This window comes from Aquitalea sp. FG25, from assembly GCF_057809375.1.
The window spans coordinates 1-57,297 of the sequence record NZ_JBMDJV010000021.1 but is presented as its reverse complement, the minus strand read 5'-3'; the positions used below and the strand labels follow the sequence as shown (position 1 = coordinate 57,297).

Here is a 57,297-nt window from a genome sequence, read left to right as displayed (position 1 = left end):
ATTAGCCAGCAGCAAGCCCAGCACGACTTGCTGGCGGAAAAACAGCCATCCGGCCAATTCGTCACCCCCGCCCAGTTGGGTGCGCTGGCGGTGTTTTTGTGCAGCCCGGCTGCAGATGAGGTACGCGGTGCCGCCTGGGCCATGGATGGCGGCTGGACCGCTCAATAAGCGACGCAAGCAAGGACAATGCAATGAACAAGCTTTACCCGGACGCCGCCAGCGCACTGGCTGACATCGTAGCCGACGGCCAGACCATTGCCGTGGGCGGTTTCGGCCTGTGCGGCATTCCCGAAGCGCTGATTGCCGCACTGCGCGACAGCGGCGTGACGCAATTGACCGCCATTTCCAATAATGCCGGCGTGGATGGCTTTGGCCTGGGCCAACTGCTGCAAACCCGACAGATCCGCAAAATGGTGTCGTCCTATGTGGGCGAAAACAAGGAATTCGAACGCCAGTATCTCAGTGGTGAACTGGAGCTGGAATTCACCCCGCAAGGCACGCTGGCGGAAAAGCTGCGTGCCGCCGGCAGCGGCATTCCCGCCTTCTTCACCCGTACCGGCTACGGCACGCTGGTGGCAGAAGGCAAGGAAGTGCGCGAGTTTAACGGCCACCCGCATATTCTGGAGCAGGCCTTGTTTGCCGATATTGCCCTGGTCAAAGCCTGGAAGGCTGACCGTGCTGGCAATCTGGTGTATCGCCGCACCGCACGCAATTTCAACCCCAATGTGGCCATGGCCGGGCGCATCACCGTAGCCGAAGTGGAAGAGATCGTGGAAAACGGCATGTTGGACCCGGATGCCATCCATACCCCCGGCATTTTTGTGCAACGACTGGTAGTCAATCCCCATCCCGAAAAACGCATCGAACAACGCACCGTGCGTGCGGCAGAACCAACGGAGGTGTAAGCATGGCGTGGACGCGTGAACAGATGGCCGCCCGTGCGGCACAAGAATTGCAAGACGGCTTTTATGTGAATCTGGGCATCGGCCTGCCCACGCTGGTGGCCAACCATGTGCCAGCCGGCATGGAGGTGTGGCTGCAATCGGAAAACGGCCTGCTGGGCATTGGCCCGTTTCCGATTGACGATGCAGTGGATGCCGACCTGATCAACGCCGGCAAGCAAACCATCACCACCCTGCCCGGTTCGGCCATTTTCAGTTCAGCCGATTCTTTTGGCATGATTCGTGGCGGCAAGATCAACCTTGCCATCCTGGGTGCCATGCAAGTGAGCCAGCATGGCGACCTGGCCAACTGGATGATTCCCGGCAAGATGGTGAAGGGCATGGGCGGGGCGATGGACCTGGTGGCCGGTGTCGGCAAGGTGGTGGTGCTGATGGAGCACACCGCCAAAAAGAAAGACGGCAGCGAGGAAGCCAAGCTGCTGGAGCGCTGCACCCTGCCCTTGACCGGCGTGGGCGTGGTCAGTCTGATCATCACCGACCTGGGCGTCATTCGGGTGGAGGCCGACGGCCTGCATCTGCAAGAGCTGGCACCGGGCGTAAGCGTGGAGGACATCTGTGCCCGTACCGCAGCACCGCTGCACTCGGGCTTGCGACACCGGGCCAGCGAAGCGGCTATCGCCAGCTAACCCCGCACCGTCCCATGAAAAAAGCACGCGCTGCCCGGCAGACGCGTGCTTTTTTTCCTGCTGCCAATGACTACAGCAAGGACTTGGCCAGCAAAGCCGTCAGCAGAATGGCAATCAGCGTCAGCAGAAAGTTCTGCCGCTTCTGTTCACGCATCAAATGCATATACCCCTCCACCAGCAGGTCGCTCTTGGCGGCCGACAGCGCTTCGTTCAGCTTGCGCGGCAAGGTGGGCAAGGTGGTGGCCCATTGCGGCGCCTCTTGCTTGAGGGTGCGCAACATGCCGCGCCAGCCCATCTGCTCGTTCATCCACTTGGTAAGGAAGGGCTTGGCGGTATCCCACAAGTCCAGATTCGGATCCAGCTGGCGGCCCAAACCCTCGATATTGAGCAGGGTTTTCTGCAACAGCACCAGCTGTGGCTGGATTTCCACATTGAAGCGACGGCTGGTTTCAAACAGGCGCAGCAGCACCAGGCCAAAGGAAATCTCCGACAGCGGCTTTTCAAAAATCGGTTCGCATACCGTGCGTACCGCCGCTTCCAGTTCCTCGGCGCGGGTATTTTTGGGCACCCAGCCGGATTCAATATGCGCAGTGGCCACGCGGTGGTAATCGCGATTGAAGAAGGCGAGGAAGTTGACCGCCAGATAATGCTTGTCCTCGTCGGTGAGGCTGCCGACGATGCCGAAGTCCAGCGCGATATAACGGCCATCTTCGGCCACAAAGATATTGCCCGGATGCATGTCTGCATGGAAAAAGCCGTGGCGGAATACCTGGGTGAAGAAGATTTCCACCCCAAAGCGCGACAGCTTGCTCAAATCCACACCCTGTTCGCGCAGGCGCTCGATCTGCCCCACCGGCGTGCCGTGCATCCACTCCAGCGTCAGCACCTGACGGTTGCTGTAGTCGTAAAATACTTCCGGCACGATCAGCATGTCCGAGCCGATGAAATTGCGGCGCAGCTGCGAGGCATTGGCGGCCTCGTGCATCATGTCCAGCTCGTCATGCAGGTATTTGTCGAACTCGGCCACCACCTCGCGCGGCTTCAAGCGCTTGCCGTCGATGAAGAAACGCTCTACCCAGCGGGCCAGCGTGGACATCAAGGCCAGATCCTGCTCGATCACCGGCTGAATGCCGGGGCGCAATACCTTCACCGCCACTTCACGGCCACGGCTGCCATCCGGCTGTTTCAGCCAGGCCTTGTGCACCTGCGCCACCGAGGCGCTGGCCACCGGCGTGATATCAAAATCCACATACAGGTTTTCTACCGGCTGGCCAAAGCTCTGCTCGATCACCTGTCGCGCCAGTGCACCATCAAACGGTGGCACCCGGTCTTGCAGCAGCGCCATTTCATCGGCGTAATCCGGTGGCAGCAAATCGCGCCGGGTGGACAGCACCTGGCCGAATTTGACGAAAATCGGCCCCAGGCTTTCCAGCGCCAGCCGCACTCGCGTTGGCAGCGGGGCACTGACATCGCGCCGTACCGGACACAGTTTCAGCAGGCTATGCACAAAGCCCAGCCGCGAATGACCTTCGAAAAAGTCGTCCAGACCATAACGGTACAGGGTGGAAACAATCTTGAAAAAACGCGAAATCCGCATAATGACGGGCTTGACCCTTATTCCTTTGGTTCCGACAACGCGGCTTCCAGCCGCTGCAATCGTTTTTCGCTGCGTGCCACATCATCACGCAAGCTATCTACCGCGCCAACATAGCGGCCAACAGCTTGCCGACTGGCCAACAACGGTGCCTCTTCCCGCAAGTGCTCTATCCAGTTTTCCAGCAGACGCCAGGCAATTTCACCCTTAAAGCCCAAGGAGGCACGGGCCACACCTTGCAGACGATTGGCCGCCACATCTCCCATCACGCGCGACAGGTCTTCGCCCGCATCCCAGCGCAGACGCGCCAGCAAGCGGCCCACCGCACTCCCCAGTTCGGCATCGCCCTCCAGCACCACATCGCGCAAGGCCGGGTCACGTCCGCTGACAGCGGCCAGTGCCGCCGCATGGCTCAGGCGGATGGTGGCCTCTGGCTCACCAGCACAGGCAGCCAGCCAGCCCTGGTCATTAATGACCCCGCGCACGGTCAGCGGTGGCAAGACAATGCCAATGCGCCGGCCAGCATGTACGGCCAGTTCGGCCCGCACTGCCGGCTGCTGGTTGAGCAGATGATTGAATACCGCAATCTGGATGCGCATCGTGTGTTCTCCGGAGGGATACCGGCTCAGTGTTTCAGCCGGGCAAACAAGAGATTGATACCCAGCAGGATGAATAGGCCGCCGCACAGCTGATCCAGCCGCTGCGCCACCCCCTTGTGACGCAGCCAGTCACCCAGCCGCGCCGACAACAAGGCCAGCGCCGCACACCAGGCCAGACCGGTGGCGACAAAAGTCAGCCCCAAAATCACAAAGGACAGTGCCGTGGCACCCGGCTTGACGAACTGCGGCAGGAAGGCAAGGAAAAACAGCGCCACCTTGGGGTTGAACAGATTGGTGAAAAAAGCCTCACGCAGGATTTTCCCCGGACGTGCCACTTCCAGCCGGGCGGCATCACCAGCCACGCTGCTGCCGGGTTTGCGTAGCATCTTCACCCCCAGGTACAGCAAATAGCCCGCGCCCAGCAGCTTTACTGCCAGAAAGGCCATGGCCGAGGTGGCCAGCAGCGCCGACAGGCCAAAAGCCGCCAGCAGGGTATGGCCCAGGCTGCCCAGGCCAATGCCCAGCGCCGACAACAGCCCTACCTTGCTGCCCTGTGCCGTGCTGCGGCCCAGAATGTAAAAGGTATCCGGGCCGGGCGTCAGGTTAAGCAACAAGCCTGCCGCCATGAAGGCCCACAGATTGGTGATGCCGTCCATTTAGTTTTCCTTAGAGCCAGTTCAGAGTCTCGCGAGCTAGAGCGAGACAAGGCGAAAACGGCTGAGGAAGCGGAGTTTACATAGAGTAAATGAGCATTCCGAAGTCGTTTTTAACGCGGTATCGCCCCAGATTTAACTAACACAGCAGGCTATGGACAGGCTCTTAGAGTTTGTAGCCCTTGTGCAGCGCTACCACGCCGCCGGTCATATTGTGGTAGTCCACCTTGCCGAAACCGGCTTCCAGCATCATGGCCTTCAGGGTTTCCTGATCCGGATGCATGCGGATGGATTCGGCCAGGTACTGGTAGCTGTCGGCATCGCCAGCCACCATTTTGCCCATCACCGGCAGCGCCTTGAAGGAATAGAAGTCATAGAAGGGCGACAGCGGTTTCCACACTTTGGAAAACTCCAGCACCATCAGCTTGCCGCCCGGCTTGAGCACGCGGCACATTTCCTTCAGTGCGGCGTCTTTGTGGGTCATGTTGCGCAGGCCAAAGGCCACCGACACGGCGTCGAAATAATTGTCCGGAAACGGCAGTTTTTCGGCATCGGCCAGCGAAACCGGCAGGATCAGGCCTTCGTCCAGCAGGCGGTCGCGGCCCACGGTCAGCATGGAGCTGTTGATGTCGGTCAGCCACACTTCGCCCTTCTTGCCCACGCGCTTGCTCCAGCCGCGTGCCAGGTCGCCAGTGCCACCGGCGATGTCCAGCACCTTGTCGCCGGGCTTGACGCCGGAGGTGGTGAGGGTGAAATGCTTCCACACGCGATGCAGGCCACCGGACATCAGGTCGTTCATCACGTCGTACTTCTTGGCGACAGAGTGGAAAACCTCAGCTACCTTGCCGGCCTTTTCACTCTCGGCCACCGTTTTGAAGCCAAAATGCGTATCTTGATCCATATTCACTCCCTGCTCGCGCCTGCGGCGGCGAGGCGATTCAAATAATCCTGCCAGTACGCGGTCTGCTGCATACCCAGCTCGTAAAGGTAAGACCAGCTATAAAGGCCACTATCATGGCCGTCATCAAAGGTGATTTTCAGGGCGTAATGGCCTACCGGCTCCAGCGCGGTAATCGCCACCTGCCGCTTGCCCACCTGCAATACCTCCTGCCCGGCACCATGGCCACGCACTTCGGCAGAGGGCGAATACACGCGCAAATATTCGGCCGGCAGCTGAAAACGGGCACCGTCTTCATAGCTGATCTCCAGCGTGCGGGACACTGCATGCAAGGTAATTTCCTGCACCTGCGGGCTATCGGGAGTCATTCCTGCCATGTCTGCCTCTTCAAATGAGAAAGGGCATCAGCCCTGTTCGTCCTTGCGCTCCAGCAGCATGGCATCGCCATAGCTGAAGAAACGGTATTCATGTTGCACCGCATGCGCATAAGCGGCGCGCATTTCCGTATAGCCGGCAAAGGCCGACACCAGCATCAGCAGTGTCGATTTAGGCAGGTGGAAATTGGTCAGCAGGCGGTCCACCACGCGGAAGCGATAACCCGGCGTGATAAAGATGTCGGTTTCACCCCGCCCAGCCACCAGCTCACCGCTACGGGCGGCGGATTCCAGCGCGCGCATGCTGGTGGTGCCAACGGCCAGCACCTTGCTGCCACGGGCATGGGCGGCCTGGATCAGATCATAAGTACGTTGCGGCACATCGTAGATTTCGCTGTGCATCTTGTGATCGGCAATATTATCCACCCGCACCGGCTGGAAAGTGCCCGCGCCCACATGCAGGGTGACATAGGCCAGTTCCACGCCTTTGGACTGCAGGATATCCAGCATGTCTTCGGTAAAGTGCAGACCGGCAGTCGGTGCCGCTACCGCGCCTTTTTCGCGCGCATACACGGTTTGGTAGCGCTCGTCGTCTTCACCCTCTGCCGTTCTCTCTATATAGGGAGGCAGCGGCAGCTTGCCGGAGGCCTCCAGAATGTCGAACAGATTGTCCTCGGCCAGAAAGCGCAGCTTGAACAGCTCGCCCTCACGCCCCAGCATTTCGGCTTCCCAGCGCTCGGCAAAAATCAGCCGGGTACCGGGCTTGGGCGACTTGGAGGAACGGACATGGGCCAGCGCGGTGTGTTCGTCCAGCACGCGTTCGATCAAGGCTTCAATCTTGCCGCCGCTGGCCTTTTCACCAAACAGTCTGGCCTTGATCACGCGGGTATCGTTGAACACCATCACGTCGCCGGGGGCCAGCAGGCTGGCAATATCGGCAAACTGGCCATCCGTGAGGCTGGTGCCGGCAACGTGCAGCAAACGGCTGGCACCACGCACGGCGGGCGGGTGCTGGGCAATCAGGTGATCGGGCAGGTGGTAATCAAAATCAGACAGCAGCATGGTGTGAAGCTCGAATCAAAACCGGCAAATTATACCTGCGACCGCAGGCACCGGCACGGACTTGTTCGGAATTGCGCAGAATTTGAGCTTGATCAAGGGCCAGTAGCAAGAAACTGTAAAAAATTTGCCACCGTTTAAAATGCGGTTCACTGTAGTGCATTCGCTCGAAATGGCGGGCTTTCCAGGTAAATAAACTGGCCTGAACAAAAATCAAACAACCGTTTGAAATACTGGAAAAGCTAGACATCGTGTCGCCATTTGCGGCAAACTCGCGCCCATGTTGAACTCAGGAGCAAAGCTTTGACCGGAAAAATCCTTGTGCTGCACGGCCCCAATCTCAATCTGCTTGGAACACGGGAACCACAGCATTATGGCCGGGATACGCTAGCCTCCATCAACCAGCGCCTGACCGAGCAGGCCAATGCCGCCGGTTTCGAGCTAGAGGCGTTGCAAAGCAACGCCGAACACCTCTTGATTGAGCGCGTTCATGCCTGCATGACAGACGGAACGTCGTTCATCATCATCAATCCAGCGGCCTTTACCCACACCAGCGTTGCCCTGCGCGATGCCATTTCGGGGGTGAAGGTGCCATTCATAGAAGTTCACCTGTCCAACGTCCACGCCCGCGAACCCTTCCGCCAGCATTCGTATTTTTCGGATCTGGCAGTCGGCGTGATTTGCGGCCTGGGTGCCCAGGGCTATGAACTGGCACTTGCGCACGCCATCCGGCGTCTGTCCGCGCAAGCCTGAGCATAATAAAGTACATCCCATCCGAAGGATTACCATGGATCTGCGTAAACTGAAGAAACTGATCGATCTCGTCGAAGAATCCGGCATTGCCGAACTCGAAGTGACCGAAGGGGAAGAAAAAGTCCGCATCACCCGCGTATCGGCCAACGCCCAGATTGCCTACGCCCAACCGATGATGCAGATGCCGATGCAACCGCAAATGGCCGCACCGGCAGCCGCTGCCCCGGTCGCCGCAGAAGCCCCGGCCGCCGCCAACAACGCCAATGCACTGAAGTCGCCGATGGTTGGCACTTTCTACCGCTCCGCCAGCCCGGGTTCCAAGCCCTTCGTGGAAGTAGGCCAGAGCGTGAATGCCGGTGATACCCTGTGCATCATCGAAGCCATGAAGCTGATGAACGAGATTGAAGCCGACCGTTCCGGCGTGGTGAAGGCCGTACTGGCCGAAGACGGCCAGCCGGTTGAATACGGCGAGCCGCTGTTCATCATCGAGTAATTCTCTCTGCCTCGCTAATAGACGCCAGAGATGACAGGGGCACGACAATGCGTCGCTGCCCCTGTCGTTTGACGCGCCACCCAACGGACGTCCCTACCATGTTTGAAAAAATCCTGATTGCAAACCGCGGCGAAATCGCCCTGCGCATCCAGCGTGCCTGCCGCGAAATGGGCATCAAGACCGTGGTCGTGCATTCCGAAGCCGACCGTGAAGCCAAATACGTCAAGCTGGCCGACGAATCGGTCTGCATTGGCCCTGCTCCGTCGGTCAAGAGCTACCTGAACGTACCGGCGCTGATTGCCGCTGCCGAAGTGACCGATGCTCAGGCCATCCACCCGGGTTACGGTTTTCTGTCGGAAAATGCTGACTTCGCCGAGCGCGTGGAACAGTCCGGCTTTGTCTTCATTGGCCCGCGCCCGGACACCATCCGCCTGATGGGCGACAAGGTATCCGCCAAGGACGCCATGATTGCTGCCGGTGTACCCTGCGTACCCGGTTCCGCCGGTGCGCTGCCGGATGATCCGGCCGAAATCGTCAAGATTGCCAAGAAGATTGGCTTCCCGGTCATCATCAAGGCTGCTGGCGGTGGCGGTGGTCGCGGCATGCGCGTGGTACATACCGAAGGCGCACTGATCAATTCGGTACAGATGACCCGTACCGAAGCTGGTGCAGCATTTGGCAACCCGACTGTCTACATGGAGAAATACCTGCAGCAGCCGCGCCATATCGAAATCCAGATCCTGGCCGACGAATACGGCAATGCCATCTATCTGGGCGAGCGTGATTGCTCCATGCAGCGTCGTCACCAGAAAATCATTGAAGAAGCACCGGCACCGGGCATTACCGACGAGCAGCGTCAGCGCATTGGCACTGCCTGCGCCGAAGCGTGCAGCCGCATTGGCTACCGTGGGGCCGGTACTTTTGAATTCCTGTTCGAAAACGGCGAGTTCTACTTCATCGAAATGAACACCCGTGTACAAGTTGAACACCCGGTGACGGAAATGATCACCGGCGTGGACATCGTGCAGGAACAAATCCGCATTGCTGCCGGCGAAAAGCTGCGCTACAAGCAAAGCGACATCGTGCTGCGTGGCCATGCCATGGAATGCCGTATCAATGCCGAAGATCCTTTCACCTTCGTTCCCTCCCCGGGCAAGATTGAAAGCTATCACCCGGCAGGCGGTCCTGGCATCCGTATCGATTCGCACATCTATCAGGGCTATACCGTGCCGTCGCATTACGATTCCATGGTAGGCAAGCTGATTTCCTACGGTGACACCCGCGATCAGGCCATGGCCCGCATGCGCGTGGCCCTGTCGGAAATCTCCATTTCGGGCATCAAGACCAATATCCCGCTGCATCAGGAATTGTTCATGGATGCCGCCTTCCAGCGTGGCAGCACCAGCATTCACTACCTGGAAGAACGCCTGTCGCAGATGAAAAAGGGAGACGCATAATGGCCTGGCTGCAAGCCACCATCGATACCGATTCGGCGGTGGCCGAACGCCTGGCCGATGCCCTGATGGACGCCGGTGCGCTGTCTACCGCCATTGAAGATGCGCTGGCCGGCACCGAGCTGGAACAGCCCATCTTTGGCGAGCCCGGCATGCCGGTGGACCAATTGTGGAACCATAGCCGCATCATCACCCTGTTTGCCGAAGATGCCGACGTGGCCCTGCTGATTGCCGCTGCCTGCAATGCCTGCAAGCTGGGCATGCCGGCCTACAAGACCGAGCGCGTAGAAGAGCAGGACTGGGTGCGACTTACCCAATCCCAGTTCGACCCTATCCGCATCTCGGACCGGCTGTGGATCACCCCGACCTGGCACGATGCTCCGGCCCCCGATGCGGTCAACCTGCAACTTGATCCGGGCCTGGCATTCGGCACCGGCAGCCATCCCACCACGCGGCTGTGCCTGCAGTGGCTGGATGCGCATATTGCCGGCGGCGAAAGCGTGCTCGACTACGGCTGCGGCTCCGGCATTCTGGCCATTGCCGCGCTCAAGCTGGGTGCAGGCAGTGCCGTGGGGGTGGATATTGATGCACAGGCCGTGCGCTCCAGCCGCGACAATGCCGACCAGAACAACGTGACCGCCACTTTCTGCCTGCCGGACGCCAATCCGGCTGCCCAGTACGACGTGGTATTGGCCAACATCCTGGCCAACCCCTTGCGCATGCTGGGCCAGCTGCTGGCCAGCCATGTCAAAACCGGTGGTAAGATCGTGCTATCCGGCATTCTTGCCGAACAAGCCGACGAACTGTCTGCGATCTACGCGCAGTGGTTTACCATGGACACTCCGGTGTTTGATGAAGGCTGGACCCGACTGACAGGAACCCGACGCCCAAGCGTATGAGCTATACGACACAGTGCCCCAGTTGCCAGACCCGTTTCAAGGTTAACGACAAGCAGCTATCTGCCGCCAACGGACTTGTCCGCTGCGGGCGCTGTTCGCATGTTTTCAACGCCACCGAGCATTTTGTCAGCCCGGAAGCCATTACGCCGCCGCCAATCCCGGCTCCGGCTCCGGCTGCTATTGCGCAGCCCGCACCCCCTCCGGCCCCGGCCAGTCCGCCACCGGCCGCCGACCCGATGGACGATTTCGAGCTGGAACTGCCGGATTTCGATCCCCACATAGCAGCCAGCGAGAGCCCCGCCGACAGTTTCAGCCTGGATATCGCGACACCCGATATCACACCAGAAACCACTGCGACAGATACCAGCAGCGAAGCGGAAGAATTCCAGCGCGCACTGGCTGAAGCATTGAAAACGCGTAACAGCACGCCACCGGCAACCGCTGCCTATGGCAATGCACTGGATGAAAACGAAGAAGCCCCGGATCTGCCCGATGTCTTCGGCAAACCGCGCCGCACCGCTGAAACTGCTGATCGTGACGAAGTCACCCCAGCCCCAGCCGCGCCGGAAGCCATCTTTACCCGGCCGCAACCACCAGCGGAGCAGATTGCGCCTGAGTTTTCTGTAGACACTGCCGATCAGGAAGCCAAGCCACGCAAACCCTTGCTGACCGTGATCATGGCCTTGCTGGCCATCATCGCCGGCATAGTGCTGGCTGGTCAGCTCGTCTATTTGAACCGCACACGCATTGCAGCTGAAGTACCGGAATCCCGTCCGGCACTGGAAGCTTTCTGCGGTATTGTCGGTTGCAAGGTTCCCTGGCCCAGCGATATCAGCCAGGTTCGCACCGAATGGTCCGAGCTGGCCTTCGTCCCCGAACATGCCAATCTGATCCAGCTATCCGCCACCCTGAAGAACCATGCCGCTTTCGCGCAGAGCTACCCGATGCTGGAAGTCTCGCTGAAGGATGCCGATGACCAGGTGCTGATCCGCAAGGTGTTTTCACCCAAGGAATACCTGAAGGCCGATGACCTCAAATTGCAGCGTTTCAATGCCAACAGCGAGGTGAAGATCACCATGCGGCTGGACATCGGCAAAGTGCGCGCCATGGGCTACAGCCTGTACTGGTTCTATCCCTAACCAACCCGGCGTGAAAAAAGCGGCCTTAGCCGCTTTTTTTGCGCCCTTGATCAAGAAATCCCGGATTCTGCCTTGTATTTACCCACATGCTGTCCACCATGAAAGGATAAGGAGGCAGCATGAACGATTTCACATTGCTCTATGGTGATGACACCATCCCGGTTGCAGGCACATTCCCTCAGACCGGACAACACCTGCCCAGCTTCATGCTGGTGGACGATCACAAACGCGACGTGGCACTGGAGGCTTTTGGTGGTAATCCGAAAGTCATCATTACCTTGCTATCGGTTGACGAGAACGAGCACGGCGGCATGGCACTGCTACAGGACACCCGGCGTTTTCTGGAGGCCTGGCCGGAACTGTCGGTGATTGTCATCAGCGTGGACTCCCCATCCTCCCTGCTGCGCTGCCGACACGAACACGGTCTGCCCGGGGTAACCTTGCTCTCCACGTTGCGTGGCCGGGATTTCCACAAACAGTATGGCGTTCTGGCCATGGGCTATCCGCTAAGCGGCTATACCGTACCGTCCATCCTGATTGCCGATGGCGATAACCTCATTCATTATGCTGAACGCCTGCACAACAGCAGCGGGCGCTTCAACCAGCACGCGATTAGCGCATTGCTGGCTGCGGAAAGTGCGCCGGATACCACGCCAGCCACGCCGGATGATTGACGCGATTGCCTAGCAGTTGAGATTTACATCATACCGGGGCTGCAATGACCAATTGCAGCCCCGGAAGTTTCCTTAAATTAAACACTATAAGTAAACAAATGATTAAATAAAGTGATATTTATTGAAAAATAAATGGTCAATATACTGAACCCAAGCTGTAGAACACAGCAGTCCCCACACTCAGTAAGGAATACAGTATGAAAACCCTGACCATTGCCCTGATTAGCCTGATCACCAGCACCGCAGCATTTGCCCATGATGTAGACAACAACCCGCCGGCAGCTGCCACAGTCAACGCCTGGCAGGCCGAGCAACAAGCCATCAAGAATGACTTTGCCAAGCTGCCGGCTGCCGAACAGCAGCGCATCCAGAAAATCAATGCCTACTGGGATGCACAGAGCCTGCGTGAAAACCAGCGCACGCACTGATCCTGTACGGGACAGACCGCTAGCAACAACTGGCGGCATGAAAAAAGCCTCCAAGTGGAGGCTTTTTTCCGTGATGGCGGCACCGCATCATTCAAGCACGCCACCACCTTCGGATTTGGGTGCTCGACTGAGCAGGCCCTCCACCACGCGGTGGGGTTCATTTCCTTGGTACAGCAGCCCGCATACCGCAGCGGTAATGGGCATTTCCACCTCCAGCCGCTCCGCCATGGTTAATACCTCGCGGGCAGTGCTTACCCCCTCGGCAACATGGCCCAGCTCAGCCAGGATGACATCCAGTGTTTTGCCTTCGGCCAGCTTCAGGCCCACCTGACGGTTACGCGACAGGGCGCCGGTGCAGGTCAGGATCAGGTCTCCCATACCGGCCAGGCCCATCATGGTGTGCTGGCTGGCACCCAGCGCGCTGGCCAGGCGGGTGATTTCCGCCAGACCACGGGTAATCAACGCAGCCCGGGCATTCATACCAAAGCCCAGGCCATCGGCCACGCCGGTGGCAATGGCCATGACATTCTTGACGGCGCCACCGACTTCCACGCCCACCAGGTCATCATTGGCATACAGGCGCAGCAAGGGGCTGTGCAGTTCGCGCGCGATACGGCGGGCAAACTCGCCATCATCGGCCGCAATGGTAACGGCAGCGGGCAGGCCTTCAGCCACCTCGCGGGCAAAACTTGGGCCGGAAAGCACGCCGCAGGGATGGTCGACCGGCAGTTCCTCGGCCACCACCTGGTGTGGCAGCAGGCTGGAACCGGCTTCAAAGCCCTTGCAGGCCCACAGGATGGGCGGCAACTCCGAAGACAGCGCCGTCAGCGCCCGCAGTGTAGGGCGCAGGCCTGCGATGGGCGTGACGATAAGAATCAGTTCAGCACCCTGAATGGCACGTGGCAATTCTGCTGTCAGGGTGATGGAATCGGGAAAGGGGCAATCCGGCAAATAGCGACGGTTTACCCGTTCGGCAGCCAGCTCGGCCATCTGTGCGGCATCCCTGCCCCACAAGCTGACAGCATGATGGCGGGCAAAGGCCAACGCCAGCGCACTACCCCAGGCACCGCTCCCCAGTATGGCCAGTTTCATGGTTTACAAACCCCACAGGTCGCTGATGCGGGCATAGCCAGCACTGCCGTCGCGATGTTTGATCCGCACCCAGCCGTCTTTTGGCGCTTCCAGCCATTGCAGCACGCCGTCGCGAGCCACCGAGAATAGCGGCTTGCCATCAGCGGACGGGCTGTCGCGCACCACGGCTTGATCGGCAGTTACCAGCAGCCAGCGCTGGCCGGAAAGTGCCGCCAGCGGAATCCAGGCGATAGCGCCGGTGGCGTCGCGCACACGCGACCACTCCTTCTGGCTGGACAGCACTTCAACCGGGTAATAACGGCTGACGACGAACAGCTTTTTGGCACTCAGCGCGGGCGCCTCGTACAGCGCCACGCCGGTTTCCTTGACCGAACGGAACTCCAGTGCCTGTGCCGGCAGGGACATCAACCCGGCCAGTATGGCGGTGACAGTGACGAGGCGGCGCAGCATCAGGCGTTGCCGGCTTCGGCTTGCTGGGCACGCTGCTGCATGTACAGCGCCTCAAAGTTGATCGGCGACAGCAGTACCGGCGGGAAGCCAGCGCGGTTCACCAGATTGGAAACGGTTTCGCGGGCATACGGGAACAGAATGTTCGGGCAGGCAACGCCCAGAATGGGTTCGATATCGTCAGTCGGTACGTTTTCGATGCGGAAGATGCCGGCTTCGGTTACTTCGCACAGGAACATGGTTTTTTCCGGCAGCTTGGCGGTAACGGTTACGGTGAGGGCAACTTCGAAGAAACCGTCGTCAATCTGCTTGCCTTCGCTGGCCAGCTGCATGTCGATTTCCGGCTGGGCGGCTTCCAGATAAACCTGGGGAGCATTCGGCACTTCCAGGGACAGATCTTTTACATAGATTTTTTCGATGGAAAATACCGGTTGCAGCTCTTGTTGTTCGCTCATGTCTTGTCTCGCACTTGGCCGTCAGACAACGGCCGGTTGGTCAGGAAATCAAGCACGCATCATCGCATGAAAGCACGGCGTGCTGCCAGTGGGGGGCAAGCGGATTAACCGCCTTGCCGGACGGGGCTTGATGCCGGTCAATCGGCCAGCAGCACTTCCAGCTTGCCGGCTTGGTTTAGCGCCACCAGATCGTCGCAACCACCCACATGGGTGTCGCCGATATAAATTTGCGGCACGGTGCGGCGGCCGGTGCTGCTCATCATCCGGTCGCGGGCTTCCGGGTCCAGATCGATGCGGACTTCCTCGATATCGCTCACGCCCTTGCTGGCCAGCAATTGCTTGGCGCGGATGCAGTAAGGGCAGACTGCCGTGGTGTACATGGTGACGTGTTTCATGAAAAGCCTGTTGATGCGTGGTGGGTTCAGGGTTGCATTATAGCGTCTGGCACTGGTAGCGCGCTGACCTCTGGCGCACTGCGGTCAAAGCGGTGGATGAGATCGGCAACAATGCCGTCCAGCGCCGGCCCCATCGCGAGTGCGCGCGGGCTGTTGACGATGGCCACAATGGCCAGGCGACGGCCATCGGCAGCCTGCCAGTAGCCTGCCAGTGCCTTCACATCCTTCAGCGTGCCGGTTTTCATGCGCAAACGCGGGCCGGTACTGGCAAAGCGGCGCTTGAGCGTGCCGTCTTCGCTGGCCAGTGGCAGGGTGGCCAGCAACTCGTTGCCATAGGGACCACGGGCGGCGTTAAGCAATACCTGTCCGAGCAAGCGGGCAGATACCCGTTCGCGCCGGGACAGTCCGCAGCCGTTTTCCAGCACCAGCGCTTCGTCGGAGATATGCTGCTCGGCCAGCAGGCGGCGCACTGCATGCTGCGCATCAGCCGGGGTATCGCCACTGCTGCCATCTTCCCGCCCCAGGGTCAGGTATACCGTGCGGGCCATGGTGTTGTTGCTGTACTTGTTGATGTCATTGAGCGCCACGGTCAGCGGTTCTGACTGGTATTGCGCCAGCGTACGCGCACCGGCGGGTGCGCTGCCAAGCGCCATGCCCTGCGGGCCGCTGCCACCCAGCTCAGCCCACAGCGCAGCGAAGCTTTGCGCGGCAAAATCGTTCTGCTCCAGCACGTTTACATAAGCCTGGCTGCCATCACAGGCGGCGGGCAACTTGCCACTGACTTCAACCTGGCTGCCCTGCTGGCCGATGCGTACCCACTGGCGTACATCCGGGCAGGCTGCCGTCGCGCTGCCGCCATTCTCCAGCCGGGCTTGCAGATGAACCCCAGCCAGGGGGGGATCCAGCACCACGCGCGGCCCGTTGTCATCATTGAAAAAGCGTAGCCAGGCCACTTTCAGGCCGGTAAGGTGGGTATCAGGCTCCACGGTAAAAGATTTGCCTTCATCGCCGCCAAAATGATCCGCCGTGCCGATGCTGCTGAAACCGCTCTTGTCCAGCAGCAGGCGGCCGGTAATCTGCCGTATGCCGCGCAGACGCAAGTCATGCAGCAGGGTTTGCAGATTGGCCATGCCAAAACGCGGGTCTCCAGCCCCTACCCATACCAGATCGCCCTTGAGGACGCCGTTTTCCACCGGGGCAGCCGATACCAGCCGGGTCGTCCAGCGATAGCCCGGTTTGAGCCGATTAAGTGCAGTCCAGCTGGTGATCAGTTTCATGGTGGAAGCGGGGTTGACTGCAGCATCCGCGCGCAGGCTGGCCAGCTCGCTGCCGCCCTCCACCGCTGCGGCCCAGATGGCCACTTCGTCCGGCCGCAAGCCATGCAGATCCAGCGCCAGAACAGGAAGGGAAACCACACTCAGACAACAGGCAATCCATGCAGCAACAGACTTCATTACATCTCCTGGGGGTCAACATCCAGCGACCAGCGTAATCCACGCCCATGCTGGCGGGCTTCCGCATCCAGCAAGGGGGGTAATTGATCAAGAAAGCGGTGCAGCACCTGACGGTTTGGCGATTCCAACACCAGCTGTGCGCGTTCACGGTTGGCCAGTCGCACCATCAGGGCCGGGGCTGGTCCTGAAATCAACACACCAGCGGCCAGTTGCTGTACCTGGCTGCGCACCTGCGTGAGAAAGGCAGTGGCCTGCGCCAGTTCGCTGGCATCGGCCCGCAGCAGGGCCTGATGAACCGACGGGGGGAAGGCCGCCATACGGCGCTCCTGCAGCAAACTGGCAGCAAAGCCGTCAAAATTATGCGCCACCAGTGCCTGATACAGCGGATGATCCGCCCATTGCGTCTGCACCAGCACCTCACCCGGTGCATCGGCCCGGCCTGCACGTCCGGCTACCTGGTTGAGCTGGGCGAACAAGCGCTCGGAAGCGCGAAAATCGGCGGAATACAAACCGCCATCGGAATTCAGCACCGTCACCAGCGACAGGGTGCCAAAGTCGTGGCCCTTGGCCAGCATCTGGGTGCCGACCAGCATGTCGACCTCTCCGGCATGCACCTTGCGATAGATTTCATCCCATGCTTGCTTGCGCTGGGTGGTATCGCGGTCGATACGCAGGATGCGCGCACTGGGAAACAGCCGGCCCAGTGCCGATTCCAACCGCTGCGTGCCCTCGCCCAGCGGCTTGATGTCCGGTGCGCCGCAATCGGGGCAGGCATGCGGCACGGGTTGTTCCCAACCGCAATGGTGGCAGCGCAGTTTGCGCTCCAGCAGGTGCAACACCAGCCGGGTGGAGCAGCGCGGACAGCCGCTGGTCCAGCCACAATCGGTACAGGCCAGCACCGGGGCGAAACCACGACGATTGATGAACACCAGGCTCATCTCCCGGCGTTCCAGTCGAGCCGACAGGGCCTTGATCACCGGCTCGGACAAGCCTTCGGTCAGTTTGGCGCGACGGGTATCAACCAGCCGCACCGTGGGCAGGCGTGCCGCGCCATGCGCACGCTGGCTTAGCTTGAGCTGGCGATAGCGTCCGGCTTCCACATTGGCCACGGTTTCCAGACTGGGCGTGGCACTGCCCAGGATGATGGGAATCCCTGCCTGCCGTGCACGCCAGATGGCCAGATCACGGGCGTGGTAGCGCAAGCCATCCTGCTGCTTGAACGAGCCGTCATGCTCCTCGTCCACCACAATCAACCCCAGCCGTGGCATGGGCGTAAACACCGATAACCGGGTACCGATGACAATATCCGCCCGGCCCTGCCAGGCATCCAGCCAGTTGCGCAGGCGCTCGCCATCGGCTAGCTGGCTGTGCTGCACGGCAATCCGGGTAGCGGGAAAGCGCTGGATAAAGCGTTCCACCAACTGCGGGGTAAGGTTGATTTCCGGCACCAGCACCAGCACCTGCTGGCGGGCAGCCAGACTTTGCGCAATACGCTGCAGATAGACTTCGGTTTTGCCGCTGCCGGTAATGCCATGCAAAAGCCAGCTCTGGAAACAAGATGGCTGGACAGTAAGTGCAGTCAGTGCAGCCTGTTGTTCCTCATTCAGTGCGGGTGCCGCACCAAGCTGCAAGGGCTGGATTTCCGGGCTCACCCGTCGGATACGCTCTTCCGCCAGCCAGTCGGCCAGAATCTTGCCCGCCTGCGGTGTGACTTGCCGCGCCTGCGCCTGTGTCAGCGGCCCATCGCCCAATGCCTGCCACAAGGCCAGCCGGGCGCGCTGCCGGGCAGGCGGCGGCTCGGCCTCACCAAACGCGGTCAGGGCAAAGGGGCGTTCATCGACAGCCACGATATCGCGTGCGTCCCGCAAGCCGGTAGGCAGTGCGGTAAACAGGGTTTGTCCCAGCGGAAAGTGATAGTAGGCCGCAGCAAATTCCACCATGGCCAGAAAATCTGCCGGCAAGGGCGGCAGACTATCAAAAACCTGTGCCACTTGTTTGAGCTGTGCGTCCGACAAACCCTCTGGGGGTATGCCAGTGACAACCACGCCACACAGCTGCCGATTGCCAAAGGGAACCGCCACCCGTGAACCGGGTATGACATCAAAATGAGACAGGTAGGTAAATGCGCCAAACAGGGGCAGATCGACCACCACCTGAACTCTCTGAGAACCCACGGTAAATATTCCCTTTACACCAAACCCAATTCTGACAAGGCTTTGCGCCACCTATGCACAGAAGCTGTGGATATCTTTGTGCACAACTTGCCATCCCGGCATGGAAAGGCCATTAAATCAGCATTTCCATTAGATTGCACAAAAATTAATCAGAATTATTTTTCCTTTAATTTCAACAAGTTACCATCAATGCACTAATTTTGCCCACTGGGCTTGACAAGCAGAAGATGAGGAGGTTCCCAGTGTGAATAACTCTGAGAACACCAGTCACTACTGCTGTCAACACCCACTTTGACAGTAGGGTGCATTTCTTTGGCCACTCCTGCAGAAGCACGCCCATGGCAGCACAATACCCCACCCCATCGTTCAGGGAATTCTGGGAAAAATCAGACTGCAACGGTAAATAAATTTGAAATAAGACAGGAAAGCGCTGTTTTAATGTTGCAAATGACAAACAGACCGGGCGATGTCCACCCGGTCTGCCTGATTGACTTACTGATGATACTGACGGGACAGACGGTGTACAGCTTCAACCAGTGCGGCGGCGTGGGCCGGATCGGCATGCTGGGAAATACCATGGCCCAGATTGAAGACATGCCCGGATCCCTTGCCATAGGCAGCCAGGATGCGACCGGCCTCGGCTTCGATGGCGGCCGGGGAGCCAAACAATGCGTTCGGGTCGAAATTGCCTTGCAGGGCCACTTGCTCACCCACACGGGCACGGGCCAGGCCAATATCTGTGGTCCAGTCCAGCCCCACACAATCAGCCCCGATGGCAGCGATGTCTTCCAGCCACTGCCCACCATTCTTGGTGAACACGATGACTGGCACGCGGCGGCCGTCGGCTTCGCGCTTGAGGCCAGCCACGATACGCTGCATATAGGCCAGTGAGAATTCCTGGTAGGCCGCATGGCTGAGCGCACCGCCCCAGGTATCGAAGATCTGCACCGCTTGGGCACCGGCATCGATCTGCGCATTCAGGTAGTCGGTTACGGTCTGGGCATTGACCGCCAGAATGTGGTGCAGCAATTCAGGGCGGCTGTACAGCATGGCCTTGACGTGGCGGAAGTCATCCGAGCCGCCACCTTCGATCATGTAGCAGGCCAGGGTGAACGGGCTGCCGGAAAAGCCGATCAACGGTACGCGGCCATCCAGCGCCTTGCGGATGCTGGATACGGCATCGAATACGTATTGCAGTTTGTCCAGCGCCGGTACGCTGAGGGCGCGGATGGCAGCTTCATCACGTAGCGGACGTTCAAACTTGGGGCCTTCCCCCTCGGCAAAGTACAGGCCCAGGCCCATGGCGTCCGGCACGGTGAGGATGTCGGAAAACAGGATGGCGGCATCCAGCGGAAAACGCTCCAGCGGCTGCAGGGTGACTTCAGTGGCAAAGTCAGGGCTGGTGCACAGGCCCATGAAGCTGCCGGCACGCGCACGGGTGGCACGGTATTCCGGCAGATAGCGACCGGCCTGGCGCATCATCCAGATGGGGGTGTATTCAACCGGCTCCTTCAGGAGCGCACGCAGGAAGGTGTCATTCTTGAGCTGGGTCATGTCGGTATCGGCTTGCTAGCCTGGGATAATGAAAGTCAGCCGGCATTATACCCATCCCTGCCTTGCGCAGGGGTATTACCGGCAGACTGGTTGCCGGCAACGCTCGCCATTGTCCGGCACACAGCTGCCGGACAAAACCACCATCCCAGGATAAGCCTGCTGCCGCAAAATGCTGTGGCAGTGTCTGCCAGCCCAGCTGGGGCCAGCGCTGGTGCACGCCACGCAGATGGCTGTTGAGCAGGCACAGGCCAAGCCAGCGCGGCACCGCCAGATTGGCCGCCTGTTGCGCACAACCCAGCGGCTGTCCGGCAAAGCAGACATGGTCGGTCAGTGAAATCAGCATGGCGCGCAGCCACAAGGCCAGCCACAACATCCAGTGGTGCTGGCCGTACACCAGCAAGGACAAACCGGGCAGCAGACAGGCCAGCAGGGCATCCATCCGCGCCAATTGCAATTGACCGCTGGCCTGCATGCGGCGACACAAACGTGGCCACAACGGAACCCGCCGTGCCAGCCAGTGCCAACGGGCGGCAGACGGGTAACACAGCAATAGCAGGCTACCCGCCCAGGCCAGCAGATATGCCCCGCCACACAGGCGCAGGCACAGCAGCAACTGTCGGCGGCGCACAGGCTCCACGCCTGGCTCATACACCTCCACCCGGCACTGCGCAGTACGGCTGTAACGGTGATGCAGCTGATGCGCCTGGCGCCAGACATCAAAGGGCAAGCCCAGGCTGATAGCCAGCAGACGACCAGCCAGGCGGTTATAGCGCCGTGTGGGCAGCAAGCGGCCATGGGCCGCTTCGTGCAATAGCTGCCAACGCAGCGGAATGAGCAACAGCGCGGCCAGCAGCAACAGGCCATAAGCCGGGTGCAGCCAGGCCATGGCCAGCGGCACTGCCACCAGCTCCACCAGCCACAGCCGCATGGCCAGCAGCAACAGCAACAGATTCATGCGCAAGGGAATACGGGGAATGGGCATCAGCGCTCCGGCAACCGGGTTCGCACCCAGTCTGCGGCTTTTGCATGAAACGCAGATGACGTCGCCAGTCAACCCCGCCCCATCAAAGCCAGCCGCTCAGCCCCAATAATGCGCCACCGCCCAGCAGCCACAGCGGATTCAGCCGCGTACGCCATGCCAGCAGGGTGGATGCCGCACACAGCAACCAGCCACTTACATGCTGATTAGCCGCCTCGCTCATCAGCAGGGCGCTGCCGGCTACCAGACCGATGGTCAGCGGTGCCAGCCCGCGCTCGATGGCCCGCCGCCAGGGTGAAGCGTGAAAGCGCTGCCACAGCCGCGCCACGTAATAACACAGCAGGGAAGATGGCCCGCACATGCCCACGGTAGCCACCAGCGCCCCGGCCAGCCCGGCCACCTTCCAGCCGATCAGGCTAACCACCAGCACATTAGGCCCCGGAGCGGCCTGGGCAATGGCAAATAGTGCGGCAAACTCCTGCCCTGTCATCCAGTGGTGGCTTTCCACCACGTAATAATGCATTTCCGGAATCAGGGTGATCGCGCCCCCCACTGCCATCAGGGAGAACAGGGAAAAACTGGCTAGCAAGGACAGCAGGATCAGCATGACCTTGCTCCTTGTTGCTGGCGACGGTACGCCAGCCAGATGGAGATGGGCCCCAGCACCAACAGCACCGGCAATAATGGCCAGCGCAGCACGCCGACGGCAATGAAGGTAAGCAGGGCCGTCAGCAGGGCCTGCGCGTGATGCTCGATTTTCTCTCCCATCCGCAACACCATGGCCAGCAACAGGCCAGCCGCCGTGGAAGCCAGACCATGCAGCGTGCCCTGCACATCCGGCAGGCTCTGGTAATGGTCGTACAGCACCGCCATGCTCAGTACAATGACCAGCGGTGCCAGCATCAGGCCGGCCACCGCCAGCCAGGCACCGGCCACGCCATGAAAACGTGAGCCGATCGCGATGGACATATTCACGATATTGGGGCCGGGCAATATCTGCCCCAGGCCCAGCAGCTCGGTAAATTCTTCTTCGCTCAGCCAGCGGCGCTGCTGAACCAGCATGCGATGCGCCAGCGGCAGCACGCCACCAAAACCGCTGAGTCCTATGCTGAAAAAGCCCAGGAACAACTGACGGCGACTTGGAATGATCAGGGATGAAGTCATGCTGCAAGCCTAGCCCGCTCAGGCCGAATCAACAAACGAGTTTTTATGGCTTTCTATGTGAGCTTAACTCACCAATATGAATCGTCGACTCCCCCCGCTCAATGCACTGAAAGCCTTTGAATCCGCTGCCCGCCACGGTAGTTTCAGCGCTGCTGCCGAAGCCCTGTATGTGACGCACGGTGCCATCAGCCGCCAAATCCAGCAATTGGAAGACTGGTTGGGTGTGGCATTGTTTGAACGCCATGGCCGCCGGGTACGCCTGTCTGTAGCCGGACAATCCTATCTCCCGGCCATACAGGCTGCGCTGGATGGTATTGCCGGTGCTACGGAAAAGCTGATTGCACGCAAGCAGGGGCGACGGCTCAACATCAATGTCACCCCCACCCTGGCCATGCACTGGCTGCTGCCCAGGCTCACCCGTTTTCAGCTGCGCTATCCGGGGGTGGAACTGCGACTGGCGACATCAGATGCCAGCATCAACAACCAGAATGCTGACTTCGATATCGCCATCCGGCGTGGTAAGGACCACTGGCATGGCTTTGTCTCCCATGCCTTTCTCACCGAGCGGGAAATTCCAGTGTGCAGCCCGGCCCTGCTGCTGCGGCAGCCCATCCGGCAAGCATCCGACCTGACCGCCCACACCCTTCTGCATGCAGAAACCCGGCCAGTGGCCTGGTCGCGCTGGCTGGCAGCCGCCGGTGTACCCGGCCTGCAATCGGCGGCAGACCAGCATTTTGATCATTACTATCTGGCACTGCAGGCGGCAGTCGACGGGCTGGGCATCACGCTGGGGGCGCTGCCGGTGATAGAAAGCGAGCTGGCCAGCGGCAAGCTGGTAGCCCCGCTGGATGGTCCGCAAATTTCAGTACGCGGCTACTCTTGGGCCGTGCCGCAGTCACTGGTGGGTGATGAACTGGTGACGGCCTTCTGCCAGTGGCTGGAGGAGGAAGGCGCGCAGCACTAGACCGGCAGCAGGCCCGAAGGGAATGGCTGCCAGATGACACTCAGGGTTGATACCACAGCGCAGCATCCTGCAACGGTGTGGCCGCTGGCAGCAACGGGTTGTCCAAGCGGATTTCACGCCGCTTTGCCAGCGCCAGCTGGATAAGCATTTGGCCGTTATAACGCTGGAACAACTGGTTGAAGCGGCCATCATGCAATGCCAGGCGCAGGCCTTTTTCCAGTGCTTGCGCCAACTGGGGCCGTTGCGGACTGACAAAGAAATACATGGCGGTCGGGTAGTGCAATACCAGATGGCTATCAATCACCAGCCCCTTGGCCTGGGCCTGGCGGGCTTCGATCTGCACTTCAATCACACTGCGCGGAAAATAGTCAAAGCGATTGCGCTGCAGCATGGGAAACAGATTGCCATAATCCTGACTGGTCAATACCTTCAGGCCGGCATGACGCAAGATGGCGGTATCCGGCCAATCGGCCACTTGTCCTGCCAGCAGGCCGGCAAGCTGGCGGACATTGGTAATGCCGGCGAGCCGGTCTGGGGTAGCGGCATTGACCAGCGCCACCCGCCAGCCCAGCAAGCCCTTGTCCAGCGGAATGCGGATAGGCAAAACCTGCTGTTCCCGCTCCCTGCTGGTCATGCCCCAGAACAGGTCAATACCGCCATCGGGCTTGCTCAGCTGCACCAATGCACGGGACTGGTTCATGGCATTGGCGGCCTGCAACTGACAGCGCAGCCTGATTTCATCACATGCCAACTGCAGCAAGGCCAGCATATAACGCAGGTGAGGGTCTTCCTGACCGGATACCTGTGCATAACGCACAAGCTGTCGCGCGACATCAGCCTGGCCCGGCTGGGCCAGCAACAAGGACAGCAGAAATGCGGCAAGCAGCTTACGCATCGGAATCTCCCTGCCCGCCAGCCAGGGATGGAAATCCGGCTGAGACAGGCTAAATGGTTCTGGCTGAATGAAGGTTTCAGTATAGAAACCTTCACCTGAGCCAAACTGACCAAACAGCCAGTCCCTCCTTCCCCCTCAGCCGCTGGCTTTTACCACCCCCAGGCGCTGGCGCAGCCATTGCCGCAGGCTATCCAGATAGCTGTAAACCACCGGCAGAACAATCAGGGTAAGCAAGGTGGAGCTGACCATGCCGCCGATGATGGCATGCGCCATTGGCGCACGGGTTTCCGCGCCTTCGCTGCCACCGATGGCCATGGGCAGCATGCCAAAGATCATGGCCAGGCTGGTCATCATGATGGGGCGCAGGCGCACCCGCCCTGCCGCCACGATGGCCTCACTGCGTGCCATGCCTTCGCGGCGTGACTGATTGATGAAATCCACCAGCAAAATACCGTTTTTGGCCGCCAGTCCCATCAGCATGATGATGCCGATGACCGAGAACATATTGAGAGTGGAACCACACAGCCACAGCGCGATAAACACGCCAACAAAAGCCAGCGGCAAGGCCACCATGATGGCCAGCGGCAGGGTGAAACTGCGAAACTGTGCCGCCAGAATCATGTAGATGAAGATGACGCCCATGGCCAGCGCCTGCACCGCATAGCCCAGTGATTCTTCCATATCGCGGCGCTCGCCCTCCTCGGCCAGCACTACCCCTGGTGGCAGCTTGAGCGCGCTGGTGATCTTGCTGATATCGGCAAACACCGAGCCGGCATCACGCCCGGCAATATTGCCGGTTACCGTGACCTGGCGCAGCAGGTCTACCCGGTCGATCTGGCGCGGACTGAGCCCTGGGCTAAGCCGTGTTACCGTGGACAGCGGCACCATGCTGGCCGCACCATTGGCATCGGCCCGGCCCGCCACCGTGATGATGTCCAGCAGCTCGTTGCGCCGTTCGCTGCGCGGCACTTGCAGCAGCACATCGTAGTTTTCGCCATCCGGCGCTTCCCAACTGCCCACCACATCACCAGCCAGCAATTGTGAAAGCGTGCTGCCCACCCGGTTGAGATCCACCCCCAGGCTGGCAGCGGCATCACGTCGCACCTCCAGCTTGATGGCCGGGTCGGCATCGGACAGGCTGCTTTGCAAATCACCCACGCCTTTGACCTTGGCCAACTGGCCAATCAGCATGGTGGCCGCACTGTTCAGCTCGCTAAGATTGCTGCCGCGCAGGCCGATATTGATGGGTTTGCCACCCGGCCCTTCCTTGCCCATTTCCTCAACCGACACGATTTCCACCCCGGCCACCTGGCTGGCCAGGCGACGCGCCTGCTGCATCACGCTGAACAGGCTGTGGCTACGGCTGGTTTTACTACCCAGATCCACCAGCAACTGGCCGTCAGTCTTGCTGGCGCTGAAACTGCTGCTGCCTGCAGTCAACTGAATGGAACGCACGGCGGGTAACTGGCGCAGCAGGGCTTCCAGCTCACGCCCTTTACCGGCGGTGTAATCCAGCGAGGAACCCGGCGCAGTCTTGTAGCTTAGGGCAAACTTGCCCTTGTCCTGGCGCGGCATGAATTCACCACCAATACGCGGCACCAGCAGAAAACTACCCAGCAGCAGCAACAAGGCCGCCAGTAGCACGGTCTTGCGATGGGACAAGGCCCAGCGGATGCCGCGCACATAGTGTTCGGCCATGCGATCCAGCGAGCTTTCGAACCAATCCAGGCATTTGCCCAGCGGGCCACGATGTGTATCGCCATGCTGGTGCGGATCTGGCCAGATCGACGACAGCATCGGGTCTAGCGTAAAGCTGACCAGCATGGAGATCAGCACGGCCACGGTGACGGTAAGGCCAAACTGGTGAAAGAACTTACCAATGATGCCGCTCATGAAGCCTACCGGCAGAAACACCGCCACGACCGTCAGCGTGGTGGCCAGCACGGCCAGGCCGATTTCGTTGGTGCCATCCAGCGCCGCCTGGTAATGGCTCTTGCCCAGTTGACGATGGCGCACGATGTTTTCCCGCACCACGATGGCATCGTCGATGAGCAAACCGATGGACAGCGACAAGGCCATCAGCGTCATCAGATTCAGGGTAAAGCCTAGCGCCTGTAGGGCAAACAGGGTGCCGATCAAGGCCACCGGCAGGGTAAGACCTGTAATCACGGTGCTGCGCCAGCTGCCCAAAAACAGGAATACGATCAGCACCGTCAGGCCCGCCCCCTCCAGCAAGGTGGCTTCCACATTGGCCAGCGATTTCTTGACGTCATCCGACTTGTCATAACTGATATGCACATGCGTGCCAGCCGGCATGCGCTCTTGCATGGCCTGGATAAGCTGCTTAACGCCATCGGCCACTTCCACCACATTGGCACCACGCGCCGCGCGGATATCAATGCCCACGCCCGGCTTGCCGTCGATCAGCGTCATGCTGGACGCTTCGGCCTCGGCATCGCTCACCGTGGCCACATCCGACAGACGGATGGTGCTGCCATTGCGATAGCCGGTCACCAGGTTGGCAAAGTCTTCCGGCGATTTGAGCTTGCCGCTTACCCGCACATTCAGTTCATTGCTGGCACTGCTGACCGCACCGGCCGGGTAGTCGCGGTTACCCGCGCGGATGGCATCAGCGACTTCCTGCAGGGAAAGGCCGCTGGACTCCAACCGGTAGGGGTCGACATCAATACGGATCTGCCGCTTGAGCCCGCCCACCACCTTGGCCTCGCCTACCCCGGTAACCATCTGCAGCCGCTTTTTCAGAGTGTTTTCCAGCCAGGTGGTGAGGGTGCGCTGGGACACCTGGCTGGAACTAAAGCTGATGGACAATAACGGCTGGTCGTTGGGATTGAACTGCGATACCGACGGGGTATCGATTTCGCGCCGAAAACGCCCTTGCACGCCGCCCACGCGGTCGCGCACATCCTGTACCGCCACCGCCGGGTCCACCGTCAGGGCAAATTCCACCACGATGGTGGAACTGCCTTCAAACGAATAGGAGCGAATATGCTTGATGCCATTGATGGTATTGATGGCCTCTTCCAGCGGACGGGTGACTTCACTTTCCACCACCTCGGGCGAGGCACCGCTGTAATGGGTAGTGACCACCGCCACCGGGAAGCGAATATCCGGCAACTCTTCCACCGGCAGGCGCGACCAGGCAAACATGCCCAGCACCAGCAAGGCCAGCATCAGGACTGTAGCAAAATAGGGGTTACGCACGCTGACACGGGTCAACCACATGCCGGGCCCCTCATTTCAGTTCGGCGGGCAGGGTGACGGCATCGCCGCTAGCCACGCCCAACAAGGGTGCTGCCAACACCAGCTGGCCGGGATTCAACCCCGCCACGGCCAACTTGCGCTCGCTCTGCGACCACAGCAGCACCTTTACCGGCTGATGTTTAAGCCGCCCCTGCGTCACCAGCATCACCCAGGGTTGCCCCTGCAGATCCTGTACCGCTGTTTGCGGCAACACCACCTGGCCGGCAAGTTCGCGTAGCACCACGCCGCCCTTGGCAAACTGCCCGGCCTTGAGGCGGCCATCGGCATTATTCACCCGGATATAAATGAGAAAGCTGCGGGTACCGCTTTGTGCCACCGGATTGACCCGCACCACCTCACCCGTCGACTCGTCCGGCAACCCTTCCACGCTGAATCGTGCCTGCTGGCCGGGTTTGATACGGCCAATCCACTGTGACGGCACGCTGGCACTGAGCTCTAGCACCCCCAGGTCCGCAATGGAAAACAGCCGTGCATTCTTGGCGGCGATTTCACCGGGGTTGATCTTGCGCTCGTACACCACACCAGCAATCGGGGCGCGTACCACACTATCCGCCTGCAAGCGGCGGGCGCGGGCCAGTTGGCTGCTTTGTGCCTGCAGCTCGCCCTGGCGGACGGTGTATTCGCTTTCAGCCTCGTCATAGGCCAGTTGCGAGATAAAACCCTTCTGCAGCAGCTCATGCTGCTTGTCCAGCTTGATACGTGCCAGTTTCAGCCGTGACTGGTTGCCAGCCAGCTGAGCCTGCTGCTCGCTGACCGACTGATCCAGCGATTCCGAATCCAGCCGCGCCAGTTCCTGGCCCTGACGCACAACCTCGCCCTCGCGCACCAGCACATCGCGTACACGGGCCTCCACCTCGGCGGCAATGCTGCTGCTCTTGAGCGCAGCCAATGTGCCGGTAAACGGCAGGGTATCGCGCAGATTTCCCCGCACAGCCACTTCGATATCGGCGCGTGAGAGTGCACGGGTCGGCGTTTGTGCGGCCACGGCAGATGCCGCCTCCTTGCTGCCCGCAAGGTCCTCATGTCCACCACCACAGGCAGCCAATCCCCCCAGCACGATTCCCCAGCCCAGCCAGCTTGCCTTCATGTTTTTCTGGTTCCGTCCCTGATTATTGCGGTGCAGCCGCCATGGATGGCGTCACCCCTCTTGGCAGCAGCATCCACAGGCTGCCGCTTTGCTTCATCTTGCCGGCATACATGCCCGCCTCGCTGCCATAGCCCCAAAACAGGTCGGCCCGTACCGCACCACGAATGGCGCTGCCCGTATCCTGGGCGTGAACCAGCCGGGTAAGCGGCTGCTGGGACAGCGGCCAGGTGGTGGCCAGATAGACGGGGGTTCCCAGCGGAATGTAGCGGGGGTCGACGGCAATGCTGTAGCCCCCGGTCAACGGTACTCCCAGCGCCCCCGCCGGTCCGCTGTCGCCACCCGGCAAGGCTTTGAAGAAGACATAGCTGGGGTTGACGGCAAACAGCTCCTGCTGTCGTCCCGGATTGGCCTTGATCCAGGCCTGGATACCCTGCATGGATGCGGCTGACAGGGGCATCTCACCCTTGTCCACCAGCCATTTGCCAATGGATTGGTAGTTGTAGCCGTTCTGCTCTGCATAACCGACATGCAGAAAACTGCCATCTTCCAGCTGAATACGCCCCGAACCTTGCACCTGCAGGAAGAACAGTTCGACCGGGTCTTCCACCCAGGCCAATATCGGCGCACTGGACACCCCCTTGCCCTGGGCAATTTCGGCTCGTGTGTAATACGGCAGCAGACGGTTGCCGGACAAACGTCCCTTCAGTTTTCCGCTGCGTGCGTCTGCCGGAAAATCAGCCGGGTGGATTTCCACTTCGCCAGCACCGGCCACGGTCTTGCCTGCCAGCAGCTGCAGGCGGTTGCTGCCGACACGGCGCGCCACCAGCACACTGCTGCCGCGCACAGCTGCCGGATAATCCAGAACCAGCAAATCCGCCGGTACACCATAAACCGGCCAGGGCGTGCGCTCACTGCGCGTGCGGCTACCGTTGAGCAGCGGTTCGTAATAACCGGTAATCAGGCCGCTGCTATTGCTGCCATCATGCACTGGCCACGCATTAAAGCGGCTTTCGAAGAACTGGCGCACCTGTACCGCGTCGTCTGCCGGCATGCGGGCAGCATCAGCACACACCGACTGCCAGGCGGCCTTGCGCGCCAGGGCCTTGCAGCTTTGCTGCAGTGCCAGCAGGGTATCGCCCATTTTCTGCTGCTGCCAGGCTGGCAGGGTAGCTGGACTAAGCTGGCTGCTACCGCCAGACAGCGGCGGGGTATACGTAGTAGAACAGGCCGCAAGCCACAACAGCGGCAGGGACAACAACAAACGTTTCAACATGGCAGCAACATCAATAAATAGGTGGGAAAACAGGCCGGGAACATCAGCCGCTCATGTTACCGCGCGGGACTTCCGGCTGCACGGCGCTCTGCGCGATGGGACCACGCTATCCACAACAGGTTCGGCTGCCGTCACTTTTCATCGAGCCGCAACAAAACTGCAAACAAAGCTGGCTAACATGGCCAGCACAACACAGTCTACTGGCGCACCATCGCAATGGTCGGCCAGGCCATCACGCTGCTTGAAACAAGGAGATACTTCATGAAACGCCTTTTTGCCCGTTCTGCCCTGTTTGCAACCCTGGCCCTCTCTATCGGTGGCAGCGCCCTGCTGGCACATGCCGAAGATGCTCCGGTCAGCGATGAACAACTGGCCAGCAACGTCAAGAATGCACTGGATGCCGATCCGGAGCTGAAAACCCTCGATCTGCACGTAGTCAGCAAGAAGCAGGAAGTGACCATTGACGGCAAGATGACCGACGACCAGCAAATGTACAAAGCCGGCGTGATTGCCGAAAAAGTACCGGGCGTGAAGTTTGTCATTAACAATATGAATATGTGATTCTGCAGTCCGTCAGCGGACTGCTTGCTGTCTATACGCCTCCAGCAGATGGGGGCGTTTTCATTTGCCAGTCGGCTCTGAAAATTCACTCCGATGTCAGGATTTGCAGCAGATTTCCTCCGGCGCTATCCCGCAAACATCACGCCAGTTCCCACCACCTGCAGCGCCTTGCAGCTTACCCCCGGCAATCGGTACAGCACACCAGCATCACCCCTCATGCCAACACATGCGCAAGCTGCTCATTTTGCCCGTAATTAAAAGAAAATAAACCAAAATAAGCACCAGATATCGTCAATATCGCGCTTTGAATCACCACACCCTGATGCATTGACCCCATTCACCACCGTTTGCACACTCTGCTCCGCGCTGACCGCCGGACTGTGCGGCCCAGCCTTTTACCGTCAATCATCAGGAGTATTCATGAAAATCCGCACAGTAGCAGCCTGCCTGCTTTGCGCGTTTCCCGTCATGGCTGCGGCAGAAGTCAGCCTCTATGGCAGCCTGCGTGTGGGGGTGGACAGCATGAAGAGCACAGACACCCGCTTTCACCGCACCACAGGTATAGATGACTTCAGCAGCCGCATCGGCTTCAAGGGAGAAGAAACCCTGGATGGGCAATTGCAGGCCATCTGGCAAGTGGAAACCGGAATTGCCATGGATGGCGTGGCAACCGGAGGGAGTGGCAGTGGTACCTTGGCCAACCGCATGAGCTTTGTCGGTTTGCAGGGCAGTTGGGGTAAGCTGCGCGCCGGCTTTATCGACGACGTGCTCACCAATACCGAGGCAACCGATATCTTTTCCAGCCCACGCCGCGAAGCATCCAGCGGCATTGCCTATCCGCTGTATGAGGCACGCGATATCTTTGGCAGCCACAATTACGGCGACAGCCGCTCCAAAAACAGCCTGCGCTACGACAGCCCGCGCATTCTGGGCATGGAGGCGGTACTGCAGTACGGCGCCGGGGAGGCTGACGACGGCGGACGCAAGGCAGGGGAAACCTGGGGACTGCGGCTGGGCTATGCCAACAATGGCTACTTTATCAACTACGCCTTGATGACCCGGCTGAATGCGATAGATCGCAATAACAGCACCATTCAGCGCCTGGAAGCGGGAATACAGCTGGAACAACTGGAGCTGGCCGCCACGCTGCAGAAAGTACGGCTATACGGTAACGCCCACAAAAACAAAGACAACAGCGATGAGTTCGAGATTCCCGGCATCTGGCAGCAAAGCGGGATTGCGCCCTCCGGCAACAACAAGCTCACCAGCCAGGTGGTGGCGGTCAGTGCCGGCTATCGCATGGGCAACTTCAAGCCCATGGCGCTGTACTCCCACCGTGGCAAGGTACGCATGGATGGACAGTCGCTCAACTGGTCTGCCAATCAATGGGCGGCCGGAGTGGAATACACTGTGAGCAAACGCACCAGACTGAGCGCCGGTTATGGTCAGGTACGGCAAAATGCAGGCGGCCAAAGTGCACTGGCCTGGGCCGACTCCACCGCCAGCACCGGCTGGATGATGATGCGGACCGACTTTTAATCAGCCCGGCAGCCCTGCGCTGGGAATGCAAAAACCCGCCGGATGGCGGGCTTTTGCATAAAGAATGACCTTGCTTACAGCGTTTCCAGCGCCAGCAGTTCTGCCATGGTCTGGCGGCGACGGATCAGACGCGGTCCATCGGCATCCAGCAACACTTCCGGCAGCAAGGGGCGGCTGTTGTAGTTGGAGGACATGGTGGCACCGTAGGCACCGGCATCATGGAACACCAGCCAGTCACCCACCTCGGCTGCAGGCAGCTGGCGGCTTTCCACCACGCCGCCTTCCTGCTGGGTGAACACATCCCCGGACTCGCACAGCGGGCCGGCCACTACAGTAGCTACCGCGCCGCTCTTTTCACGACCATCGCGCTGCAGCACCGAAATTTCGTGGTAGCTGCCATAGAGCGAAGGACGCATCAGGTCGTTGAAGCCGGCATCTACCAGCACAAAGTGGCGGCTGCCCATGTTCTTGACTGCACGTACTTCAGCCACCAGTGCACCGGATTCAGCCACCAGGAAGCGGCCCGGCTCGATTTCCAGCCGCACCGCGTGGCCCAGCAGTTGTTCCACTTCCTTGCGTGCACTGTCCCACAGCTGGAAGTAGTGATCGGTATCGATCCGGCTGTCGCTGTCGCGATAGGGAATCGACAGGCCACCACCAGCGGAAATCGCCTCGATATCCTGTCCCAGGCTGCGTACCAGCTCCACCATGGCACCACACACCTGTTGCAAATGGCCATAGTCCACGCCAGAGCCGATATGCATGTGGATGCCCACCAGCTTGAGCCCGGATGTAGCAATGACTTGCAGCGCCGCCGGCAGATCGGCATGCCAGATGCCATGCTTGCTGTTTTCGCCGCCGGTATTGGTTTTGTGGCTGTGGCCATGACCAAAACCGGGGTTGATGCGCAGCCACACACGGTGGCCAGGCGAACGCTCGCCCAACTGGCGCAGCATGTCGATGCTGCCTGCATTCACCACGATGCGCTCAGCCACTACCTTGTCCAGCGTGGCGCGGTCCAGCACATCGGCGGTAAACACCACTTCGGACGGTTCGGCCGAGCTCAAGTCGTAACCTGCCTGCCGCGCCCTTTCTATTTCGCCCAGCGACACAGCATCCACCATCACGCCCTGCTCGCGCATCAAGCGCAGGATATGGGTATTGGAATTGGCCTTTTGCGCATAGCGGATCACGTCGAACTGTTTGAGCTGGGCGATACGGGCCCGAATCACGGCAGCGTCATATACCCACAGCGGTGCGGAAAACTGTTCGGCCAGCGCGGCCAGTTGTGGTGCAGAAAAGGTTTTCATGGCAGTCCATTGATGGTTTTGCATGAGTGTGCCGTGGCTACCGGCAAAAATAAAATATCAATTTATCGACAGGTCTTTCATTTATGATATGGACTTTCTGCTCAAGCCGATCAGCCATGTCCTTCAGCCTGCGCCATGTGGAAATTTTCCACGCCATCATGACCAGCGGTAGCGTAACCGAAGCCGCCATCCTGCTGAATAGCTCCCAGCCCACCATCAGCCGCGAACTGGCCAGGCTGGAACAGCTCAGCGGGCTGGTGCTGTTTGAACGTGTACGCGGGCGCTTGCGCCCTACCCTGCAAGCCTTGCAGCTGTTTGAAGAGGTGCAGCGCTCCTATCTGGGGCTGGAGCGCATTGTCAGCACCGCCCAGGCTCTGCGCCATTTTGACGAGGGCCAGCTGTCCATTGCCTGCCTGCCGATGTTTTCCCAGGCGGTACTGCCCATTGTCTGCCAGCGCTTTTTGCAACGCTATCCCAAGGTCAGGCTGAATATCACCCCGCAGGAATCTCCGCTGCTGGAAGAATGGTTGGCGGCACAGCGGCATGATCTGGGCCTGAGTGAAAGCCATATCCAGCCACCCGGCACCAGCCAGCAGCTGGTGTTCTGTGCCGACGAAGTGGCCGTACTGCCGGAAGGCCACCCGCTGGGTGGCAAGCATGTGCTGGAATTGGCCGACTTCGCCGGGCAAGCCTTTGTCAGCCTGTCAGCCAGCGACATCTACCGCCAGCAACTTGATGCCCTGTTTGCCTTGCAGGGCATCGAACGCCAGCTCAGGCTGGAAACGCACAGCGCCGCTTCGGTATGCAGCATGGTGCAACAGGGTATCGGGCTGGCGGTAGTCAACCCGCTGACGGCCCTGGCCTTCGCCGGGCATGGTGTCATCATCAGACCGCTGGCGGTCTCGCTCCCCTTCCGGGTCAACCTGCTACGCCCCTTGCACCGTCCTGCCTCTACCCTGGTGGATAGTTTTGCTCAGTTGCTGTGTGAGGTACTTGGCGAAATGCAAACTGGCAAACCATGACAGCCAACCAGGCTGGCCACATGAAATAAGACTCTCCGGCGCGCAAGAAATGATAATGACATGATTCTTTTCGACTATACCGATAGCACAGCATCGTCTAGCTGCCGGCAATGCTCGGGGAGGGGCTTGCAAATTGTCATTCCTAAAGCACAAGTTATCCGGGGATAAAAATGCGTAACAACCAGCCTGTTAGTTCACACGAATTATTCTTGCACCCGCAGCGCCCTATCGTGACCAAGACCGATCTGAAGGGACAAATCACCTACGCCAACCGTGCCTTCATTGAAATCAGCGGCTTTTCCGAACAAGAGCTGCTCGGCCAGCCACATAATGTGGTGCGCCATCCGGACATGCCTGCAGAAGCCTTTGACGATCTGTGGCAAACCATCAAGGCAGGCCATCCATGGCGCGGGCTGGTAAAAAACCGCAGCAAACAGGGTGACTACTACTGGGTGGATGCCTATGTCACCCCCATCCGCGAGAACGGCAACACCGTTGGCTACATGTCGGTACGCAGTGCACCGGACAAGCAGCAATGCCAGCAGGCCGAACAGCTGTACGCCAATATCCGCGCCAAACGCAGCAGCTTCCCTGCCACACGTCAGCAACAGGCAATGAGCATGCAAAAGCTGCTCACCCTCTCCATGCTGCCGCCCATCATTGCCCTGCTGGCGGAGTACATCCTGCCGGAGAGCATTATTCACGACATTCTTAATGCAGGCAGCATCATCTGGCTGATTGGTGCGGCAGTGCTGATTCACAAATGCCTGGCAACGCCACTTGAACATGCAAAGCAAGGTCTGGCCAAGCTGGCCGAAGGCAATTTCAAGGACGCCATTCCCCAGTTGGGCTGTCAGGATATGCGCCACATGCTGGAAATGCTGGAAACCACGCGCATCAATACCCGTGCCGTCCTGGCCGACGTGGTGACCGGTGCCCATGATGTCAGCCTGGCCGCCACCGCCACGCACACCGAAGCCAGTAATCTGCAAAAACGCGGCGAACATGCACTGGAAGGCATTACCCGCGTAGCCGCAGCGCTGGAGCAGTTGTCGGTATCCGTCAATGAAATCTCCATCACCACCCGCGCGGGTGCCGCCCATGCCACCGAGGCCACCAACCTGGCTGACGAAGGTGAGGCCAAGATGCTGCAGACACGCACGGCCACCCAGCAAGTCATGGGAGAGTTCGAGCACACCCGCGATGCCATTCAGACTCTGGAAAAATCTGCAGAAGAGATCGGATCGGTCACCTCGGTCATCAAGGACATCGCCAACCAGACCAATCTGCTGGCACTCAATGCAGCAATCGAGGCAGCGCGGGCAGGCGAGCAGGGACGTGGATTTGCCGTGGTGGCCGACGAAGTGCGCAAACTAGCAGAGCGTACCGCTGGCAATACCCAGGAAATCGAGCAGTCCATCAATGTGCTGCACGAACGAACCCGTCAGGTTTTGCAGAATGTGCAAACTGCACTAGACAAGGTGCAAAGTGTAGATAGCGCCATCAGCAACGCCAGCAGCAGCCTGGAGGCCATCCGCCAGGCAAATCAGGGGGTATCGGCATCAGCGGCTAACGTGGCGGAAATGCTGCAGCAGCAATCGTCAGCCTCCACCGAAGTAGCACAGAACATGGAAACCATGAGTGCACTGACCGAGCAAAACAGCCTGAGCATTGCCAACGCGCGTGATGTGGCAGAACAGCTGCACACCACCGCCCATGATCTGAAGCGACTGGTCAGCCATTTCGAACGCCATCTCTGAGCCAGGCAAGCGCCACCGCGAAAGCAGGCGCTTTTGCTACAATAGCGCGCGACGCTGCTGACAACGGCAGCAGACCGACTCCCACCAGGCGGCCCACGGCCGCCTTTTTGTACTTGCTGCCCCAGCCCGGCAGCAGTCAACCCGGATTGCCAGGAGTAGATTCCGCTTGAAACTGCGTACCGTACTGCGCATTGCGCTGCTGCTGATACTGATGGACATTGCCGCCGTCAGCGCTTTTCGCGCCAGCGTGGACGGTTCGCTGGAAGAACTGCGTGTTGCCAACACCCAAAGGCTGGAGCTGTACGCCAACAGCCTAAACAGCGAAATCGGCCACTACGCCCGCCTACCCAGCTTGCTTGGGCTATCGCCTTATGTGGAAGGCCTGCTGCATACGCCGGAAGACCGCCAGCGCCAGCAGGCTGCAAACGATTATCTGGAACGGCTGAGTCAGCGCACCGGTGCCAGTGCCATCTACATCATGGATAGCAAAGGTATTGTCCGCGCCACCAGCAACTGGCATCAACCAGATAGCTATCTGGGCGAAAATGACGCCTTCCGTGCCTATTTCACGGACGCCATGAGCGGCCAGCCCGGCCGTTTCTTTGGTGTGGGCACCACCCGTAGCGAAGCCGGCTATTACCTGTCCGAACCGCTAAGCAGCCATGGCCGCATCATCGGCGTGGCCGTGGTGAAGGTAAACATGGAATACCTGGAAAAGCTGTGGCGGGAGAACAAGACCACCGTCATGGTCAGCGACCAGAACGGCGTCGTGATTCTGGCCACCGAACCCGGCTGGAAATTCAGCACGCTCAAGCCCTTCAGCAAGGCCCTGCAGGATGCGTTTGACCGCAATCTGCAATACAACCGCAAACGCCTGCTGCCACTGGGACTGGAAGAACGGCGCAGCCTGGGCGACGGCAGCCATATCTACCGGCTGGACCAGAGCGGCCGCCGTACCCTCAGCCGGTTGGCCTACCCACGCGACATGCTGGGCCAATCGCTGCAACTGCCGCTATCCAGCTGGAAATTAACCGTATTATCCAGTCTGGATCCGGTCTACCAGTTGGCTTACAACCGTGCGGCACTGGCCGCCGTCCTCACCCTGCTAAGCCTCACCGGCATCCTCTGGCTGAATGAGCGTCGCCGCCGCCTGCGGGATAAATTATCGGCACGCGAGGCCCTGCAGCAAGCCTACCGGGAACTGGAACGCAAGGTAGAAGAACGCACTGCCGACCTGTCACGCGCCAACCAGCAGCTGCAAGAAGAAATCAGCGAACGCATCCGTGCCGAACAACATTTGCGCCAGACCCAGGACAATCTGGTGCAGGCGGGCAAACTGGCGGTCTTGGGCCAGCTGGCCACCGGCATCGCCCACGAACTGAATCAGCCGCTGGCAGCCTTGCGCACCTTGTCGGGCAATGCCATCAAGTTTCTGGAGCGCCAGCAAAACGAAACCGCCCGTACCAATCTGCAAACCATCTGTCAGCTGGTCGACAAGATGGGAGAGATTACCAGTGCCCTGAAGGGCTATTCGCGCAAATCAACCAGCAGCCTGGGAACGGTGGATATCAGCCTGGCCATTGATAGCGCCCTGCTACTGCTGCGCAACCGGCTGGAAAACCGCCGGATCAAGATTCTGCGGCCACACGCCCCCGAGCCATGGCAGGCCCGCTGCGACCCCAACCGTTTCGAGCAAGTGCTGGTCAACCTGCTGGCCAATGCACTGGATGAGCTGCAAGACAGGCCAGACGGTTGCATTGAAATCAGCGGCCATCGCACAACCGAACAACTGGTACTGCAAATCCGCGATAATGGCCCCGGCCTGCAGGACGCCGTACGCGCACAGCTGTTTGAGCCCTTTGTCACCACCAAACCCGCCGGCATCGGCCTGGGACTCGGGCTGACACTCAGCGCCGGCATCATTGCCGAGGCCGGCGGCAGCCTGAGTGCCGACAATCACCCGCAGGGCGGTGCCGTCTTCACCATCACCCTGCCGCTTGCTACAAAGGAAAACCGCCATGTTTGATGGCATGAAAGTGTTGATCATCGAAGATGATCCGGACGTCCGGCTGGGCTGCGAGCAGGCACTGATGCTGGAAGGACTGGATGCGCGCGGCGTATCCAGTGCCGAGCAGGCACTGGGCCTGCTGCACCAGGGCTTTCCCGGCGTGGTGGTGAGCGACATCCATCTGCAAGGCCAGGATGGCATGGCCTTGCTGCGGACACTGAAAGCCCAGGATGCCAGCCTGCCGGTCATCCTGATCACCGGCCATGGCGATGTCAGCCTGGCGGTACAGGCGATGAAGGATGGGGCTTACGACTTCATCGAGAAGCCCTTCTCTCCCGAGCGGCTGCACGAAGTGGTGTGCCGCGCCATGGAGCAGCGCCGCCTCAGCCTGGAAGTGGAAACCCTGCGCCGTCAGCTGCAGGACAAGCAAAGTCTGGAATCACGGCTGATTGGCCGCTCGCCAGCCATGGAAAAAGTGCGGCGTATGATTGCCGACCTGGCCGATACCTCGGCCAATGTGCTGATTCTGGGTGAAACCGGCACCGGCAAGGAGCTGGTGGCGCGTTGCCTGCATGAAATCAGTCGGCGTCAGAAACACAATTTCGTGGCGGTTAACTGTGGTGGTCTGGCAGAAAACCTGTTTGAGAGCGAAATTTTTGGTCACGAGGCTCACGCCTTTACCGGTGCGGCCAAACGCCGTATCGGGCGTATCGAATACGCCAATAACGGCACGCTGTTTCTGGATGAAATCGAAAGCATGCCGCTGCCGCTGCAAATCAAGATGCTGCGCGTATTGCAGGAGCGCACCCTGGAGCGGCTGGGCTCCAACACGCCCATCGCGGTGGACTGCCGGGTAATTTCCGCCACCAAGGCCGACCTGAAGGCCATGGGCAACAATGGCAGCTTCCGTAGCGACCTCTACTACCGGCTTAACGTGGTCACCCTGCAACTACCGCCGCTGCGCGAGCGCAGGGAAGACATCCCGCTGCTGTTTGAGTATTTCCTGCTGCAATCGGCCAGCCGCTTCGACCGCCCCACCCCGCAACTGGAGGCCCACGAACAGGCCGAACTGCTGGCCTACGACTGGCCGGGCAATGTGCGTGAGCTGCGTAATGTGGCCGAGCGCTATGTGCTGGGCATTCGCACGCCACTGTCCGAATCGGGCGAGCTGAGCCAGAGCCTGCCGCTGGCAGAGACGGTAGAAGCATTCGAACGTGCGCTGATTGCCGAGGAATTTCGTCGTCATGGCTACAGCCTCAGCCGCACCAGCGAGGCGCTGAAAGTGGCCAAAACCACCTTGTTCGACAAACTGAAGAAATACGGCCTGAATCAGCCGGGCTGATTGGCTTGGCCCGGCACCCGGTCACACGGCCATCCGGCAATAGGCATAAAAAAAGCGGCCACCGGGGCCGCTTGCCAAAGGCTGCTTGATCAGTCGCTACACCATGCTGCCGTTGCGGGGGGATCTCACCCAATGGGGTGTCGCAATCGACAGACAGGCCGGGGTAGCGCCTGCCAGCCAGCTCAATAGGTGTAGAACATGCGTTGCAGTTCTTTGGTGTCGTGGGTCTTGGTCAGGCCCAGCATCAGCAGAATGCGGGCTTTTTGCGCATTCAGGGTATCGCTGACTACCAGATCTTCCTGATCGTCATTGGCTTCACCATTGCGGGCCACGATGCCGTTACCCACGCGCGAGCTACGCACCACAATCACGCCTTTTTTACGGGCATCACGGAAGGCCGGCATCATCTGGGCGGCAATACTGCCATCGCCCACACCCGCTTGCACAATGCCCTGGGCACCGGCAGCAATGTCGGCATCCATGGCCACACGGTCCATATTGGCGTAGCCATACACGATATCCACGCGCGGCAGGCTGTTCAGCTTGCTCACGTCAAATTCGGTATCGGCGGTGTTTTTGCGGGTGGACATGCGGTAGAAGTGCGGCTTGTTGTCCTGCATGTAACCCAGATAGCCCAGCTCCGGCGTCTTGAAGGTGTCGGTGGTGGAGGTATTGGTTTTGGTTACTTCACGGGCAGCGTTGATCTGGTCGTTCAGCGCAACCAGCACACCCTTGCCAACAGCGTCCTTGCTACCCGCCAGAATTACGGCGTTGTACAGGTTGATCGGACCGTCAGCACTGATGGCAGTAGACGGACGCATGGAGCCCACGACCACTACCGGCTTCTTGCTCTTGACCACCAGATCCAGGAAGTAAGCGGTTTCTTCGATGGTGTCGGTACCGTGGGTAATCACCACACCGTCCACATCCTTCTGGGCCAAGAGTTCGTTCACGCGCTTGGCCAGCTTCAACCACACTTCATTGGTCATGCTTTCGCTGGCAATCTGCGCAACCTGCTCACCACGCACATCAGCCACCTTGGACAGCTCGGGTACGGCGGCAATCATCTTGTCCACGCCCAGCTTGGCAGCGGTGTAACCGATGGTGGTGGTGCTGCTGGCACCGGTGCCGGCAATGGTGCCGCCAGTGGCCAGAATCACCACATGCGGTTTGGCAGCCTCTGCCGCCTGGGCGGATTGACCACACAGGGCCGCCATCACGGCAGCGCTGGACAACAGCATTTTGAAGGTTTGTTTCATGTCTCTTCCCTTTGTAGAAAGACGAGTGGGAGATGGCGTTGCCGGGAAGCAACTCACTGCGATGATCAGCCCCGCGTCCTGCCTGTCCGCCTGTGTCGGTGGCTTGGGCAGGCCGGGGTCTGTCACCGGATTCTTTTATTGTTTATATGTGGCAGGGACCGAGGGGCTTAGGCCTGCTCTTCGGCCAGGGCCGGGTTGGCATGTGCCGCGTCGGCATCGATATCGCCTTCGGACGCAGCCACCACGGTGGTAGCAATGGCGTTACCCAGCACGTTGGTAGCTGTACGACCCATGTCCAGGAAGTGGTCGATCCCCAAAATCAGCAGAATGCCTGCTTCCGGCAGATTGAACATCGGCAGCACGGCAGCCACCACCACCAGGGAAGCACGCGGCACACCGGCAATACCCTTGCTGGTGATCAGCAGAATCAGCAGCATGGTGATCTGCTGGCCCAGTGTCAGGTGGATGTTGGCAACCTGGGAAATGAACAGGGCGGCAAACGAGGTGTACATGATGGAGCCGTCCAGGTTAAAGGAGTAACCCAGCGGCAGTACAAAACCGGAAATCCGTTCCTTGATACCAAAGCGTTCCAATTGCTCCAGCAGGGTCGGGTAAGCCGCCTCGCTACTGGCAGTGGCAAAGCCCAGCATCAGCGGCATGCGGATGGTTTTGAGCAGGGCAAAGATCTTCTTGCCGACAAAACCGTAAGCGGCAGCAATCATCAGCATCCACAGGCAGAACAGCGCCAGATAGAAGCTGCCCATAAACTTGGCATACATGGCCAGAACACCCAGGCCATCAGCAGTAATGGTGGCAGCAACCGCACCAAACACACCAACCGGTGCAAACATCATCACGATATTGGTGACGCGCAGCATGATATTGGCCAGTTGTTCCAGGCCCTTCATCAACAGTTCCGGCTTCGGACCCTTATAAGATGCGATGGCAAAACCGAAGAACACCGAGAACACCACCACTTGCAGCACTTCATTCTTCGCCATGGCGTCAAAGAAGCTGGTGGGGAACATGTGGGTGATGAAGTCCTTCAGGTTCAGTGCACTGGCTTTCACTGCCGGACCGGAAGCATCGGCCATCGGCAGGGTATAGCCCACACCCGGTTGCAGGGCATTGGCAAAGATCAGGCCCAGGAACAGGGACACCAGAGAAGCACCCATAAACCAGCACATGGCTTTCAGCCCTACGCGGCCAACAGAACGGGAATCGCTACTGCCAATACCATGCACCAGGGTAGACATCACCAAGGGTGCAATGATCATCTTGATCAAACGCATGAACACGTCGGTCAGGATGGAAAAGTAACCCGCAACGTCCTTCAGTTGCTTCGGATCGGTAATCGAGGTGTGACAGCCATAGCCGACTGCGATACCCATAACGAGGGCAATCAGGACCCACAGGGTAATCTTGTTGGTTTTCACGAGCGTTTCTCCAGAGTAACCCGGCTTTGCGACCGGTGTTGAGTACGCTCTATACAGCAGAAACCGTGCCAAGAAAAATTCACAAATTAACAAGATAACTACATGATTTTTATAGATAAAAATTAAATTACAACAGCATCAATTCGGAATTCCGAATCAGGCATTGGCAGGCCGTTTGGAAAACCGACCAGCGTATTGGGCAGCTAGCTTGAGAAGGGTCAAATCAGACCTGCTGGCTGCCAGAAAGTTTCCGCACTGCAGCATGAACTTGCTGCCAGTCCAGCAGCGACCGCCACCCTTTGGTCAGCCTGGCAGAATCATCGACAATCATCCCCATCCTCCAAGCTTCCAACGACCATCCGCAGCTACAAGGCTGGAACAAACACTGTGGAACCGTGTTAATCCACCCAGCCCCGCCCCACCGCATGTTCAGACAACGACAGGGACAATACCTTGAACACCATCACCAATTTTCGAGATCTGGGCGGCATTCAAAACAAGCACGGCAAGCAGTTACAAACCCACCGCCTATTACGGTCGGGCGAGCTGTCACAACTATCGCCGCCCCAACATCAGCAACTGATACAGCACTATCAAGTGGAAAAAATCATTGATTTCAGGAGTATGGATGAAGTTCAGCAACGACCCGATATTGCAATTACCGGGGCCCGCCATGTGCACATCGACCTGCTAGCCGAAGCACAGCACAAGGCACAAGCCTCCATTGCCGCCTTCTCCCAGCTGGAAAGTACTGCCAGAACACAGGAATACATGCTGGCACTGTACCGGGAACTGGCACTTTCCCCTGCGGCACAGGCTGGCTACCGGCGCTTTTTCCAGGAACTGCTTACTAGCCATGCGCAAAAAAGTGTGCTGTTTCATTGTGCGGCCGGCAAGGACAGAACCGGTATCGCGGCCATGTGATCCTGGAAATTCTGGAGGTACCACGGACGCTGATTTATCAGGACTATCTAAAAACCAACAGCATGCGCAGCAGCGAAAATGCACGACTCATTGCAAAGGCCGCCGCCACGGGCGCAAACCCGGCACAGCAAGCTGCATTGCGCGTTGCGCTACAAGTGGATCAGCAATATCTGCAGCGGTTTTACGCCACGGTGGAACAACACTACGACACCATGACATCCTATCTGCAATCGGTGATTCAGATCGATCCCGCCAGCAAACAGCAGCTGCAACGGTGCTATCTGGACTGAAGCTGCAGCACGCTGAATACTGGACATGAAAAAGCCGCTGTGAATCAATCACAGCGGCTCTGATTTGGTGGGCCCCCCGGGAGTCGAACCCGGCACCAACGGATTATGCTTACCCGCTACGGCTTTCGCCGCCCCTTTCGGGTTTGTGGTCTGGACTGTCTCTTGTCTTTACGACCTGCCCGTACAGTCTCTACACGTTCTCTCTTGCGAGAGCTTCGCTCGGGATTGCCACGCTGCCAAAGCAGCAGAGGTTTCCCCGAATTTGAGCAGTTCTACCAAGGAGCAGAGTCAACTTACCCCAAGGCAACCCAATCAGCGCGCTCCGTACCCTGTCGGGTCTTAGGAGATCACTTGTTAAGTCCGCTGCTCTAACCAAGCATGAGCTAGAGGCCCGAAGCTGCGCAGTATAACAGAATGAAATAAAAATCCCCAAGCCCTGATGCAAGCGGCTTGGGGATTCCATCCTAAAAGACGGGCGGGCTTACTGACCGCCCGGCTCGTTGTCCAGGAAGCTGCGCAGGCGTTCCGAACGGGTCGGATGACGCAGCTTGCGCAGGGCCTTGGCTTCAATCTGGCGGATACGTTCACGCGTCACGTCAAACTGCTTGCCCACTTCTTCCAGGGTATGGTCGGTATTCATGTCGATACCAAAACGCATGCGCAATACCTTGGCCTCACGCGGAGTCAGGGTATCCAGCACTTCCTTGGTGGCGTCTTTCAGGCTGGAGTACATCGCAGCATCGGACGGTGCCAGGTTGTTCTGGTCTTCGATGAAGTCGCCAAGATGGGAATCATCGTCATCGCCGATCGGGGTTTCCATGGAGATAGGCTCCTTGGAAATCTTCATGATCTTGCGAATCTTCTCTTCCGGCATTTCCATTTTCTCTGCCAGTTCAGCCGGATCCGGCTCGCGACCGGTTTCCTGCAGAATCTGACGCGAAATGCGGTTCATCTTGTTGATGGTTTCGATCATGTGTACCGGGATACGGATGGTACGGGCCTGGTCCGCAATGGAGCGGGTGATGGCCTGACGAATCCACCAGGTGGCATAGGTCGAGAACTTGTAACCACGACGGTATTCGAACTTGTCCACCGCCTTCATCAAGCCGATATTGCCTTCCTGGATCAGGTCGAGGAACTGCAGGCCACGGTTGGTGTACTTCTTGGCAATGGAAATCACCAGACGCAGGTTGGCCTCGATCATTTCCTTCTTGGCACGGCGCGCCTTGGATTCACCCGCCGACATCTGGCGGTTGATTTCCTTGAGCTCCTTGATCGGCAACATGGCACGATCCTGCAGCTCGGACAGCTTGGTCTGCTTCTCGATGATGGCGTACTTGAAGCGGGTCAGTGCCTCGCTCCAGGCTTTGCCGGAATCGATTTCGGTTTCCACCCAGGCGGTGTTGATTTCGTTGCCGGGGAATACCTTGATGAAGTGGGTGCGGTCCATGCGAACGCGCGTTACGCAGATGTCCTGAATATCGCGCTCGAAAGTACGGATTTCATTGACACGGCGACGCAGCGATTCACACAGCGATTCGATCTGACGCGTGGAGAAGCGCACCAGCATGAATTCGGTAGTGATGGCGTCTTGCAGTTCCAGATAGCCCTTGGACTTGGAACCTTCTTTTTCCAATACCTTGACCATCTTGTCGAACATCATGCGCACGCCAGCAAAATGCTCCAGCGTTTGCTGTTTCAGCTCTTCCAGATTGGCCAGATTGGCAGCTTCGGCGCTAGCCTCGTCGTCTTCGGCTTCGGCTTCCTCGTCTTCGAGCAGTGCCTCTTCCTCGACTTCCGGCTCAGCAAACGGCAGCGCTGCTTCTGCGGTATCGGCATTCGGGTCGATGAAGCCGTCTACGACTTCGTCAACCCGGATTTCTTCCTTGCTGATACGCTCAACCAGCTCCAGCACCTCTGCCACCGTACCCGGACATGCCGAGATAGCCAGAATCATGTGCTTGAGGCCATCTTCGATACGCTTGGCGATTTCGATTTCGCCTTCGCGGGTCAGCAGCTCCACCGAACCCATTTCACGCATATACATGCGGACCGGGTCGGTCGTACGGCCAAATTCGGAATCCACCGAGGACAAAGCCGCCTCGGCTTCTTCCACCGCATCTTCGTCGGCCACAGCCGGGGTGGCATCGGACATCAGCAGGGTTTCTGCGTCCGGGGCTTCGTCGTAAACCTGGATGCCCAGGCCGGAAATCATCGTGACGATGTTTTCGATCTGTTCGGCATCGGAGACATCTTCCGGAAGGTGGTCGTTAATCTCAGCATAGGTGAGATAGCCACGTTCCTTGCCCAGGGCAATCAGCTGGCGCAGGCGTTTACGCTGCTCTTCCAGGCTCATTACCTGTTCTTCGTTGTCCTGTACGTCTTTTTGATTTTCGGGAGAGGCCGCCATTTTGCTTCCTGCTTAAAATAAGCCGAAAAAAACAGTTGATTATAACACAACTACGTCACCCCTGCCCCGGCTCACATTGGCGAGCCGAGCAGGTCTCGGAGCAGTTCCCTGAATAATGCTTTCTCTTCCGGACTTAGACCTTCATTACGGTCTTTCAGTTTTAGCCTTTCCACCTGGGCTTCACGCAACATTTTCAGCAATCTGGCGTTGCCATGCTGAAACTGGGTGCGGTCATCCTCACCGGGGTCGGCAAACTCGTCCGGATCCTGCATGGCCTGGTGCAGCACACTGTCGATCAGCCCTTCGTAGGGGGTGCCACGCAGCCCCTCTATCAATTGCGCCGTATTGGGCGGCTGTTCGTGTCCCTGCACACTTTCGGCCAACATCGCAAAGCAGGCCAGTTCGTCGGACAGCGGCAGGCTGTCCGGCAAGCTCACATCGCTGGCCCACGCCGGGTTCATCAGCAGCCATTTGATCTGCTTGTGAACAATGGGCGTGTTGATCTGGCGATATGATTCCTCTGGCAGGCGGTATTCCCGCTTGCCCTTGCGCTCCGGCGCTTTCTTGCCTGTAGTCAGCATGTCGAAATCGTCGACGTCCATGCCGGCAAGTTCTGCCAGCCGCTTTCTGATCATGAAGCCAAGCGCCGGTGCTGCAATCTGTGCCAGAAGCGGGCTGGCCTGTTTGATCAGGTCGGCACGCCCTTCTGGCGTATTCATGTCCACGCGGCCAGTCAGCTCGCGGGTAAAGTAAACCGATAGCGGCAGGCTGTGTTCTTCCAGCTGCTGTTCGAATGCTTCGGTACCAAACTCGCGCACATAGCTGTCTGGGTCGTGTTCCTGCGGCAAAAACAGAAAATTCAACGCCTTGCCATCCTGCAATTGCGGCAGGCTGTTTTCCAGTGCACGCCAGGCTGCCTTCTGGCCCGCCTTGTCACCGTCAAAACAGAAATACACCTGATCGGCATGGCGCATCAGCTTGCGCACATGCTCGCCGGTGGTGGCCGTCCCCAGCGTGGCGACGGCATAGTTGATGCCGTATTGCGCCAGTGCCACCACGTCCATATAACCTTCGACCACCAGCACGCGATTTTTCTCGCGGATAGCCTGGCGGGCTTCATACAGGCCGTACAGCTCGCGGCCTTTTTCAAACAACACCGTTTCCGGCGAGTTCAGATACTTCGGTTCCCCCTTGCCCAACACCCGGCCACCAAAACCGATGATGGCACCACGCTGGTTGCGAATGGGAAACATCACCCGCTCGCGAAAGCGGTCGTAACGCTTGCCGCTTTCCTCGTTGAAAATCACCAGGCCGGCATCTACCAGTTTGTCATCCTGATACTGCGGAAAAATAGCCTGCAGGTTCTGCCATTCGCCTGGGGCATAACCCAGGCCAAAGCGTGCCGCTACCTCACCACTGACCCCACGCCCTTTCAGATAACTGATGGCAACCGGGGCCGACTTCAACTGCTGCTTGAAATATCCAGCAGTCCGCTGCATCACCTCTTCCAGCGACAACTGCCGCTCACGTGCAGCACGCGTGGCTTCCGGATTGACGCTGCGCACCTCTGGCACTGGCATGCCAATGCTTTCGGCTAGCATTTTCACCGCATCGACAAAACCCAGCCCCTGGTATTCCATGACAAAGCCAATGGCGGAACCGTGCGCACCACAACCAAAGCAGTGATAAAACTGCTTGCTGGGGCTGACCGTGAAAGAGGGGGATTTTTCCTTGTGGAAAGGGCAGCAGGCCAAATAGTTCTGACCTGCTTTTTTCAGCGGGACATAGCGATCCACCACGTCGACCAGATCGACACGGGACAGCAACTGATCAACAAAGTCCTGTGGAATCAACGCCGAACACCTGCCTTAACACGGAGAAACAAATACCGGGCCAAACTGCACCCGGCCAGAGATCAGGCAGCGAGCCTGGCCTTGATACGCGCCGAAACCAGCGCCATGTCTGCACGGCCAGCCAGTTGCGGACGCAAAAGGCCCATAACCTTGCCCATGTCCTGCATGGAGGCAGCCGCACTGTCGACAACGGCCTTGGCGACCAGTTCGTCGATTTCGGCCTCGGAAAGTTGCTGCGGCATATAGGCCATCAGCACGGTCATTTCGGCCTTTTCCTTGTCGGCCAGATCCTGACGCTGAGCCGCTTCGTATTGCGAGATGGAGTCACGACGTTGCTTGAGCATCTTGTCGATCACCACCACGATGGCGGCATCGTCAAGTTCGATGCGTTCGTCCACTTCCTTCTGCTTGATGGCAGCCATCAACAGGCGAATGGCAGCCAGACGCTCGGTTTCCTTCGCCTTCATGGCGGACTTCATGTCTTCGCTGATACGGACTTTGAGGCTCATGTCGTGCTCACGGGAGCGCCATGTCAAGACATGGCGGAAAATTCTGGAGTACAAATGGCAAAACCGCAGGCCATGCCTGCGGTCCCGCTTTATGACCGATGCAACTCTTAGAAGAGTTTCGGCGGCAGCATTTGGCTGCGAATGCGCTTGTAGTGGCGCTTAACAGCTGCAGCGTGCTTACGCTTGCGTTCGGTGGTCGGCTTTTCGTAGAACTCACGCGCGCGCAGTTCGGTCAGCAGACCGGTTTTTTCTACAGCGCGCTTGAAGCGACGCATGGCGACTTCGAACGGCTCGTTTTCTTTAACGCGAATATTCGGCATTGACTCAAGTATCCTTAGATTCCTAGGCGGCGGACGTAAGGCCACCCATAAAAAACAGCATTTTAACAACAATACGCGGTTTGGAAAAGTCTGAAGCATTCCCGACAAGCTTTTTGTGGCGCTTTTGTGCATCACGGCTTGCGAGAAGAAATCACCCCCTCACTAGGAGAACTTGGTACGGCGCTATAAAAACGTTTCGGCATCCGTTCTGCACAATAGGCAGCACGGCCTGCTTCGACAGCCAGTTTCATGGCATGTGCCATCATGACCGGATTGCCGGCAGCTGCAATCGCGGTATTCATCAGCACGCCATCACAACCCAGTTCCATGGCGATGGCCGCATCGGAGGCGGTACCCACCCCGGCATCCACCAGCACCGGCACACTGGATTGCTCGATGATCAGTTTCAGGTTCCACGGATTCAGAATGCCCATGCCGGAGCCAATCAGGCTGGCCAGCGGCATGATGGCGCAACAGCCTATCTGTTCCAACTCGCGGGCGATGATCGGATCGTCAGAGGTATACACCATGACATCAAAGCCTTCGGCCACCAGTACTTCAGCTGCCTTCAGGGTTTCCTTGACATTGGGGAACAGATTGCCGGAATCACCCAGCACTTCCAGCTTGACCAGGCGGTGGTCATCCAGCAGCTCACGCGCCAGGCGCAAGGTACGGATGGCATCCTCGGCGGAATAACAGCCCGCCGTATTGGGGAGCAGAGTGTAGCGGTTCTGCGGCAAAAAATCGAGCAGATTGGGTTCGCCGGCATTCTGCCCCAGATTGACACGACGAATGGCCACCGTGACGATATCGCAAGCGGAGGCATCCAGCGCCTGGGCGGTCTGTTCAAAATCACGGTATTTGCCGGTACCTACCAGCAAACGGGAATTATAAGCTTTGCCTGCGATGACCAGTTGATCCTGCACCTTCCACTCCTTTGCCATTCCGTCAGCCACCGCCGACAGCCACTACGATTTCCAATTCATCCCCATCACTCAGCACGGTATTGCCATGCTGACTGCGAGGCACGATTTGCCCGTTAAGCTCGACAGCAAAGCGTTTGCCCGCCAACTCCAGCGCTGGAACCAGATCCTCCACCGAAGCCAGCAAGGCAAATTCCTTCCACTCGCCATTGATGCGCAAACGCATGATTATCTCCTCTCCGCCCGCTGCACCACTACCAGGTTCTGCACCTCGTTCAAGACGCGGGACAGGTGATCCACGCTTTCCACTTGCAAGCGGAAATGAATGTGAATGAAACCATCACCCACATGGGTGTCCTGGGTATCCACGCTTTCAATATTGGCTGAGGCCTGCGAGATGGCGGCGGCAATATCAGCCAGCGCACCACGTTCATTACGCGCCAGCACGCTGACGCTGACACCGAACATGCGATCGCGCTGGGTTTCCCAGTTTACGTTCAGCAGCTTGTCGTGATCGACCCTTTGCACATTCGGACAGCTGATACGGTGGATAACCAGGCCTTGCCCCTTGGTGATCACCCCCAGGATTTCATCGCCCGGCAAGGGATTGCAGCAGCTGGACAGTTGTACCGTCCCACCTTCATTACCACGGATGGTTACCGGCCCTACGCGCACATTTTCCCCCAGGCGCTCACCAGCCAGCTCGACCAGACGGCGCGCCACCGCAATGGGCAGCAGCTTGCCCGCACCGATCTCGGCCAGCACCTCGGCAAAGCCTTGCAGCTTGTCGCCATGTACTGCCATGTATTCCGCCTTCAGCGCATCGTCCAGCAGCAGCGGCGATACCGCCAAGGCGCCAATCGCCTGCTTGAGCAGTTTTTCGCCCAGCGTTGAAGCTTCTTCACGCTGCAGGCTCTTCAGATAGTTGCGAATACCGGAGCGCGCACGGCCACTCTGCACAAAGGTAAGCCAGGACGGGTTAGGCTTGGCCTGGGTGGAGGTGATGACTTCCACTGTATCGCCATTGCGCAGCACGGTACGCAAGGGCATCAGCACATGGTTGACGCGTGCGGCAATGCAGCGATGGCCAACGTCGGTATGTACGGCATAGGCAAAGTCGACCGGGGTGGAGCCTTGCGGCAGCACCATGATCTTGCCCTTGGGGGTGAATACGTACACCTCATCGGGGAACAGGTCGATCTTGATGTGCTCGAGGAATTCAACGGCGTCGTCGCTCTCCTCCTGCATGTCCAGCAGGCTTTGCAGCCACTGGTGCGTGCGCTGCTGCGCCGTGTTGATGCCGGCATTGCCGCTCTTGTACATCCAGTGCGAAGCCACACCGGCTTCGGCCACCCCGTTCATTTCACGAGTGCGGATCTGCATCTCCACCGGCGTGCCATAAGGGCCAAACAAGGTGGTATGCAGGCTTTGGTAGCCATTACCCTTGGGAATGGCGATGTAATCCTTGAATTTGCCTGGAATGGGCTTGTACAGGCTGTGTAGTGCACCCAGCGCCAAATAGCAGCTGGGGATATCATTCACCACCACACGAAAGCCGTAGATATCCAGCACCTCGGAAAACGACAGGTGTTTCTCCTGCATCTTCTTGTAGATGCTATACAGATTCTTCTCGCGCCCCTTGATGGTGGCTTCGATATTGCTTTCCACCAGCCGCTGGCTGACGGTTTTCAGAATTTTGTTGACCACTTCGCGGCGGTTGCCACGTGCGGCGCGCACTGCCTTGGACAGTACGCTGTAGCGATGCGGATGCAGGTGCTTGAAAGCCAGATCCTGCAGTTCGCGATACACCTTGTTCTGGCCGATGCGGTTGGCAATCGGCGCATAGATTTCCAGCGTTTCCAGCGCGATGCGCTGGCGCTTGTCCTCACGCATGGAGTCCAGCGTGCGCATATTGTGCAGTCGGTCTGCCAGCTTGACGATGATGACGCGGATATCGCGCGCCATCGCCAGCACCATCTTGCGGAAGTTTTCCGCCTGGGCGGTTTCCTTGGTCTGGTATTCCAGCCTTTCCAGCTTGGACAGGCCATCCACCAGGTCCGCCACCACCTTGCCGAATTTCTCGGCCAGTGTTGGCTTGGTGACGCCGGTGTCTTCCAGAACATCATGCAGCAAGGCAGCCGCCAGCCCCTGCACATCCAGCCGCCAGTCAGTCAGCATGGTAGCAACTGCCAGCGGATGGGTAATGTAAGGCTCGCCGCTCTTGCGGGTTTGACCTTCGTGCGCCTCGCGGCTGACTTCAAAGGCCTGGCGCAGCAACTGCACATCTTCCGGTTTGAGATAACGGCCTGCCGCTTCAAAAAAAGCTGCCGCTTCGCGCTCGATCAATGCGTCGTAATCGATGGCGTTCTCAATACCGGTTTCCATGCTTCGCTCCGCCAACACCCGAATCAACCCTTGTTGCGGGTAAGCACTTCGCGGCCGACATGACCGGCTGCAATTTCACGCAGGGCCACCACGGTCGGCTTGTGACGGCCGGCATCCACAAAGGACGTTGCGCCGGAAGCCACCTGACGGGCGCGGTAAGCTGCGGCCAGCGTCAGGTCAAAACGGTTCTGGATACGGTCCAGGCAATCATCTACGGTAATACGGGCCATGTGATTTCTTTCGTAAAGAGTACGATGCGGTTAACTATATCGAGTTTTGCCGAAGCAACCAATGCGTGCTAGCCGTGCTGCACGCCCATGCGGGCGAGAGCCGGAGCCAGACGCTGGGTTTGTACCGCAGCACGCAATCTGCGGGCGCGGAAGATGCTGATCAGATCAACGCGGGCACGTTCAAAATCGTCGTTCACCACGATGTAATCGTACTCAGCAACCTTGTCGATTTCTGAACGGGCCGAGGCCAGGCGGCGCAGAATCACTTCCTCGCTGTCGGTGCCACGACCACGCAGACGACGCTCCAGTTCTTCGATGGAAGGCGGCAGGATGAAAATACCCACAGCACCAGGAAATACCTTGCGCACCTGTTCTGCGCCCTGCCAGTCGATTTCCAGCAGGATGTCGTGCCCAGCCTCCAGCCGACTTTGCAGCCAGCGCACGCTAGTGCCGTAGAAGTTGCCGTACACTTCGGCATACTCCAGAAAATCCCCGGCAGCAATCATGGACTGAAAGGCAGCATGATCAATAAAATGATAGTGCTTACCGTCTTCCTCACCAGTACGTGCTGCACGCGTGGTGTAGGAAACAGACAGCTCAACCGTGGGTTCCGCCTGCAGCAAAGCCGCTACCAGCGAGGTTTTCCCAGCCCCGGACGGGGCAACCACGATATAGATGTTTCCGACTGCCTTGCTCATCAATCGCACATCCTGCCAAAGAAAGAGTAATTTTTCAGAATACCACAGACTGCATTTCCGGTTAAGTGCAAAAGTATCTTCATGTCAAGATTTAGGTATTTGTCTTCACACCGAAGTAAAATCCTGCGTCTTATCCAATACATAACAAGGCTCGGAGCATCTCTGTCATGCAATTACTGGAAAGCTTTTTCAAGCTGAGGGAACACGGCACTTCGGTCAGAACCGAAGTCATTGCCGGCTTCACCACCTTCCTGACCATGGCTTACATCATCTTGGTAAACCCGTTGATTCTGTCTGCTACCGGCATGGATCTGAATGCGGTTTTTGTGGCCACCTGCCTGGCCGCAGCACTTGGCACCGCCATCATGGGCCTGGTTGCCAACTACCCGATGGCACTGGCACCCGGCATGGGGCTGAATGCCTACTTCACCTTCAGCGTGGTCAAGGGTATGGGGATCCCCTGGCAGGCTGCACTGGGTGCGGTATTCATTTCCGGCATCGTGTTCCTGGCCGTCAGCCTGTTCAAGGTGCGTGAAGCCATTGTCAATGCCATTCCGCGTTCGCTGAAGTTTGCCATTTCTGCTGGCGTTGGCATGTTCCTGGCCATCATCGCGCTAAAAGATGCTGGCGTAATTGCAGCCCATCCGGCCACCTATCTGACGCTGGGCAATATCCACAACCCGACCACCCTGCTGGCCATTCTGGGTTTCTTCCTGATTGTAGCCCTGGAATACCGCAAGGTGCCGGGTTCCATCATCATTGGCATCCTGGTGGTAACCGCGCTGTCCATTGCGCTGGGCCTGTCCAAGTTTGAAGGTATCTTCGCTCCGGTACCGAGCATGGAGCCCACCTTCATGAAGATGGACCTGCACGGTGCCATGAGCGCCGGTCTGGTGGGTGTGATCTTCGTGTTCTTCTTTGTCGACCTGTTTGACACCACCGGCACGCTGGTGGGTGTATCGCACCGCGCCGGCCTGCTGGACAAGGATGGCAAGCTGCCGCGCCTGAAGCGCGCCCTGCTGGCCGACTCGGTGGCCATCACCGTAGGTGCCGTCATGGGTACTTCCTCCACCACCGCCTATATCGAATCGGCAGCTGGTACTGCCGTGGGTGGTCGTACCGGCCTGACGGCTACCGTAGTAGCCATCCTGTTCCTGGCTTGCTTGTGGATCTCGCCGCTGGCCAAAACGGTTCCGGCCTACGCCACCGCACCGGCCCTGTGCTATGTAGCCGTGCTGATGGCTCGTGGCCTGGCTGAAATCGATTGGAGCGACCTGACTGAATCCGCCCCTGCGGTGATGACTGCACTGGCCATGCCTTTTACCTTCTCGATTGCCGACGGTATTGCTTTTGGCTTCATCAGCTATGCCGTAATCAAGATCCTGGCTGGTCGCTTTGCTGATCTGAAACCGGCCGTGGTAGTGATTGCCGCACTGTGGATTTTCAAGCTGGCCTTCTTCGCCTGATCATCACCCGATCAATCAGGGCCTGCCGCGTGGTGCGGCGGGCCTTTTTGCTTTGCGCGACAGCAAACACGGTCGCTTCATTTGAAAGTACAATAGCGCCATGGAAAATCTCAGCAATCTCGACTACTCCAGCTACCTCAAGGGCTGGATTCGCACCGTGCCCAACTGGCCCAGCCAGGGCGTGATGTTCCGCGACATCACCCCGCTGCTGCAGAACCCGAAAACCTTCCGCATGCTGATTGACATCTATGTGCATCGCTACATGCTGGAAAAAGTGGATCTGATTGCCGGCCTGGATGCTCGCGGTTTCATCATTGGCTCGGTACTGGCTTACGAGCTGAACGTCGGCTTTGTGCCCATCCGCAAGAAGGGCAAGCTGCCGTTTACCACCGTGGCAGAGGAATACGAACTGGAATACGGCAATGCCACGGTGGAAATCCACACCGATGCCTGCAAGGCCGGAGACCGCGTCATCCTGATCGACGATCTGGTCGCCACCGGTGGCACCATGATGGCCGGCTACAAGCTGCTGAAAAAGCTGGGTGCCGACGTACTGGAAGCCGCAGCCATCATCGAACTGCCCGAGTTGGGCGGCGGCAAGCTGGTGCGTGACAGCGGACTGGATGTCTTCACCGTCTGCTCCTACGAAGGCCACTGAGCACAATACGCCAGCGCGCAAACAAAAAACGGACCCGCTCGGGTCCGTTTTGCTGTCCATCTCAAACAACTCAATCTTCCCGTCCCCTGGCCTTGTCCAGCAGACCGAGCTGGTAACGACCGTAAGTCAACAGGCCGCGCCAGGTCCAGCGCGCCAGCAAGTAGCACAGAAACAAGCCACCACCACCCAGCGCCATGAGCACCAAACCGGCAAGCAACATGTCCTGACGGCTCAGGCCCCACTCCAGCCCACCGATATCCACCTGTCCGGTTTCATCATTGATATGCAGGCGGCCAACTGCGTCACTCGCATTGCGCTCCAGGCTAACCGTGCCATCGCTGGACTGGATATGGATGCTGGCCCGCCCCGACGATGCCTCACGCACCACATCCACAGTCTCGCCATTGCTACCGCGAATATGGATGTTACCTGCCGGGCCACCCTGGGCAAACTCGGACCAGAAGGCCCTGACATCACGCGATTCATGAATGGCCGGCCAACCGAGCAGCTCATTGCATGCCAATGTGCCAAACAACACCAGGCCACCAATCAGGATGCCGGTGGAGGCCAACGCCGCCATGGTCAGCATCCACAGATAAAACAGGAAGGGCAGCGCCAGCATGAAATTGAGAAATCCCAGTCCGGCAATCGCCCCCACCACGGCAAACAGGTTGCCAAAGCTCTTGCGACTTTCCCAGCGCGCAATATGATGGCGCGCCATCAACTCCCGTGCCAGTTGGCGCGGATCACCCAGTCCGGCGGCTATATTCTCCTCGCTGCGCCCAGCGGCCAGTCCATCGCGGAAATATTCCTGATAATCGGCGATGATTTCCTGTCTCCCCTGCTGTGGCAGTCTTGCCAGTGCGTCCTGTAACTGACGGATGAATTCCTGCTGATTCATGCTGTTTCTCCCTTGTCCTGGCCTGCCGCCAGTTGCAGCACACTGCCCACATCAGTAACAAATTCCTGCCATTCCTGCTGCATCAGCGTCAGCTGGCGTCGTCCTTCTGCGGTCAGGGTGTAATACTTGCGCGATGGGCCGCTGGGCGACTCCACCAGATAGGTCGACACCCAGGCTTCGGCCTGCAGTCGCCGCATCAATGGATACATGGTGCCTTCGCTCACCTCCATGCTGCGCGACAGAATACCCACCAGTTCGTAGGCATAACTGTCACCCGCCGCCAGCGCGGCCAGCACACACATATCCAGCGTGCCCTTCTTTAATTGTGTCTTCATGTTCCGCCCCTGCCTTGCATTGCACGGTAGTTTGGCGCGCCTGATGCAAAGTCAGACTGGATTCTAGCTTCAGCTATCGTGCATTACAAGGTATATGGTAAAACCACGTAGCTAACCAGACAGCACCCTGCACAGAATTTTCTTTATAAGAACAAGAAAATTCACAAGTCATAAAGCATAATTCTGATTATTTCCGATGCAGGAGTGGCAGACATGAGCAGCAAGAAGAAATCGCTGGCGCTGGTACTGGGCGGTGGAGCACCCAATGCAACCTTGATGGCAGGCTCGCTGGTGGCTTTCATCGAAGCGGGCGTGGAGTTCGACATCATTTCCACCTCGGGTGCGGGTGCGATTGTCGGCTTGCTCTATACCGCCGCCAAAGGGCAGGCCCCCAAAGCCGCGCTGGAAAAGCTGGCCGACATGGGGGTGGCCGATGCGCTTTACGCCGCCTTCCCGGTTAACTTCAAGGTATTCAACAAACCCGGCCCGATGGCCGACTTGTGGCGCCAGTGGCAGCAAGCCAACCCGGTATTGCAAGCCATCCAGGCCCAGGCCGACCAAGGACCACTGCAACGGCTGGCGGCCGACTGGAGCAGCTGGCTGATGGCCACCCTCTGCCCCAGCGATCTGAACGCCCAAAGCCAGGGCTTGTGCGCCCATGTACCGTTTATCGACCAAGTGGTGGACTTTGCCAAACTGGCCGACATCAAGCCGCAGTTTTATCTGAATGCCTACAACCTCAGCAAAAAGCGCATGGATTGCTGGGACAAGCAGCAAATCAGCCATGAACACTTCCTGGCCGCGCTGTCCTTCCCGCTGATCTACCCACCTTATCTGCTGGATGGCGATTACTACATCGAAGGTGCGGCGATTGACACCCTCAACTTCAAGCGCCTGTTCCAGGATCACCCTTATATCGACACCACCGTGGTGTTTGATGTATTGGGCAGCGAGCAGATCCTGCACCCGCCGCGCGACCTGTACGACGCCTGGGTGCAATCCATCATCACGCCGCTGACCGAAATTGCCCGCGATGACCTGAAGCTGTTTGAAGCACTGCACAACAAGGATGCCGAAGGCAAACCACGTACCCGACTGCTGCATGTCGCTTATGACAAATTCATCCGGCCGGAACAACGTGAGCAGGAGCTGGACTGGTCCTACTCCAATCTGTCGCAGATGTATCAGGCGGGCTATGCCGCCGGGCAGGCACTGTGTCGCGACCATGCCGTGGAACTGGGCCTGGCCTGATTCTGCCGCACCATGCAACAAGGGCTGCCATGGCAGCCCTTGTTGTTCAACACCTCACCTACCCTTCAGCCAACGTCACAACGCCGC

Annotated in this window: 55 protein-coding genes and 1 pseudogene (1 of these 56 only partly in view); 21 read left to right on the top strand and 35 right to left on the bottom strand. The window is 58.9% G+C overall.

Annotated elements, in window-relative coordinates; translation table 11 throughout:
* The 3 genes in view from ACODR9_RS17755 to ACODR9_RS17745 are tightly spaced (at most 23 nt apart) and all read left to right on the top strand, a layout consistent with a single transcriptional unit that may run on beyond the window.
* A protein-coding gene (locus ACODR9_RS17755; RefSeq protein WP_488810846.1) for a 3-hydroxybutyrate dehydrogenase crosses the window boundary here: on the top strand, nt 1-168 show its end. Its footprint begins 609 nt before the window's first position; the window shows 168 of its 777 coding nt (coding positions 610-777); its start codon lies off the left edge, out of view; its stop codon occupies nt 166-168.
* A gap of 23 nt (nt 169-191) precedes the next feature.
* Nucleotides 192-905, top strand: coding sequence for a CoA transferase subunit A (locus tag ACODR9_RS17750; RefSeq protein ID WP_488810844.1), 714 nt, complete (start codon nt 192-194; stop codon nt 903-905).
* Nucleotides 906-907: 2 nt separating this feature from the next.
* Nucleotides 908-1,588: a CoA transferase subunit B gene (locus tag ACODR9_RS17745; RefSeq protein WP_488810842.1), complete on the top strand. Its 681-nt coding sequence runs from the start codon at nt 908-910 to the stop codon at nt 1,586-1,588.
* Between the two features lie 70 nt (nt 1,589-1,658).
* Here the strand turns inward: ACODR9_RS17745 and ubiB are convergent, their stop codons facing one another.
* The 7 genes from ubiB to ACODR9_RS17710 form a co-directional block, all read right to left on the bottom strand.
* Nucleotides 1,659-3,185 carry a ubiquinone biosynthesis regulatory protein kinase UbiB gene (gene ubiB / locus ACODR9_RS17740; protein WP_488810840.1) on the bottom strand — a complete coding sequence of 509 codons (1,527 nt, stop codon included), beginning with the start codon at nt 3,183-3,185 and terminating at the stop codon, nt 1,659-1,661.
* Nucleotides 3,186-3,202: 17 nt separating this feature from the next.
* Nucleotides 3,203-3,781 (bottom strand): ubiquinone biosynthesis accessory factor UbiJ, encoded by a 579-nt coding sequence (locus ACODR9_RS17735; protein ID WP_488810838.1) that lies wholly within the window; start codon nt 3,779-3,781, stop codon nt 3,203-3,205.
* Nucleotides 3,782-3,807: 26 nt separating this feature from the next.
* Nucleotides 3,808-4,437 (bottom strand): LysE family translocator, encoded by a 630-nt coding sequence (locus tag ACODR9_RS17730; protein WP_488810836.1) that lies wholly within the window; start codon nt 4,435-4,437, stop codon nt 3,808-3,810.
* Nucleotides 4,438-4,600: 163 nt separating this feature from the next.
* Nucleotides 4,601-5,335: a bifunctional demethylmenaquinone methyltransferase/2-methoxy-6-polyprenyl-1,4-benzoquinol methylase UbiE gene (gene ubiE / locus ACODR9_RS17725; RefSeq protein WP_488810834.1), complete on the bottom strand. Its 735-nt coding sequence runs from the start codon at nt 5,333-5,335 to the stop codon at nt 4,601-4,603.
* A gap of 2 nt (nt 5,336-5,337) precedes the next feature.
* On the bottom strand, nt 5,338-5,709 hold the full coding sequence (locus ACODR9_RS17720) for a gamma-butyrobetaine hydroxylase family protein (RefSeq protein ID WP_488810832.1): 372 nt from the start codon (nt 5,707-5,709) through the stop codon (nt 5,338-5,340).
* A gap of 27 nt (nt 5,710-5,736) precedes the next feature.
* Nucleotides 5,737-6,768: a tRNA preQ1(34) S-adenosylmethionine ribosyltransferase-isomerase QueA gene (queA, locus tag ACODR9_RS17715; protein WP_488810830.1), complete on the bottom strand. Its 1,032-nt coding sequence runs from the start codon at nt 6,766-6,768 to the stop codon at nt 5,737-5,739.
* Complete coding sequence (locus tag ACODR9_RS17710) at nt 6,755-7,015, bottom strand: hypothetical protein (RefSeq protein ID WP_488810828.1); 261 nt, start codon at nt 7,013-7,015, stop codon at nt 6,755-6,757. The genes queA and ACODR9_RS17710 overlap by 14 nt, the downstream gene beginning before the upstream one ends.
* Before the next feature lie 53 nt (nt 7,016-7,068).
* Between ACODR9_RS17710 and aroQ the strand changes: the two genes are divergently transcribed.
* From aroQ to ACODR9_RS17675, 7 genes are all read left to right on the top strand, one after another.
* Nucleotides 7,069-7,518 (top strand): type II 3-dehydroquinate dehydratase, encoded by a 450-nt coding sequence (aroQ, locus tag ACODR9_RS17705; RefSeq protein ID WP_488810826.1) that lies wholly within the window; start codon nt 7,069-7,071, stop codon nt 7,516-7,518.
* Nucleotides 7,519-7,552: 34 nt separating this feature from the next.
* A complete protein-coding gene (accB, locus tag ACODR9_RS17700) occupies nt 7,553-8,011 on the top strand; it encodes an acetyl-CoA carboxylase biotin carboxyl carrier protein (protein WP_488810824.1) in 459 nt (152 codons plus the stop codon).
* Nucleotides 8,012-8,109: 98 nt separating this feature from the next.
* Nucleotides 8,110-9,468: an acetyl-CoA carboxylase biotin carboxylase subunit gene (accC, locus tag ACODR9_RS17695; protein ID WP_488810822.1), complete on the top strand. Its 1,359-nt coding sequence runs from the start codon at nt 8,110-8,112 to the stop codon at nt 9,466-9,468.
* Nucleotides 9,468-10,364, top strand: a complete 897-nt coding sequence (gene prmA / locus ACODR9_RS17690) for a 50S ribosomal protein L11 methyltransferase (RefSeq protein WP_287880763.1) — start codon at nt 9,468-9,470, stop codon at nt 10,362-10,364. The genes accC and prmA overlap by 1 nt, the downstream gene beginning before the upstream one ends.
* On the top strand, nt 10,361-11,503 hold the full coding sequence (locus ACODR9_RS17685) for a DUF3426 domain-containing protein (RefSeq protein ID WP_488810820.1): 1,143 nt from the start codon (nt 10,361-10,363) through the stop codon (nt 11,501-11,503). Before prmA ends, ACODR9_RS17685 begins: the two co-directional genes overlap by 4 nt.
* A gap of 119 nt (nt 11,504-11,622) precedes the next feature.
* Entirely contained in the window at nt 11,623-12,177 is a 555-nt protein-coding gene (locus ACODR9_RS17680) for a thioredoxin domain-containing protein (protein ID WP_488810818.1), read from the top strand.
* Between the two features lie 197 nt (nt 12,178-12,374).
* Nucleotides 12,375-12,605: a hypothetical protein gene (locus ACODR9_RS17675; protein ID WP_488810816.1), complete on the top strand. Its 231-nt coding sequence runs from the start codon at nt 12,375-12,377 to the stop codon at nt 12,603-12,605.
* Between the two features lie 87 nt (nt 12,606-12,692).
* On the opposite strand, the gene ACODR9_RS17670 is transcribed toward ACODR9_RS17675, so the two are convergent.
* From ACODR9_RS17670 to ACODR9_RS17625, 10 genes are all read right to left on the bottom strand, one after another.
* Nucleotides 12,693-13,697, bottom strand: coding sequence for an NAD(P)H-dependent glycerol-3-phosphate dehydrogenase (locus ACODR9_RS17670; protein WP_488810814.1), 1,005 nt, complete (start codon nt 13,695-13,697; stop codon nt 12,693-12,695).
* A gap of 3 nt (nt 13,698-13,700) precedes the next feature.
* A complete protein-coding gene (locus ACODR9_RS17665) occupies nt 13,701-14,147 on the bottom strand; it encodes an SH3 domain-containing protein (RefSeq protein WP_488810813.1) in 447 nt (148 codons plus the stop codon).
* Nucleotides 14,147-14,599 (bottom strand): protein-export chaperone SecB, encoded by a 453-nt coding sequence (secB, locus tag ACODR9_RS17660; RefSeq protein WP_488810811.1) that lies wholly within the window; start codon nt 14,597-14,599, stop codon nt 14,147-14,149. Before secB ends, ACODR9_RS17665 begins: the two co-directional genes overlap by 1 nt.
* Nucleotides 14,600-14,736: 137 nt before the next feature.
* The gene (gene grxC, locus ACODR9_RS17655; RefSeq protein ID WP_488810809.1) at nt 14,737-14,994 is read right to left on the bottom strand and encodes a glutaredoxin 3; all 258 of its coding nucleotides are present in this window, start codon (nt 14,992-14,994) and stop codon (nt 14,737-14,739) included.
* Nucleotides 14,995-15,020: 26 nt separating this feature from the next.
* Entirely contained in the window at nt 15,021-16,448 is a 1,428-nt protein-coding gene (gene dacB, locus ACODR9_RS17650; protein WP_488810807.1) for a D-alanyl-D-alanine carboxypeptidase/D-alanyl-D-alanine endopeptidase, read from the bottom strand.
* Nucleotides 16,448-18,622 (bottom strand): primosomal protein N', encoded by a 2,175-nt coding sequence (locus ACODR9_RS17645; protein WP_488810805.1) that lies wholly within the window; start codon nt 18,620-18,622, stop codon nt 16,448-16,450. Before ACODR9_RS17645 ends, dacB begins: the two co-directional genes overlap by 1 nt.
* Nucleotides 18,623-19,114: 492 nt before the next feature.
* On the bottom strand, nt 19,115-20,176 hold the full coding sequence (gene hemE, locus ACODR9_RS17640) for a uroporphyrinogen decarboxylase (protein ID WP_488810803.1): 1,062 nt from the start codon (nt 20,174-20,176) through the stop codon (nt 19,115-19,117).
* Nucleotides 20,157-21,158 (bottom strand): fatty acid desaturase, encoded by a 1,002-nt coding sequence (locus ACODR9_RS17635; protein ID WP_488810801.1) that lies wholly within the window; start codon nt 21,156-21,158, stop codon nt 20,157-20,159. The genes hemE and ACODR9_RS17635 overlap by 20 nt, the downstream gene beginning before the upstream one ends.
* 82 nt (nt 21,159-21,240) lie before the next feature.
* Nucleotides 21,241-21,762: a chromate transporter gene (locus tag ACODR9_RS17630; RefSeq protein WP_488810799.1), complete on the bottom strand. Its 522-nt coding sequence runs from the start codon at nt 21,760-21,762 to the stop codon at nt 21,241-21,243.
* Complete coding sequence (locus tag ACODR9_RS17625; RefSeq protein ID WP_488810797.1) at nt 21,756-22,319, bottom strand: chromate transporter; 564 nt, start codon at nt 22,317-22,319, stop codon at nt 21,756-21,758. The genes ACODR9_RS17630 and ACODR9_RS17625 overlap by 7 nt, the downstream gene beginning before the upstream one ends.
* A gap of 76 nt (nt 22,320-22,395) precedes the next feature.
* Between ACODR9_RS17625 and gcvA the strand changes: the two genes are divergently transcribed.
* Nucleotides 22,396-23,283, top strand: a complete 888-nt coding sequence (gcvA, locus tag ACODR9_RS17620; RefSeq protein WP_488810795.1) for a transcriptional regulator GcvA — start codon at nt 22,396-22,398, stop codon at nt 23,281-23,283.
* A gap of 40 nt (nt 23,284-23,323) precedes the next feature.
* Here gcvA and ACODR9_RS17615 read toward each other — a convergent pair whose 3' ends face one another.
* The 4 genes from ACODR9_RS17615 to mltA form a co-directional block, all read right to left on the bottom strand.
* Complete coding sequence (locus tag ACODR9_RS17615; RefSeq protein ID WP_488810793.1) at nt 23,324-24,178, bottom strand: substrate-binding periplasmic protein; 855 nt, start codon at nt 24,176-24,178, stop codon at nt 23,324-23,326.
* 135 nt (nt 24,179-24,313) lie between these two features.
* Nucleotides 24,314-27,421, bottom strand: a complete 3,108-nt coding sequence (locus ACODR9_RS17610) for an efflux RND transporter permease subunit (protein WP_488810791.1) — start codon at nt 27,419-27,421, stop codon at nt 24,314-24,316.
* A gap of 10 nt (nt 27,422-27,431) precedes the next feature.
* The gene (locus ACODR9_RS17605; RefSeq protein ID WP_488810789.1) at nt 27,432-28,547 is read right to left on the bottom strand and encodes an efflux RND transporter periplasmic adaptor subunit; all 1,116 of its coding nucleotides are present in this window, start codon (nt 28,545-28,547) and stop codon (nt 27,432-27,434) included.
* 22 nt (nt 28,548-28,569) lie between these two features.
* A complete protein-coding gene (gene mltA, locus ACODR9_RS17600; protein WP_488810787.1) occupies nt 28,570-29,820 on the bottom strand; it encodes a murein transglycosylase A in 1,251 nt (416 codons plus the stop codon).
* 261 nt (nt 29,821-30,081) lie between these two features.
* Here mltA and ACODR9_RS17595 point away from each other — a divergent pair, with 261 nt between their 5' ends.
* Nucleotides 30,082-30,381, top strand: coding sequence for a BON domain-containing protein (locus ACODR9_RS17595; protein ID WP_488810785.1), 300 nt, complete (start codon nt 30,082-30,084; stop codon nt 30,379-30,381).
* A 420-nt stretch (nt 30,382-30,801) separates the two neighbouring features.
* Nucleotides 30,802-31,920 (top strand): porin, encoded by a 1,119-nt coding sequence (locus ACODR9_RS17590; protein ID WP_488810783.1) that lies wholly within the window; start codon nt 30,802-30,804, stop codon nt 31,918-31,920.
* A 74-nt stretch (nt 31,921-31,994) separates the two neighbouring features.
* Here ACODR9_RS17590 and lysA read toward each other — a convergent pair whose 3' ends face one another.
* Nucleotides 31,995-33,230 carry a diaminopimelate decarboxylase gene (gene lysA, locus ACODR9_RS17585; RefSeq protein WP_488810781.1) on the bottom strand — a complete coding sequence of 412 codons (1,236 nt, stop codon included), beginning with the start codon at nt 33,228-33,230 and terminating at the stop codon, nt 31,995-31,997.
* A gap of 116 nt (nt 33,231-33,346) precedes the next feature.
* Here lysA and ACODR9_RS17580 point away from each other — a divergent pair, with 116 nt between their 5' ends.
* From ACODR9_RS17580 to ACODR9_RS17565, 4 genes are all read left to right on the top strand, one after another.
* Nucleotides 33,347-34,252 carry a LysR family transcriptional regulator gene (locus ACODR9_RS17580; RefSeq protein ID WP_488810779.1) on the top strand — a complete coding sequence of 302 codons (906 nt, stop codon included), beginning with the start codon at nt 33,347-33,349 and terminating at the stop codon, nt 34,250-34,252.
* 230 nt (nt 34,253-34,482) lie between these two features.
* Nucleotides 34,483-36,012: a methyl-accepting chemotaxis protein gene (locus tag ACODR9_RS17575; protein ID WP_488810777.1), complete on the top strand. Its 1,530-nt coding sequence runs from the start codon at nt 34,483-34,485 to the stop codon at nt 36,010-36,012.
* A gap of 166 nt (nt 36,013-36,178) precedes the next feature.
* Entirely contained in the window at nt 36,179-38,038 is a 1,860-nt protein-coding gene (locus tag ACODR9_RS17570) for a sensor histidine kinase (protein ID WP_488810775.1), read from the top strand.
* Nucleotides 38,031-39,362, top strand: coding sequence for a sigma-54-dependent transcriptional regulator (locus ACODR9_RS17565; protein WP_488810773.1), 1,332 nt, complete (start codon nt 38,031-38,033; stop codon nt 39,360-39,362). Before ACODR9_RS17570 ends, ACODR9_RS17565 begins: the two co-directional genes overlap by 8 nt.
* Before the next feature lie 182 nt (nt 39,363-39,544).
* Here the strand turns inward: ACODR9_RS17565 and ACODR9_RS17560 are convergent, their stop codons facing one another.
* Together ACODR9_RS17560 and ACODR9_RS17555 are read right to left on the bottom strand one after the other, a co-directional pair.
* The gene (locus ACODR9_RS17560; protein ID WP_488810771.1) at nt 39,545-40,621 is read right to left on the bottom strand and encodes a type II asparaginase; all 1,077 of its coding nucleotides are present in this window, start codon (nt 40,619-40,621) and stop codon (nt 39,545-39,547) included.
* 167 nt (nt 40,622-40,788) lie between these two features.
* Nucleotides 40,789-42,057 carry a dicarboxylate/amino acid:cation symporter gene (locus ACODR9_RS17555; protein WP_488810769.1) on the bottom strand — a complete coding sequence of 423 codons (1,269 nt, stop codon included), beginning with the start codon at nt 42,055-42,057 and terminating at the stop codon, nt 40,789-40,791.
* A 453-nt stretch (nt 42,058-42,510) separates the two neighbouring features.
* On the opposite strand from ACODR9_RS17555, the pseudogene ACODR9_RS17550 reads away from it, so the two are divergent.
* Nucleotides 42,511-43,271: pseudogene (locus tag ACODR9_RS17550) on the top strand (tyrosine-protein phosphatase).
* A gap of 481 nt (nt 43,272-43,752) precedes the next feature.
* Here ACODR9_RS17550 and rpoD read toward each other — a convergent pair.
* From rpoD to gmk, 9 genes are all read right to left on the bottom strand, one after another.
* Nucleotides 43,753-45,681: an RNA polymerase sigma factor RpoD gene (gene rpoD, locus ACODR9_RS17545; RefSeq protein ID WP_488810767.1), complete on the bottom strand. Its 1,929-nt coding sequence runs from the start codon at nt 45,679-45,681 to the stop codon at nt 43,753-43,755.
* A gap of 71 nt (nt 45,682-45,752) precedes the next feature.
* Nucleotides 45,753-47,534 (bottom strand): DNA primase, encoded by a 1,782-nt coding sequence (gene dnaG / locus ACODR9_RS17540; protein ID WP_488810765.1) that lies wholly within the window; start codon nt 47,532-47,534, stop codon nt 45,753-45,755.
* A gap of 62 nt (nt 47,535-47,596) precedes the next feature.
* On the bottom strand, nt 47,597-48,043 hold the full coding sequence (locus tag ACODR9_RS17535) for a GatB/YqeY domain-containing protein (RefSeq protein ID WP_488810763.1): 447 nt from the start codon (nt 48,041-48,043) through the stop codon (nt 47,597-47,599).
* A 107-nt stretch (nt 48,044-48,150) separates the two neighbouring features.
* Nucleotides 48,151-48,363 (bottom strand): 30S ribosomal protein S21, encoded by a 213-nt coding sequence (rpsU, locus tag ACODR9_RS17530; protein ID WP_059284939.1) that lies wholly within the window; start codon nt 48,361-48,363, stop codon nt 48,151-48,153.
* 131 nt (nt 48,364-48,494) lie between these two features.
* Entirely contained in the window at nt 48,495-49,289 is a 795-nt protein-coding gene (locus tag ACODR9_RS17525; protein WP_488810760.1) for a thiazole synthase, read from the bottom strand.
* A 22-nt stretch (nt 49,290-49,311) separates the two neighbouring features.
* Nucleotides 49,312-49,512, bottom strand: coding sequence for a sulfur carrier protein ThiS (gene thiS, locus ACODR9_RS17520; protein WP_488810758.1), 201 nt, complete (start codon nt 49,510-49,512; stop codon nt 49,312-49,314).
* Between the two features lie 2 nt (nt 49,513-49,514).
* Nucleotides 49,515-51,671 (bottom strand): RelA/SpoT family protein, encoded by a 2,157-nt coding sequence (locus tag ACODR9_RS17515; RefSeq protein WP_488810756.1) that lies wholly within the window; start codon nt 51,669-51,671, stop codon nt 49,515-49,517.
* A gap of 23 nt (nt 51,672-51,694) precedes the next feature.
* Entirely contained in the window at nt 51,695-51,901 is a 207-nt protein-coding gene (rpoZ, locus tag ACODR9_RS17510) for a DNA-directed RNA polymerase subunit omega (RefSeq protein ID WP_089083916.1), read from the bottom strand.
* Nucleotides 51,902-51,969: 68 nt separating this feature from the next.
* On the bottom strand, nt 51,970-52,599 hold the full coding sequence (gene gmk, locus ACODR9_RS17505; protein ID WP_159879430.1) for a guanylate kinase: 630 nt from the start codon (nt 52,597-52,599) through the stop codon (nt 51,970-51,972).
* Between the two features lie 167 nt (nt 52,600-52,766).
* Between gmk and ACODR9_RS17500 the strand changes: the two genes are divergently transcribed.
* Entirely contained in the window at nt 52,767-54,065 is a 1,299-nt protein-coding gene (locus ACODR9_RS17500) for an NCS2 family permease (protein ID WP_488810753.1), read from the top strand.
* Between the two features lie 100 nt (nt 54,066-54,165).
* A complete protein-coding gene (locus ACODR9_RS17495) occupies nt 54,166-54,723 on the top strand; it encodes an adenine phosphoribosyltransferase (RefSeq protein WP_488810751.1) in 558 nt (185 codons plus the stop codon).
* 70 nt (nt 54,724-54,793) lie between these two features.
* Here ACODR9_RS17495 and ACODR9_RS17490 read toward each other — a convergent pair whose 3' ends face one another.
* Both ACODR9_RS17490 and ACODR9_RS17485 read right to left on the bottom strand, forming a co-directional pair.
* Nucleotides 54,794-55,624 carry a DUF1700 domain-containing protein gene (locus ACODR9_RS17490; protein WP_488810749.1) on the bottom strand — a complete coding sequence of 277 codons (831 nt, stop codon included), beginning with the start codon at nt 55,622-55,624 and terminating at the stop codon, nt 54,794-54,796.
* A complete protein-coding gene (locus ACODR9_RS17485) occupies nt 55,621-55,959 on the bottom strand; it encodes a PadR family transcriptional regulator (protein WP_488810747.1) in 339 nt (112 codons plus the stop codon). The genes ACODR9_RS17490 and ACODR9_RS17485 overlap by 4 nt, the downstream gene beginning before the upstream one ends.
* Nucleotides 55,960-56,172: 213 nt before the next feature.
* Here ACODR9_RS17485 and ACODR9_RS17480 point away from each other — a divergent pair, with 213 nt between their 5' ends.
* The gene (locus ACODR9_RS17480) at nt 56,173-57,210 is read left to right on the top strand and encodes a patatin-like phospholipase family protein (RefSeq protein ID WP_488810745.1); all 1,038 of its coding nucleotides are present in this window, start codon (nt 56,173-56,175) and stop codon (nt 57,208-57,210) included.
* Nucleotides 57,211-57,297: the final 87 nt, after the last annotated feature.

Bases quoted from the DNA above. Each gene is read 5' to 3' on its own strand.
- ACODR9_RS17750 (WP_488810844.1), top strand. From the start codon at position 192: ATGAACAAGCTTTACCCGGACGCCGCCAGCGCACTGGCTGACATCGTA.
- ACODR9_RS17745 (WP_488810842.1), top strand. From the start codon at position 908: ATGGCGTGGACGCGTGAACAGATGGCCGCCCGTGCGGCACAAGAATTG.
- ubiB (WP_488810840.1), bottom strand. From the start codon at position 3,185: ATGCGGATTTCGCGTTTTTTCAAGATTGTTTCCACCCTGTACCGTTAT.
- ACODR9_RS17735 (WP_488810838.1), bottom strand. From the start codon at position 3,781: ATGCGCATCCAGATTGCGGTATTCAATCATCTGCTCAACCAGCAGCCG.
- ACODR9_RS17730 (WP_488810836.1), bottom strand. From the start codon at position 4,437: ATGGACGGCATCACCAATCTGTGGGCCTTCATGGCGGCAGGCTTGTTG.
- ubiE (WP_488810834.1), bottom strand. From the start codon at position 5,335: ATGGATCAAGATACGCATTTTGGCTTCAAAACGGTGGCCGAGAGTGAA.
- ACODR9_RS17720 (WP_488810832.1), bottom strand. From the start codon at position 5,709: ATGGCAGGAATGACTCCCGATAGCCCGCAGGTGCAGGAAATTACCTTG.
- queA (WP_488810830.1), bottom strand. From the start codon at position 6,768: ATGCTGCTGTCTGATTTTGATTACCACCTGCCCGATCACCTGATTGCC.
- ACODR9_RS17710 (WP_488810828.1), bottom strand. From the start codon at position 7,015: ATGTCTAGCTTTTCCAGTATTTCAAACGGTTGTTTGATTTTTGTTCAG.
- accB (WP_488810824.1), top strand. From the start codon at position 7,553: ATGGATCTGCGTAAACTGAAGAAACTGATCGATCTCGTCGAAGAATCC.
- accC (WP_488810822.1), top strand. From the start codon at position 8,110: ATGTTTGAAAAAATCCTGATTGCAAACCGCGGCGAAATCGCCCTGCGC.
- prmA (WP_287880763.1), top strand. From the start codon at position 9,468: ATGGCCTGGCTGCAAGCCACCATCGATACCGATTCGGCGGTGGCCGAA.
- ACODR9_RS17685 (WP_488810820.1), top strand. From the start codon at position 10,361: ATGAGCTATACGACACAGTGCCCCAGTTGCCAGACCCGTTTCAAGGTT.
- ACODR9_RS17680 (WP_488810818.1), top strand. From the start codon at position 11,623: ATGAACGATTTCACATTGCTCTATGGTGATGACACCATCCCGGTTGCA.
- ACODR9_RS17675 (WP_488810816.1), top strand. From the start codon at position 12,375: ATGAAAACCCTGACCATTGCCCTGATTAGCCTGATCACCAGCACCGCA.
- ACODR9_RS17670 (WP_488810814.1), bottom strand. From the start codon at position 13,697: ATGAAACTGGCCATACTGGGGAGCGGTGCCTGGGGTAGTGCGCTGGCG.
- ACODR9_RS17665 (WP_488810813.1), bottom strand. From the start codon at position 14,147: ATGCTGCGCCGCCTCGTCACTGTCACCGCCATACTGGCCGGGTTGATG.
- secB (WP_488810811.1), bottom strand. From the start codon at position 14,599: ATGAGCGAACAACAAGAGCTGCAACCGGTATTTTCCATCGAAAAAATC.
- grxC (WP_488810809.1), bottom strand. From the start codon at position 14,994: ATGAAACACGTCACCATGTACACCACGGCAGTCTGCCCTTACTGCATC.
- dacB (WP_488810807.1), bottom strand. From the start codon at position 16,448: ATGAAGTCTGTTGCTGCATGGATTGCCTGTTGTCTGAGTGTGGTTTCC.
- hemE (WP_488810803.1), bottom strand. From the start codon at position 20,176: ATGACCCAGCTCAAGAATGACACCTTCCTGCGTGCGCTCCTGAAGGAG.
- ACODR9_RS17635 (WP_488810801.1), bottom strand. From the start codon at position 21,158: ATGCCCATTCCCCGTATTCCCTTGCGCATGAATCTGTTGCTGTTGCTG.
- ACODR9_RS17630 (WP_488810799.1), bottom strand. From the start codon at position 21,762: ATGCTGATCCTGCTGTCCTTGCTAGCCAGTTTTTCCCTGTTCTCCCTG.
- ACODR9_RS17625 (WP_488810797.1), bottom strand. From the start codon at position 22,319: ATGACTTCATCCCTGATCATTCCAAGTCGCCGTCAGTTGTTCCTGGGC.
- gcvA (WP_488810795.1), top strand. From the start codon at position 22,396: ATGAATCGTCGACTCCCCCCGCTCAATGCACTGAAAGCCTTTGAATCC.
- ACODR9_RS17615 (WP_488810793.1), bottom strand. From the start codon at position 24,178: ATGCGTAAGCTGCTTGCCGCATTTCTGCTGTCCTTGTTGCTGGCCCAG.
- ACODR9_RS17610 (WP_488810791.1), bottom strand. From the start codon at position 27,421: ATGTGGTTGACCCGTGTCAGCGTGCGTAACCCCTATTTTGCTACAGTC.
- ACODR9_RS17605 (WP_488810789.1), bottom strand. From the start codon at position 28,547: ATGAAGGCAAGCTGGCTGGGCTGGGGAATCGTGCTGGGGGGATTGGCT.
- mltA (WP_488810787.1), bottom strand. From the start codon at position 29,820: ATGTTGAAACGTTTGTTGTTGTCCCTGCCGCTGTTGTGGCTTGCGGCC.
- ACODR9_RS17595 (WP_488810785.1), top strand. From the start codon at position 30,082: ATGAAACGCCTTTTTGCCCGTTCTGCCCTGTTTGCAACCCTGGCCCTC.
- ACODR9_RS17590 (WP_488810783.1), top strand. From the start codon at position 30,802: ATGAAAATCCGCACAGTAGCAGCCTGCCTGCTTTGCGCGTTTCCCGTC.
- lysA (WP_488810781.1), bottom strand. From the start codon at position 33,230: ATGAAAACCTTTTCTGCACCACAACTGGCCGCGCTGGCCGAACAGTTT.
- ACODR9_RS17580 (WP_488810779.1), top strand. From the start codon at position 33,347: ATGTCCTTCAGCCTGCGCCATGTGGAAATTTTCCACGCCATCATGACC.
- ACODR9_RS17565 (WP_488810773.1), top strand. From the start codon at position 38,031: ATGTTTGATGGCATGAAAGTGTTGATCATCGAAGATGATCCGGACGTC.
- ACODR9_RS17560 (WP_488810771.1), bottom strand. From the start codon at position 40,621: ATGAAACAAACCTTCAAAATGCTGTTGTCCAGCGCTGCCGTGATGGCG.
- rpoD (WP_488810767.1), bottom strand. From the start codon at position 45,681: ATGGCGGCCTCTCCCGAAAATCAAAAAGACGTACAGGACAACGAAGAA.
- ACODR9_RS17535 (WP_488810763.1), bottom strand. From the start codon at position 48,043: ATGAGCCTCAAAGTCCGTATCAGCGAAGACATGAAGTCCGCCATGAAG.
- rpsU (WP_059284939.1), bottom strand. From the start codon at position 48,363: ATGCCGAATATTCGCGTTAAAGAAAACGAGCCGTTCGAAGTCGCCATG.
- thiS (WP_488810758.1), bottom strand. From the start codon at position 49,512: ATGCGTTTGCGCATCAATGGCGAGTGGAAGGAATTTGCCTTGCTGGCT.
- ACODR9_RS17515 (WP_488810756.1), bottom strand. From the start codon at position 51,671: ATGGAAACCGGTATTGAGAACGCCATCGATTACGACGCATTGATCGAG.
- rpoZ (WP_089083916.1), bottom strand. From the start codon at position 51,901: ATGGCCCGTATTACCGTAGATGATTGCCTGGACCGTATCCAGAACCGT.
- gmk (WP_159879430.1), bottom strand. From the start codon at position 52,599: ATGAGCAAGGCAGTCGGAAACATCTATATCGTGGTTGCCCCGTCCGGG.
- ACODR9_RS17500 (WP_488810753.1), top strand. From the start codon at position 52,767: ATGCAATTACTGGAAAGCTTTTTCAAGCTGAGGGAACACGGCACTTCG.
- ACODR9_RS17495 (WP_488810751.1), top strand. From the start codon at position 54,166: ATGGAAAATCTCAGCAATCTCGACTACTCCAGCTACCTCAAGGGCTGG.
- ACODR9_RS17490 (WP_488810749.1), bottom strand. From the start codon at position 55,624: ATGAATCAGCAGGAATTCATCCGTCAGTTACAGGACGCACTGGCAAGA.
- ACODR9_RS17485 (WP_488810747.1), bottom strand. From the start codon at position 55,959: ATGAAGACACAATTAAAGAAGGGCACGCTGGATATGTGTGTGCTGGCC.
- ACODR9_RS17480 (WP_488810745.1), top strand. From the start codon at position 56,173: ATGAGCAGCAAGAAGAAATCGCTGGCGCTGGTACTGGGCGGTGGAGCA.